The sequence below is a fragment of the Methylobacterium isbiliense genome (assembly GCF_022179325.1).
In the GTDB taxonomy this organism is placed as follows: domain Bacteria; phylum Pseudomonadota; class Alphaproteobacteria; order Rhizobiales; family Beijerinckiaceae; genus Methylobacterium; species Methylobacterium isbiliense.
This window is the reverse complement of the sequence record NZ_BPQQ01000058.1, coordinates 1-57,671: the sequence shown is the minus strand read 5'-3', so window position 1 is coordinate 57,671 and position 57,671 is coordinate 1. Positions and strand designations below refer to the sequence as shown.

42 protein-coding genes and 6 pseudogenes are annotated in these 57,671 nt (G+C 67.5%); 20 read left to right on the top strand and 28 right to left on the bottom strand.

The window, feature by feature from the left end; all coding sequences use genetic code 11:
• Positions 1-27: 27 nt before the first annotated feature.
• From MFF61_RS22710 to MFF61_RS22680, 7 genes are all read right to left on the bottom strand, one after another.
• The gene (locus tag MFF61_RS22710) at positions 28-2,523 is read right to left on the bottom strand and encodes a response regulator (protein ID WP_238239156.1); all 2,496 of its coding nucleotides are present in this window, start codon (positions 2,521-2,523) and stop codon (positions 28-30) included.
• A 145-nt stretch (positions 2,524-2,668) separates the two neighbouring features.
• A complete protein-coding gene (locus tag MFF61_RS22705; RefSeq protein ID WP_238239144.1) occupies positions 2,669-3,172 on the bottom strand; it encodes a YidB family protein in 504 nt (167 codons plus the stop codon).
• Positions 3,173-3,244: 72 nt separating this feature from the next.
• Positions 3,245-3,526, bottom strand: coding sequence for a hypothetical protein (locus MFF61_RS22700; RefSeq protein WP_238239142.1), 282 nt, complete (start codon positions 3,524-3,526; stop codon positions 3,245-3,247).
• An 82-nt stretch (positions 3,527-3,608) separates the two neighbouring features.
• Complete coding sequence (locus MFF61_RS22695) at positions 3,609-4,580, bottom strand: efflux RND transporter periplasmic adaptor subunit (protein ID WP_238239139.1); 972 nt, start codon at positions 4,578-4,580, stop codon at positions 3,609-3,611.
• Between the two features lies 1 nt (position 4,581).
• On the bottom strand, positions 4,582-4,791 hold the full coding sequence (locus MFF61_RS22690) for a DUF1656 domain-containing protein (RefSeq protein ID WP_238239136.1): 210 nt from the start codon (positions 4,789-4,791) through the stop codon (positions 4,582-4,584).
• Positions 4,788-5,843 (bottom strand): FUSC family protein, encoded by a 1,056-nt coding sequence (locus MFF61_RS22685; RefSeq protein ID WP_238239134.1) that lies wholly within the window; start codon positions 5,841-5,843, stop codon positions 4,788-4,790. The genes MFF61_RS22690 and MFF61_RS22685 overlap by 4 nt, the downstream gene beginning before the upstream one ends.
• Before the next feature lie 102 nt (positions 5,844-5,945).
• Positions 5,946-8,285, bottom strand: coding sequence for an NADP-dependent malic enzyme (locus tag MFF61_RS22680; RefSeq protein WP_283206028.1), 2,340 nt, complete (start codon positions 8,283-8,285; stop codon positions 5,946-5,948).
• Positions 8,286-8,369: 84 nt separating this feature from the next.
• Here MFF61_RS22680 and MFF61_RS22675 point away from each other — a divergent pair, with 84 nt between their 5' ends.
• Positions 8,370-9,083 carry a CatB-related O-acetyltransferase gene (locus MFF61_RS22675; RefSeq protein WP_238239665.1) on the top strand — a complete coding sequence of 238 codons (714 nt, stop codon included), beginning with the start codon at positions 8,370-8,372 and terminating at the stop codon, positions 9,081-9,083.
• A 103-nt stretch (positions 9,084-9,186) separates the two neighbouring features.
• Here the strand turns inward: MFF61_RS22675 and MFF61_RS22670 are convergent, their stop codons facing one another.
• From MFF61_RS22670 to aspS, 3 genes are read right to left on the bottom strand one after another with little or no spacing between them, the layout of a single operon-like run.
• Positions 9,187-10,275: an acyltransferase family protein gene (locus tag MFF61_RS22670; RefSeq protein ID WP_238239124.1), complete on the bottom strand. Its 1,089-nt coding sequence runs from the start codon at positions 10,273-10,275 to the stop codon at positions 9,187-9,189.
• On the bottom strand, positions 10,272-11,144 hold the full coding sequence (locus MFF61_RS22665) for a glycosyltransferase (protein ID WP_283206027.1): 873 nt from the start codon (positions 11,142-11,144) through the stop codon (positions 10,272-10,274). Before MFF61_RS22665 ends, MFF61_RS22670 begins: the two co-directional genes overlap by 4 nt.
• Before the next feature lie 6 nt (positions 11,145-11,150).
• Positions 11,151-12,968 carry an aspartate--tRNA ligase gene (gene aspS / locus MFF61_RS22660; RefSeq protein ID WP_238239122.1) on the bottom strand — a complete coding sequence of 606 codons (1,818 nt, stop codon included), beginning with the start codon at positions 12,966-12,968 and terminating at the stop codon, positions 11,151-11,153.
• Between the two features lie 150 nt (positions 12,969-13,118).
• Here aspS and MFF61_RS22655 point away from each other — a divergent pair, with 150 nt between their 5' ends.
• A complete protein-coding gene (locus MFF61_RS22655; RefSeq protein WP_238239119.1) occupies positions 13,119-13,805 on the top strand; it encodes a YoaK family protein in 687 nt (228 codons plus the stop codon).
• An 81-nt stretch (positions 13,806-13,886) separates the two neighbouring features.
• Positions 13,887-14,312: a hypothetical protein gene (locus tag MFF61_RS22650; RefSeq protein ID WP_238239117.1), complete on the top strand. Its 426-nt coding sequence runs from the start codon at positions 13,887-13,889 to the stop codon at positions 14,310-14,312.
• A 44-nt stretch (positions 14,313-14,356) separates the two neighbouring features.
• Here the strand turns inward: MFF61_RS22650 and MFF61_RS22645 are convergent, their stop codons facing one another.
• On the bottom strand, positions 14,357-15,769 hold the full coding sequence (locus tag MFF61_RS22645) for a phosphomannomutase (protein ID WP_238239107.1): 1,413 nt from the start codon (positions 15,767-15,769) through the stop codon (positions 14,357-14,359).
• A 673-nt stretch (positions 15,770-16,442) separates the two neighbouring features.
• Here MFF61_RS22645 and MFF61_RS22640 point away from each other — a divergent pair.
• Together MFF61_RS22640 and MFF61_RS22635 are read left to right on the top strand one after the other, a co-directional pair.
• A complete protein-coding gene (locus MFF61_RS22640) occupies positions 16,443-17,327 on the top strand; it encodes a DUF6492 family protein (RefSeq protein ID WP_238239105.1) in 885 nt (294 codons plus the stop codon).
• Positions 17,328-17,391: 64 nt separating this feature from the next.
• Positions 17,392-18,456: an IS3 family transposase gene (locus tag MFF61_RS22635; RefSeq protein ID WP_238239103.1), complete on the top strand. Its 1,065-nt coding sequence runs from the start codon at positions 17,392-17,394 to the stop codon at positions 18,454-18,456.
• 330 nt (positions 18,457-18,786) lie between these two features.
• On the opposite strand, the gene MFF61_RS22630 is transcribed toward MFF61_RS22635, so the two are convergent.
• The 3 genes from MFF61_RS22630 to MFF61_RS22620 all read right to left on the bottom strand — a co-directional run bounded on the left by MFF61_RS22630 (position 18,787) and on the right by MFF61_RS22620 (position 22,606).
• Positions 18,787-19,731, bottom strand: coding sequence for an IS5 family transposase (locus MFF61_RS22630; protein ID WP_238239101.1), 945 nt, complete (start codon positions 19,729-19,731; stop codon positions 18,787-18,789).
• 186 nt (positions 19,732-19,917) lie between these two features.
• Complete coding sequence (locus MFF61_RS22625; protein ID WP_238239098.1) at positions 19,918-20,778, bottom strand: WcbI family polysaccharide biosynthesis putative acetyltransferase; 861 nt, start codon at positions 20,776-20,778, stop codon at positions 19,918-19,920.
• A 130-nt stretch (positions 20,779-20,908) separates the two neighbouring features.
• On the bottom strand, positions 20,909-22,606 hold the full coding sequence (locus tag MFF61_RS22620; RefSeq protein ID WP_238239096.1) for a glycosyltransferase: 1,698 nt from the start codon (positions 22,604-22,606) through the stop codon (positions 20,909-20,911).
• A gap of 542 nt (positions 22,607-23,148) precedes the next feature.
• On the opposite strand from MFF61_RS22620, the gene MFF61_RS22615 reads away from it, so the two are divergent.
• Positions 23,149-24,600, top strand: a complete 1,452-nt coding sequence (locus MFF61_RS22615; protein WP_238239094.1) for a mannose-1-phosphate guanylyltransferase/mannose-6-phosphate isomerase — start codon at positions 23,149-23,151, stop codon at positions 24,598-24,600.
• A gap of 39 nt (positions 24,601-24,639) precedes the next feature.
• On the opposite strand, the gene MFF61_RS22610 is transcribed toward MFF61_RS22615, so the two are convergent.
• Positions 24,640-25,230, bottom strand: a complete 591-nt coding sequence (locus tag MFF61_RS22610) for a hypothetical protein (RefSeq protein ID WP_238239092.1) — start codon at positions 25,228-25,230, stop codon at positions 24,640-24,642.
• A 196-nt stretch (positions 25,231-25,426) separates the two neighbouring features.
• Here MFF61_RS22610 and MFF61_RS22605 point away from each other — a divergent pair, with 196 nt between their 5' ends.
• The 6 genes from MFF61_RS22605 (at position 25,427) to MFF61_RS22580 (ending at position 33,394) form a co-directional block, all read left to right on the top strand.
• Complete coding sequence (locus MFF61_RS22605; protein ID WP_238239090.1) at positions 25,427-26,989, top strand: hypothetical protein; 1,563 nt, start codon at positions 25,427-25,429, stop codon at positions 26,987-26,989.
• Between the two features lie 229 nt (positions 26,990-27,218).
• Entirely contained in the window at positions 27,219-28,823 is a 1,605-nt protein-coding gene (locus tag MFF61_RS22600) for a glycosyltransferase family 4 protein (protein WP_238239088.1), read from the top strand.
• A gap of 39 nt (positions 28,824-28,862) precedes the next feature.
• On the top strand, positions 28,863-30,422 hold the full coding sequence (locus MFF61_RS22595) for a hypothetical protein (protein ID WP_238239079.1): 1,560 nt from the start codon (positions 28,863-28,865) through the stop codon (positions 30,420-30,422).
• The gene (locus MFF61_RS22590; RefSeq protein ID WP_238239077.1) at positions 30,419-31,594 is read left to right on the top strand and encodes a glycosyltransferase; all 1,176 of its coding nucleotides are present in this window, start codon (positions 30,419-30,421) and stop codon (positions 31,592-31,594) included. The genes MFF61_RS22595 and MFF61_RS22590 overlap by 4 nt, the downstream gene beginning before the upstream one ends.
• Positions 31,557-32,963 (top strand): hypothetical protein, encoded by a 1,407-nt coding sequence (locus MFF61_RS22585; RefSeq protein ID WP_238239074.1) that lies wholly within the window; start codon positions 31,557-31,559, stop codon positions 32,961-32,963. The genes MFF61_RS22590 and MFF61_RS22585 overlap by 38 nt, the downstream gene beginning before the upstream one ends.
• A gap of 140 nt (positions 32,964-33,103) precedes the next feature.
• Positions 33,104-33,394 (top strand): hypothetical protein, encoded by a 291-nt coding sequence (locus tag MFF61_RS22580; protein ID WP_238239072.1) that lies wholly within the window; start codon positions 33,104-33,106, stop codon positions 33,392-33,394.
• Positions 33,395-33,611: 217 nt separating this feature from the next.
• Here MFF61_RS22580 and MFF61_RS22575 read toward each other — a convergent pair.
• Positions 33,612-34,005 (bottom strand): annotated as a pseudogene (locus MFF61_RS22575) (transposase); the annotation flags it as partial.
• Between the two features lie 195 nt (positions 34,006-34,200).
• Between MFF61_RS22575 and MFF61_RS22570 the strand changes: the two are divergent.
• From MFF61_RS22570 to MFF61_RS22560, 3 genes are all read left to right on the top strand, one after another.
• Positions 34,201-35,112: a hypothetical protein gene (locus tag MFF61_RS22570; protein WP_238239069.1), complete on the top strand. Its 912-nt coding sequence runs from the start codon at positions 34,201-34,203 to the stop codon at positions 35,110-35,112.
• Positions 35,113-35,266: 154 nt separating this feature from the next.
• The gene (locus MFF61_RS22565) at positions 35,267-35,668 is read left to right on the top strand and encodes a hypothetical protein (RefSeq protein ID WP_238239067.1); all 402 of its coding nucleotides are present in this window, start codon (positions 35,267-35,269) and stop codon (positions 35,666-35,668) included.
• A gap of 18 nt (positions 35,669-35,686) precedes the next feature.
• A complete protein-coding gene (locus MFF61_RS22560) occupies positions 35,687-36,010 on the top strand; it encodes a hypothetical protein (RefSeq protein WP_238239058.1) in 324 nt (107 codons plus the stop codon).
• A 166-nt stretch (positions 36,011-36,176) separates the two neighbouring features.
• Here MFF61_RS22560 and MFF61_RS22555 read toward each other — a convergent pair.
• The 10 genes and pseudogenes from MFF61_RS22555 to MFF61_RS22510 form a co-directional block, all read right to left on the bottom strand.
• Positions 36,177-36,776 (bottom strand): annotated as a pseudogene (locus tag MFF61_RS22555) (IS630 family transposase); the annotation flags it as partial.
• A gap of 14 nt (positions 36,777-36,790) precedes the next feature.
• Positions 36,791-38,308, bottom strand: a complete 1,518-nt coding sequence (tnpC, locus tag MFF61_RS22550) for an IS66 family transposase (protein ID WP_238239055.1) — start codon at positions 38,306-38,308, stop codon at positions 36,791-36,793.
• 67 nt (positions 38,309-38,375) lie between these two features.
• Positions 38,376-38,732, bottom strand: coding sequence for an IS66 family insertion sequence element accessory protein TnpB (gene tnpB / locus MFF61_RS22545; protein WP_238239052.1), 357 nt, complete (start codon positions 38,730-38,732; stop codon positions 38,376-38,378).
• On the bottom strand, positions 38,729-39,112 hold the full coding sequence (gene tnpA, locus MFF61_RS22540; protein ID WP_238239651.1) for an IS66-like element accessory protein TnpA: 384 nt from the start codon (positions 39,110-39,112) through the stop codon (positions 38,729-38,731). Before tnpA ends, tnpB begins: the two co-directional genes overlap by 4 nt.
• A gap of 114 nt (positions 39,113-39,226) precedes the next feature.
• Positions 39,227-39,687: pseudogene (locus tag MFF61_RS22535) on the bottom strand (helix-turn-helix domain-containing protein); the annotation flags it as partial.
• A 236-nt stretch (positions 39,688-39,923) separates the two neighbouring features.
• The gene (locus tag MFF61_RS22530) at positions 39,924-40,736 is read right to left on the bottom strand and encodes an IS5 family transposase (protein WP_238239050.1); all 813 of its coding nucleotides are present in this window, start codon (positions 40,734-40,736) and stop codon (positions 39,924-39,926) included.
• Between the two features lie 94 nt (positions 40,737-40,830).
• The gene (locus MFF61_RS22525) at positions 40,831-41,499 is read right to left on the bottom strand and encodes a class I SAM-dependent methyltransferase (protein WP_238239047.1); all 669 of its coding nucleotides are present in this window, start codon (positions 41,497-41,499) and stop codon (positions 40,831-40,833) included.
• Positions 41,500-41,763: 264 nt separating this feature from the next.
• Positions 41,764-42,879 carry an ISAs1 family transposase gene (locus MFF61_RS22520; protein WP_238239044.1) on the bottom strand — a complete coding sequence of 372 codons (1,116 nt, stop codon included), beginning with the start codon at positions 42,877-42,879 and terminating at the stop codon, positions 41,764-41,766.
• A gap of 106 nt (positions 42,880-42,985) precedes the next feature.
• Positions 42,986-44,214: pseudogene (locus tag MFF61_RS22515) on the bottom strand (ISAs1 family transposase).
• A 72-nt stretch (positions 44,215-44,286) separates the two neighbouring features.
• Positions 44,287-44,456, bottom strand: a pseudogene (locus MFF61_RS22510) (IS66 family transposase zinc-finger binding domain-containing protein); the annotation flags it as partial.
• A gap of 245 nt (positions 44,457-44,701) precedes the next feature.
• Between MFF61_RS22510 and MFF61_RS22505 the strand changes: the two are divergent.
• Entirely contained in the window at positions 44,702-45,385 is a 684-nt protein-coding gene (locus MFF61_RS22505; protein ID WP_238239041.1) for a class I SAM-dependent methyltransferase, read from the top strand.
• 59 nt (positions 45,386-45,444) lie between these two features.
• A complete protein-coding gene (locus tag MFF61_RS22500; RefSeq protein ID WP_238239039.1) occupies positions 45,445-46,647 on the top strand; it encodes a hypothetical protein in 1,203 nt (400 codons plus the stop codon).
• 24 nt (positions 46,648-46,671) lie between these two features.
• Here the strand turns inward: MFF61_RS22500 and MFF61_RS22495 are convergent, their stop codons facing one another.
• Positions 46,672-47,598: an FkbM family methyltransferase gene (locus tag MFF61_RS22495; RefSeq protein ID WP_238239036.1), complete on the bottom strand. Its 927-nt coding sequence runs from the start codon at positions 47,596-47,598 to the stop codon at positions 46,672-46,674.
• Between the two features lie 490 nt (positions 47,599-48,088).
• Between MFF61_RS22495 and MFF61_RS22490 the strand changes: the two genes are divergently transcribed.
• The 3 genes and pseudogenes from MFF61_RS22490 to MFF61_RS22480 all read left to right on the top strand — a co-directional run.
• Positions 48,089-53,629, top strand: a complete 5,541-nt coding sequence (locus MFF61_RS22490) for an HAD-IA family hydrolase (protein ID WP_238239034.1) — start codon at positions 48,089-48,091, stop codon at positions 53,627-53,629.
• Between the two features lie 147 nt (positions 53,630-53,776).
• On the top strand, positions 53,777-55,141 hold the full coding sequence (locus MFF61_RS22485; protein ID WP_238239032.1) for a GT-D fold domain-containing protein: 1,365 nt from the start codon (positions 53,777-53,779) through the stop codon (positions 55,139-55,141).
• 205 nt (positions 55,142-55,346) lie between these two features.
• A pseudogene (locus MFF61_RS22480) lies at positions 55,347-55,832 on the top strand (IS66 family transposase zinc-finger binding domain-containing protein); the annotation flags it as partial.
• A gap of 56 nt (positions 55,833-55,888) precedes the next feature.
• Here the strand turns inward: MFF61_RS22480 and MFF61_RS22475 are convergent.
• Positions 55,889-57,109 carry an IS256 family transposase gene (locus MFF61_RS22475; RefSeq protein ID WP_238239649.1) on the bottom strand — a complete coding sequence of 407 codons (1,221 nt, stop codon included), beginning with the start codon at positions 57,107-57,109 and terminating at the stop codon, positions 55,889-55,891.
• Positions 57,110-57,671 lie beyond the last annotated feature (562 nt).

Genomic DNA, 57,671 nt, shown 5'->3' with positions numbered 1-57,671 from the left:
CCATGCGGCCGTCAGGCCATGCGGCCGTCAGGCCGCCACGCGGGCATCGGCCTGGCCCAGGATGGCGGCGAGATCCTCCGGGCGAAACGGCTTCTCGAGGTGCAGGAAGGGGCGCGCCTGGGCGGGCCGCTGGCCGCGCGGGCTCGCCAGGACGATCCGGATCCGGGGGTGGCGCTGGACCACCGCGGCGGCGAGCTGCAGGCCGCCCATCACCGGCATCGCCTGGTCGACGATCATGGCGTCGTAATCCGCCCGCTCGTCGAGGAGCCGCAGGGCGTGCTCGGCGGAGGCCGCCTGGGCGACGTCGTGCCCGAGGGCGGCCAGGGCCGCCGCGACGCTTCCCCGCACGAGGCTGTCGGCCTCGACGAGCAGGACGCGCAGGCCCGCGCGCTCCAGGGCCGGCGCGGCGTCGGCGGTGCCCGCGAGGGCCGGCAGCCAGATCTCCGCCAGGAAGGCGCCCTCGCGGCTGCCGTCGTCGCGCAGGCGCCAGCCGCCGCGCAGGCGGGCCACGAGCGCGCCGGCCGTGGCCAGGGTGGTGGGCGCCCGCGCAGGGGGCACGGCGCCGGGCACCGGCCGGCCGCTGGCGATCAGCAGCCGCACGTAGAGCCCCGGCGCGAGGCCGAGCCCCTCCCCGCCCTCGGCCTGCTGCTCGGCCGCCGCGATCGCGAAGCCCTGGAGCCCGAGATCCCGGAAGTGCAGGGCGATGTTGAGCAGCACCATTTCGAGGATCCGCTCGCTGCAGGCGAGCCGCGGCAGCCGCGCGGGCACGCGGTCGATCACCGGCGTGCCGTGCAGCACGTTCGCCTGCAGGAACGGGACGAACGAGGCGACCACGGCCGGCAGCTCGCAATCCGGCGGTTCGTTGGAGGCATCACCCTCCTCCGGGGCGGCGGGCTCGTCCGGGTTGCGCACGAAGGCCAGCATGCTGCGGGTCAGGGCGCGGCCGCGCAGGGCGCCGGCGAGCGCCGTCTCGACGTAGCGCGCCTGCTCGCCGTCGAGCGGGTGGCGCCGCTTGAGCGTGCCGAGGCTGGCCAGGATCACCGTGAGGACGTCGTTGACGTCGTGGACGATGCCGTCCGTGACGCGGCGCAGGACGTGGTTGCGCCGCCGCTCGGCCGGCGGCCGGGCGGGCGCCTCCTCCGGCACCGGCAGCGCCCGGCTGAGGACGTGAAGGCGCCGTGCGCCCTCGCGGGGCGCGGGGCTGCCCAGCACGCGCACCAGGATGCGGTGCGCGGGCTCGGCGGGCGTGGCGCGGACGCGCAGGACGACGTCCTGCAGGCCGTCGGCCGGTGCCGCCGCGACGGCGCCATCGAGGAGCGCCCCGTCCTCCGGTTCGATCCTGGCCCGCAGCGCCGCGAGATCGGCCGTCAGATCGCCCCGGCCCGGCCCGGCCGGGGCGCGATCCGCCCACACCACCCGCTGCGCGGCCGGGTCGATCTCCCAGCAGGTCCAGCCCGACATCGCCGCGAAGGCGTGCAGGCGGTCCTGGACGCGGTCGAGCCCCGTCTCGGCGCCGGCGAGCCGGCAGGCCGTGCTGCGGGTCCGGTCGAGGACCGCGCGCACGAGGTCGTCGCATTCCCGGATGCGCGAGCCGGCCGCGCCGTCGGGCAGGCCCGCGGGCGCGGCGGCGAGCTGCGTCAGGCGCCGCGCGATCCGGTGGGCGAGCGCGTAGCCGAGGCCCGCCGCCGCGAGCACCAGGGCGAGGCCGAGCGCGGCCGCGGGCGGGCCGGGCCGGGGCGGCAGGGCGCCGGGGGCGAGCCGGTCGGCGGCGACGCGGGCCGTGACGGTCCAGCCCGGGCTCGCGAGAGGGCCGGCGGGGCGGACGAGGCTCGACGCCCCCTCCCCCTCGGGGATCGCCGCGCCCGCCAGCAGCCGGCCGTCGGCACCCCGGACCGAGAAGGCCGCGCCCTCGCCCGCGGCCTCGGAGGCGCGGCGCACGCGCTCCGCGATCTCGTCGAAGAAGGCCGGGCCGATGCCGAGCGCGAGGCCGTCCGACTGCCCCGGCGTCCCGAATGTGACGAGGAGGTCGAACGGCCGCTCCGCGAGGCCCGGGTCCTGACCCGCGTCCTGGCCCGACATGACCGCCACCTGCACGTTCCGCGCGCGCAGCAGCGCCGCCTGCGGGCGCAGGCTCGCCGGGCGGCGGCGCGGGTCGCTCGCCGCCGTGACGGCCCCGTCGGCCGAGAACAGCACCGCGTCCCGGTAGCCGGGCTTGAGGCGGATCCAGTCCCGCAGCAGGGCGGCGGCATCGATCTCGGCGCGGCCCGGCCGCGCCGGTCCCAGCAGCAGCGCCAGGGTGCGGGCATCGGCCTCGATGCGGTTCAGGTCCTGGTCGATCGCCGCCGCGTAGGCGCGCGCGAGCCCGTGCGCGGCGCGGCGGGCACCCGCCTCCGGGTCGGGACCGGCGGACACCGCGAGGCCGAACCACGCGAGCCCGAAGGCCGCAGCGGCGACGCCGCCCAGCTGCGCGGCGTTCGCGAGCCTCAGTGGGATCCGCCAGGAGTCCGGCCAGGAATCCAGCATGCGTCCGTTCCGCCGGAGGGACAGCCCCGGAATCGGCGGCCGGAATTGGCCGCGCTCCCGACGAACGAGCGCGGCAAGCCATTAAGGTCGGGTTAACGATCCCGCGGCGGTCCCCGCCTCCGGCGCCCGCCGCTCCCGGTCCGGCTCAGTAGGCCTGCACCCGGCCGTCCGGCGTGTAGCGGTCCACGGCCGTCGGCAGTTCGCGCGAGAGCCGGGCCAGCAGCTCCTGCCGCGACAGGCCGGTGCGCTGGGCCAGCGCGGCAAGCACGTCGGGGCCGATCGCCTGTTCGAGCTGCTGCGGGGCGATCTCCTGGTTGGGGCCCTGGCTCACCCAGGACTGCGCCACCGGGCCGTGCCCGCTCTGCTGGAAGCGCTCCAGCATCTCGCCGAGGCCGTCGTGCAGGAAGCGCCCTGCCCCGCCGCCGCCCACGGCGCCGCCGAGCTGGCTGAGGAAGCCGCCCAATCCCCCGGCCGGGCCGCTCGCGCCCCCCGGGCCGCCGAAGCCGCCCTGCGCGGCAGACCCCGCCGGCTGCGGCGGAGCGGCCTGCGGCCCGCCGCCGAGCAGCTCCGCGAGCTTGTCCCGGTTCTGATACCCCGCGAGCGCGAGGAGGCCCAGCAGGGCCGTCATCGACGGATAGCCGTCGCTCATCGCCACCTCCCTGTCGTCGCGGGCCGCGCCGCATGGGCGCGGCCCGTCCTCCTGCGATCGTCCTCTGGCGATCTAGTACGCGTAGTCGCGGCGGGAAGGAGCGCGGTCGGGGGCGTAGCGCCCGCCCGGCACCACCCGCGCCCCGTAATCGACGTCGCGCCGCTTGGCGTTGCGCGAGGCGATGTAGCGGCCGGTCAGGCAGCCCGCCACCGCCCCGACGATGCCGCGATCGGCGAGGTAGTGCCCCGCCACGCCGCCGATGATGGCGCCCTTGATGCAGCCCTTGGCCTCGGCCGCCCGGACCCCCATGAGGGTCATCACCACCAGCGCCGACGCCGTTCCCGCCACTCTCATGCCGCTCTCCTGCCGAGCCTCCGCCGGCTCCCGGGCCGGCGGCGGGGAGAACGACGGGGGAGCCCGGGCCGTTCCGCGCCGCTCAGCGGCCGGCCCCGCTCCGCTCCGCGAGGGCCGGCGCGGCCGGGCCGTCCGGCCGGACATGAACGGTCGCCGTCATGCCGGCGGCGAGGTGCACCTCGTCCGGCAGCTGCTCGATCCGGATCCTCACCGGGATGCGCTGGGCGAGGCGCACCCAGGTGAAGACCGGATTGACCGAGGGGAGCCCGGCCACGCCCGGCGAGGCATTGGGGTCCTGGATGCCGCGGGCGATGCTCTCCACGCGCCCGGCGAGCGGGCGGTCGGGATAGCCCATGAGCCGGATCTCGGCCGGATCGTTCAGGCGGATCCGGCGCAACTGCGTCTCCTCGAAGTAGCCGGCGACCCAGTAGCTGTCCGAATCCACCAGCGTCATGGCGGCTTGGCCCGCGGTGGCGTAGGTGCCGGCCTGGAGCAGCAGGTTCGTCACGTAGCCGTTCACCGGCGAGCGGATCTCGGTGCGCTCCAGGTTGAGCGTGGCGGCGGCGAGATCCGCCATCGCGCCCTCGTAGGCGGCCTGCGCGGCCTGCGCGTTGCTCTCGTAGGTCTGGCGCACCTCCGCGCTCACCGCGAGGTCGGAGAGCTTTTCGCGCCGGTCGGCCTCCGCCCGGGTGTTCGCCCGCTGGGCTTCCGCGCGGTCGCGCGCCGCCTGCGCCCGCTGCACCGCGATGCGGTAGTCCCGGTCGTCGATCCGGAACAGCAGGTCGCCCTTGCGCACCGCCTGGTTGTCGGCGACCGGGACCGCGGTCACGCGCCCGGACACTTCGGGCGCGACCTGCGCGGTGTACACGCGCACGCTGGCGTCCCGGGTCCAGGGCGTGTCGACGTAGTAGATCCAGGCGAGCCACGCGAGCAGCGCGGCCCCCGCCACCGCCATCGCGACCGCCGCGAGGTTGAAGGCGGAGGGCGCCACCGGGGCGGGGCCGGTCGCCGGGGGCGCGGTGCGGCCGGACGGATCGGGGTCGCGCGCCGCCATCTCACACCCGTCCGAGCGACAGAACGAGGGACGACAGGATCCCGACGAACAGCGCGAGTTCGAGGAGCGGCGAATGGCCCAGCCGGCCGGCGGCGGGCAGCCGGCGCAGGGCCGCGACCGCGCCCCAGGTGCCGGCGGCCGCCAGCGGGATGCACAGCGCGAAGGGCGACACGAGCACGCCCAGGAGGTCGATCTCGCGCAGCGGGATCATCGCCCGGCCCTCCAGAGCCGGTCCGGCAGCACCAGCCGGAAGGCCGCCGTCGCGAAGGCGATGCCGGCGAACACCGCGAGGCACTGGTTCAGCGAGGCGGCGAGATCGTACTGCATCGGGTTGGCGGGCGTCACGGCGATCAGGAAGGAGAGATTGTAGCCCAGCGCCGCGCTCGCGGTGCGCGGATCCGTCATGCCGACCGCGCCGATGAAGAGGAACGGGAACAGCGTGGCGGCGAGGAGCCCGAACGAGGTCGGCGCGACGAGGAGCCCGTACTTGACCACGAGCCCGGCGCCCAGCCCGAGGCCGGCGCCCCACAGATAGGCCCGGCTGCGCCGGTCCGCGTCCGGGATGGTCGCGAAGATCACCGCGACGACGCCGGAGAAGAGGACGAACACCCCGCCGGAGGGCCACGCGGTCGCGGTCCAGACCGCCCAGGCGGCGCCGGTCACGAGCAGGGTGCGCGCCGCGTTGGCGAGGGCCGCGGCCGCGTCCGGCATCCCGCTCGGCGGGGGCGCCGGGTGCTCCGGGGGGCCCTGCACCACCTCCGCGATGGCGCTCGCGACGTAGACGCAGGCCACCCCGAGCATGATCTCGGCGCCGCGGGCGAGCGCCGTGGCGAAGGCGGAGAGGGGGGCGGCCGCGCTCAGGATGGCGATGAGCCCGGCGGTGAGCCCGGACAGCGCCGCCCCGTGCGCCGGAAAGCCCGGCAGGCGGCTGCCCGCATAGGCGTTGAGCGCGAACCAGACGGACAGGAACGCCCCCATGGCGAGGCCGGCCTGGGCGAAGGCCGCGACCGCCGCGACGCCCGCCACCAGGCCGACGAGCGTGCCGGCCACGCGCCACAGGCCCTTGAGGCCCACCTGTCCGCGCGTCGGCAGGACGATGGCGAGGACCGTCCAGGCGGCCCAGTGCGGGGTGTCGAGTTCGAGCCGCATGGCAAGCCAGAGCGTCGCCAGGGCGCAGAGCGCCGAGCGCAGGCCGAACGGCACCCCCGTCTCGGCGAGCCAGCGGGCCGGGAGCGCGGGGCCGCGGAGGGCGCGCCGCGTCATCGCCTCACGCGGTCCCTTCGCGGGGCTGGGGCGCGCCGGGCCGACGACGCCGGCACCGGCCTGCGCCGCCCGTCCCGTCCGCCGCGCCGGCCGCCCGGCACCTCACCCCGAGGTCAGCGGAGTGCCCGCCTCCGCGCTCGTCTCCGGCCGCACCGCGACGCCCGCGCGCGCCTGCGCCTCCACCACGGCGGCGGCCGTGATGTTGACGATGCCGCGCGCCGTCACCGACGGGGTGAGGATGTGGGCGGGCTGGGCCGGGCCGATCAGCAGCGGGCCGACCGGCAGGGCGTTCGCCAGCATCTTCGAGACCTGGAAGGCGATGTTGGCCGCGTCGAGGTTCGGCATGATCAGCACGTTCGCCTCGCCCTTCAGGCGCGAGTTCGGCAGCACCCGGTCGCGGGCCATCTGCGAGAGCGCGGTGTCGGCGCCCATCTCGCCGTCGACCTCGAGGTCGGGCGCCCGCTCGCGGATGAGGGCGAGCGCGGTGCGCATCTTGCGCGCCGAGGGCGTGTCGAAGGAGCCGAAATCCGCGTGGCTCACCAGCGCGATCTTGGGGGTGAGGCCGAAGCGGCGCACCGTGTTGCCGCAGGCGATGGCGACGTCGGCGATCTCCTCCGCGCTCGGGTCCGGGCGCACGTGGGTGTCGGCCAGGAAGTAGGCCCCCTGGCCCGTCACGATCAGGCTCAGCGCCGCGAGGTCCTTGGCGCCGGGCGCGAGCCCGATGATGTCGCGGATCGTGCGCAGCTTGCTCTCGAAGCGGCCCTCCAGCCCGCAGATCAGCGCGTCGGCCTCGCCCCGGCGCACCATCAGCGCCCCGATCACCGTATTGTTGGTGCGCACCAGCGTGCGGGCGGCGTCAGGCGTGATGCCGCGCCGGCCGGCGAGGTCCATGTAGGTCTGCACGTAGGTGCGGTAGCGCGGATCGTCCTCCGGGTTGATGAGGTCGAAGTCGCGCTCGCGCCGGATCGAGAGGCCGAAGCGCTTGAGCCGCGTCTCCACCACGCTCGGGCGCCCGACCAGGATCGGCTTGGCGAGCCCCTCCTCCACGATGGCCTGCACGGCGCGCAGCACCCGCTCGTCCTCGCCCTCGGCGTAGACCACCCGGCGCGGGTCCTGCTTGGCCTGGGTGAAGACCGGCTTCATGATGAAGCCGGAGCGGTGGACGAAGCGGTCGAGGGATTCGGCGTAGGCCTGCACGTCCGGCAGCGGCCGCTTGGCGACGCCCGACGCCATCGCCGCCTCGGCGACGGCCGGCGCGATGCGCAGGATCAGGCGCGGGTCGAAGGGGCTCGGGATCAGCGAGTGCGGGCCGAAGGGCCGGGCCTCGCCGCCATAGGCGCGGGCCACCACGTCGGAGGGCGTCTCGCGGGCGAGCCCCGCGATCGCCTTCACGGCCGCCGCCTTCATCTCCTCGTTGATGGTGGTGGCGCCGACGTCCAGCGCGCCCCGGAAGATGTAGGGGAAGCACAGGACGTTGTTGACCTGGTTGGGGAAGTCCGAGCGCCCGGTGCAGATCATGGCGTCGGGCCGGCGCGCCTCGGCGAGATCCGGCATGATCTCCGGATAGGGGTTGGCGAGCGCCATGATCAGCGGCTTCTCGGCCATCTGGTCGAGGAGTTCGGGCTTGAGCACGCCGCCCGCCGAGAGGCCGAGGAAGACGTCGGCGCCCGGGATCACGTCCGCCAGCGTGCGCGCCGCGGTGGGCTGCGCGTAGACCGCCTTCCAGCGGTCCATCAGCGCCTCGCGGCCCTCGTAGACCACGCCCTCGATGTCGGTGACGAAGATGTTCTCGCGCCGGGCGCCGAGCGAGACCAGCAGGTTGAGGCAGGCGAGCGCCGCCGCCCCCGCCCCCGAGGTCACGACCTTGACCTGGCCGATCGCCTTGCCGGCGAGTTCGAGCCCGTTGAGGATCGCCGCCGCGACGATGATCGCGGTGCCGTGCTGGTCGTCGTGGAAGACCGGGATGTTCATCCTGGCCCGGCACTGCTCCTCGACCTCGAAGCATTCCGGCGCCTTGATGTCCTCCAGGTTGATGCCGCCGAAGGTCGGCTCCAGCGCCGCCACCACGTCGACGAGCTTGGCCACGTTCTTCTCGGCCACCTCGATGTCGAAGACGTCGATGCCGGCGAATTTCTTGAACAGGACCGCCTTGCCCTCCATCACGGGCTTGGAGGCGAGCGGGCCGATGTCGCCGAGGCCGAGCACCGCGGTGCCGTTCGAGACCACGGCGACGAGGTTCTGGCGCGTGGTCAGCGTCGCGGCCTCGTCCGGGTCGGCGGCGATGGCCTCGCAGGCGGCGGCGACGCCCGGCGAGTAGGCGAGCGCGAGGTCGCGCTGGTTGCCGAGCGGCTTGGTGGGCTGGATCTCCAGCTTCCCGGGCCGCGGATTGCGGTGATAGAACAGCGCGCCGTTCTTGAGATCGTCCGAAATGTTGCCGCTCACCGCGTTCTCTCCTCGGATCGCGCGCTCCGGCGCGTCGTTACCCGGACCTCGGCGCCGCGAGGCAACCCGGGCGTGATGGGTTTCCTGCACCGCCTGCGGGAGAGGCGCAACCCTCACAATGAGACCCGGCTGCATCTGGCGCGACTTGTGCGCCGCTATGGCTTCGAGATCGGTCCCTACTCCTACGGCAGGCCGAAGGTCCGCTTCCCGGAATCGGGCGCACGACTGACGATCGGACCGTATTGCTCCATCGCCGACAAGGTCGAGATCCTGCTCGGGGGCAATCACCGCACCGACTGGGTGACGACCTATCCGTTCGCGGCGATGCGCGGCCTGTGGCCCGGGATCGAGGCGCCGGAGGAATACCACGCCTCGCGCGGCGACGTGGTGATCGGGGCCGATGTTTGGCTCGGCTCGGGCTGCATGATCCTCTCGGGCGTCAGGATCGGCCCGGGCGCCGTGGTGGCGGCCCGCGCGGTGGTGACGAAGGACGTGCCCCCCTACGCCATCGTCGGCGGCAACCCGGCCCGGGTGATCCGCCACCGCTTTCCTCCCGAGATCGTGGCCGGGCTCATGGCCACCGCGTGGTGGGAGGCGCCGCCGGAGCGGGTGCGGGCGCTGGTGCCGCTCCTCCAGAGCGCGCGGGCGGAGGCGGTGATCGCGGCGCTGGGCGGGACGCTGCCGGCGGCCGCTGCGGCGGAGCCCCTCTCCCGGGCGGGAGAGGGGCAGGCGAGCGGAGATCCGCACGGGAGCGGAGATCCCGCAGAAGAGCGGAGCGCTGCCGCAGCGAAGCGGTGAGCGTGATGAGGGGAGCGGGACGGGGCAGGATCAACCACCAGCCTCACCGCCGGAAGCCGTCCCGTTCCGCCTTCTCCGGCTCCCTGCCTCCCCCCTGCCCTTCTCATACCCGGGAGAGCGGTTCCCCACGCTCGGCCTCAGGGGGCGGGCCGGAGGAGCGGCCGAGCAGGCGGCCCTTGAGGGCGAGCGCCGGCTTCTCGACGGCGTACCAGGAGAGGGCCGCGACGCCGAGCGTGAGCAGGAGCGCGGGGGGCAGGAGCTGCCACGCGCCCGCCGCCGGAACCAGCGCGCACAGGCTCTGCTGCACCGGCCAGCCGTACAGGTAGGTGCCGTAGGAGAGGTCCGCCCGCGGGTCGAGGCCGGGGCGGCCCAGGGCCGGCGCGAAGGCGAGCCGGATCGCCGCGTAGGTCTCGGCCGTAAACAGCAGCGGCGGCCCGAGCGCGGTGCCGCGCGAGATCAGCGCCGCCGCCAGCAGCCCGAACGCGACGGGCCAGGACAGCCGCACCCGGTCGCGCCAGAGATAGAGCGCCGCCCCGCCGGAAAAGATCAGCGGCAGGCGCAGGGCCGTCTCGACGCCCTTCGGCATCGGCGCCGGCTGCAGGCCGAGGACGACGAGCCCGAGGAAGAGCCCGGCCACGAGCGCCGGGGCGAGCCAGCGGCGGCGCAAGGCCCCGGCGAGGCCGGCCGCCAGCAGCCCGGCATAGCACAGGATCTCGTATTTCAGCGTCCAGACCGTGCCCATCGGGAAGCGGAAGGGGTTTTCTGAGAACACCCCCGGCAGGGCGCCGTTGCTGCGAAAGCGCGTCAGGGTCTCGACGACGAAGCGCCACAGGCCGGGCTCGCGCCAGTAGGCATCGAGGGGCAGCCGCGTCAGGGCCGCCCCGAGGAGGAGCGAGACGGCGAGCACCGCCGCCACAAGCCCCGGCAGGATGCGCAGGGCCCGGGCGAGCGCGTAGTCGCGCGCGCCCCGCCGGTCGAGGCTCATCGTGACGAGGAACCCCGAGATCGCGAAGAAGCCGTTCACCGCGTGCTCGCCGAGCGTGTAGCCGGTGAGCCCGGTCAGCGGCTCGTCGGCGACGCGCCCCGTGGTGACGCTGAAGCCGTGCGAAACCACCACCGCGAGCGCGAGCGTCAGGCGCAGGAGCCCGAAGCCGTTGTGGGGGCGCGCGAGCGCATCCGCGACCGTGCTCACGTCACGATCCCCTCGCGGGCGAGCGCGCGCCGCCCCCGCAGGGCCGCGAGCGCGCCGGCCGCCGAGCCGGCGTAGCGCTCGATGCGGGCGCGGCTGAGGGTGGCGAGCGCGCCGAGCGCCTTGGCGCCGTTCACCGCCAGCATGCCGGGCGCCGGGTTCGGCAGGCCGTACTTGCGCGACACGTAGGCGCGCGACCACGCCTGGTGCCAGCGCGCGCGGTGGATGCGGCCCGGCTCCGGCGCGCTCGATGCGCCCCGCCCGTGGCGGGCCACCGCCCCGTGCACGTGGACGAGGGCGCGCCCGGCATCGGCCACCCGGCGGCAGAGATCGTCGTCCTCGTAGAACAGAAAGATCTCCTCGTCGAAGCCGCCGAGCGAGAGGAAGAGGTCGCGCGGCGCCATCAGGCAGGCGCCGGACAGGAACGGCGCGCAGGCATCCCCCTCCGGCAGGACGAGGCGCCCGCGCGGGTTGGGCAGATAGGGCGAGAGCAGCGAGCGCGGCTGGAAGAAGACCCGCCCGTCCGGCTCGACGAGGCGCGGGGCGAGGAGCCCCGCCTCGGGGTAGCGGGCGGCGGCGGCGAGCAGCGCGTCGGCGGCGCCCGCCTCCAGGGTCACGTCGGGGTTGACGATCAGCACGAACGCGGCGCCGCGCGCCGCCCGCACCCCGGCGTTGTTCGCCCGCCCGTACCCCTCGTTGCGCGGCATCCGGATCACCCGGGCGCCGTGCGCCTCCGCGAGGTCCGCCGAGCCGTCGCGGCTCGCATTGTCGACCACGAGGGCCGGCACGTGCGCCTGCGCCAAGCTGGTGAGGCAGGCGGGCAGCACGCCCGCGCTGTCGTGCGCGACGACGATCGCGACGAGGCGCGGCACCCCCGGTCAGGCCGACTTCTCGGGCAGGTTCAGGCGGATGTGCAGCTCGCGCAGCTGCTTGGGCGTGACGGTCGAGGGCGCGCCCATCATCAGGTCCTCGGCCCGCTGGTTCATCGGGAAGAGCACGACCTCGCGGATGTTCGGCTCGTGGCAGAGCAGCATCACGATGCGGTCGACGCCCGGCGCGATGCCGCCGTGGGGCGGCGCGCCCATGCGCAGCGCGTTCAGCATGCCGCCGAACTTCGCCTCCAGCACGTCCCGGTCGTAGCCCGCGATGGCGAAGGCCTTCTCCATCACGTCGGGGCGGTGGTTGCGGATCGCGCCCGAGGACAATTCGATGCCGTTGCAGACGATGTCGTACTGGAACGCCTTGATCCCGAGAATCGTCGCCGCGTCCGCCGGGTCGAGGCTCAGAAACGCGTCGTGCTCGAAGTTCGGCATCGAGAACGGGTTGTGCGAGAAGTCGATGCGCTTCTCGTCCTCGTTCCACTCGTACATCGGGAAGTCGGTGATCCAGCAGAAGGCGAACTGGTCCTTGTCGGACAGGCCGAGGTCGTCGCCGATGCGGATGCGGGCCTTGCCGGCGAGCCCCGCCGCCTTCGCTTCGGTGCCGGCCGAGAAGAACACCGCGTCGCCCGCCTTGAGGCCGGCCTTGGCGGCGATGGCCGCCTGGACGGCGGCGGGCACGAACTTGGCGATGGGGCCGCGGCCGGAGAGCCGGCCGCCCTCCTCCTCCTCGAACACGATGTAGCCGAGGCCCGGCGCGCCCTCGCCCCGCGCCCAGTCGTTGAGCCTGTCGAAGAACGAGCGCGGCTGCGAGCCCGCGCCTGGAGCCGGGATCGCCCGCACCACGCCGCCCGCCTTGATGACGTTCTTGAAGGCGTTGAAGGTGACGCTCTCGTCGGAGAATTCGTCCGTCACGTCGACGATGATGAGCGGGTTGCGCAGGTCCGGCTTGTCGACGCCGTATTTCAGCATCGCCTCGGCGTAGGGGATGCGCGGGAATTCCTTCGTGACCCGCCAGCCGTCGGCGAACTCCTCGAACACGCCGCGCAGCACCGGCTCGACGGCCTGGAACACGTCCTCCTGCGTGACGAAGCTCATCTCGATGTCGAGCTGGTAGAACTCGCCGGGCGAGCGGTCGGCGCGGGCGTCCTCGTCGCGGAAGCAGGGCGCGATCTGGAAGTAGCGGTCGAAGCCCGCGATCATCGTGAGCTGCTTGAACTGCTGGGGCGCCTGCGGCAGGGCGTAGAACTTGCCCGGGTGCAGGCGCGAGGGCACCAGGAAGTCGCGCGCGCCCTCCGGCGAGGAGGCGGTCAGGATCGGGGTCTGGAACTCGAAGAACCCGCCCTCGCGCATGCGCCGGCGCAGGGAATCGATGATCGCCCCGCGCTTCATGATGTTGGCGTGCAGCTTCTCCCGGCGCAGGTCGAGGAAGCGGTAGCGCAGCCGCGTCTCCTCCGGGTAGTCGAGATCGCCGAAGACCGGCATCGGCAATTCGGCGCTGGCGCCCAGCACCTCGAGGTCGTCGATGTAGACCTCCACCGCGCCGGTGGGCAGGTCCGCGTTCTCGGTGCCGGCGGGGCGCTGGCGCACCCGCCCGTCGATGCGGATCACCCATTCCGAGCGCACCGCCTCGGCCGCCCGGAAGGCCGGCGAATCCGCATCCACCACGCACTGCGTCAGCCCGTAATGATCGCGCAGGTCGATGAACAGCACCCCCCCGTGGTCGCGGATGCGGTGGCACCAGCCGGAGAGCCGGACCGACGCGCCGATGTCGGACGGGCGCAGCGCGCCGCAGGTATGGGTACGATAGCGATGCATGACGGTTTCTTCTGATGTGCTGGCGGAGGCGGCCGGGCCGACCCCCGGAAGGCCGGCGCACCCATTCACGCACGCGTGTCCAAGTCAAGCACGCCCAGGTCAAGCGCGCGCCCGACTCGAGGCGCCCCCCGGCCAGCGAGGGATCCCGCCGTGGCAGAGACACCCCCTTCCCCGTCCCGGTCCGGGCTCCCGCTGCGCGAGGCCGCGCTCGGCCTCGCGCTCACCGCGACGGCGGGCTGGATCGACGCGATCGGCTTCCTGCGGCTCGGCGGGCTCTACACCTCGTTCATGAGCGGCAACACCACGCAGTTTGCCGTCGCGCTCGGGCAGGGAGAGGTGGCCGGGGCTCTGCCCGTCGGCGGGCTGCTGGCCGCCTTCGCGGGGGGCAGCGTGCTCGGCGGCCTCGTGAAGGGCGCCGTTCCGGCGCACTGGGTCGCCGCGCTCGTGCTGGCCCTCGAAGCACTGCTCCTCGGCACCGGGGCCGCGCTGGCGCTCGCGAGCCCCGATGCGCTCCCCGCGACGCTGCTCCTCGCCTTCGCGATGGGAGCCCAGAACGCCGCCCTGCTCCAGGCCGCCGGCTTCCGGGCCGGCGCCACCTTCGTCACCGGCGCCCTCTCGGGCTTCGGCCAGAAGCTTGGTCTCGCCCTCGCCGGCCGCGGGCCGCGCTGGGATTGGTCCGGCGACGGGCTGGTCTGGGCCGCCCTGCTGCTCGGCGGGGCCGGCGGGGCGGCGGCCTACGGCCAGCTGGCGCTCGCGGCCCTGCTGCCGCCGGCCGTGCTGACCGCCGCGATGGCGATCGGCCTGCTGACGGCGGCGCTGCGGCGGCCGGCCCGGTGACCGCGGAACGCCCTCCGGAAGGGAGCCGGACACACGCCCCCTCCCCTTTCAGAACGAAGCGCGAACACCTATATCAATCCCATGTTCGACAACAGCTTTTTCGGGCCGATTGAGCCCCCCGCGAGCGGGCCGCCGGAGGGCGCGCCCGCCCCTGTCCCGGCCGGGGATCTCCTCGTCGAGCGCCAGGACGGCGCGTGGCGGGTGCTGCCGATCGAGGGCCGGTTCGAACTGGTCTACGAGGATGGCAGCGGCGCCTGGAGCGTCCGGCGCCTGGCCGCGCACGAGCTGAAGATCGGCCCCGGCAGGGTGCTGGTCGGGGGCACCGACCGCGACCGCGACGGCTATCGTGGCTTCCGGGCCGACCGCATCCACCGCCTCACCGACCGCGACACGGGCGAGCGGGTGGAGCGCAACATCCTGGACTGGCTGACGCGCCGGGCCGAGGCGACGCGCCGCGCCCGGGCGGCCGCCCTGCGCAAGGCCGCGCGCGGGCGAAAGCCCGCCTGAGGGCCCGCCCGGCGATGCTGGTCACGCGGGATCGGCCGTCCGGCTCACGCCTGCATGGCCGCCGCCGCGGCCGCCAAGCCCCATCGGACGAGGTCCTGCGCCTCGGCCGCCGACCCGGCCTCCGCGTAGCAGCGCAGTTCGGGCGCGTTCCCGGAGGCGCGGAAGTGGATGGTCCGCCCGCCGTCGAGCTCGATCCTGACCCCGTCCTGCGCGTCGACGGCGAGCGGCGTGCCGATCGGGCGCAGGAACTCCCGGCGGAAGGCCTCCTGGCCGAGCCGCCCCAGCAGCGCGCCGCTGTGCTCGGCGGGCGTGTTGGGCAGGCGGTCGCTCGCGGTCTCGCCCGCGTTGAGGGAGGCGACGAGATCGGCGAGCGGCAGGCCGGCCGCCCGCGTCGCCGCCAGCGTCGCCAGGATCGGCAGCACCGCGTCGCGGGTCGGCAGGGCGGCCAGCGTCCTGCCGCCGATGGCCACGTCCGATCCGAGCAGGAACCCGCCATTCGCCTCGAAGCCGACGACGGAGCGCGCGCCCTCCCGCTGCGCCTGCGCCATGCCGGCGATGACGAAGGGCGAGCCGACCCGGGTGCGCAGCACGCGCCGGAAGCCGGCCTGCGCAAGCGCCGAGCCGGCCGTGACCGGCACCACGACCGTGTCGATGCCGAGGTACCGGGCGGTGATCAGGCCGAGGATGTCGCCGCGCACGATCCGGCCGGTGCCGTCCGCGACGAGCGGGCGGTCGGCGTCGCCGTCGGTGGTCACGAGCGCGTCGAAGCCGCCCGAGGTCACGGCCCCGCGGATGGTGGCGACGTCCTCGGGGCGATGGGCTTCGGTGTCGATCGGCACGAAGACGTCGGATCGCCCGATCGGCACGACCTGCGCGCCGAAGCCCGCGAGCAGATCGACGAGCAGGTCGCGGGCGACGGAACTCTGCTGATAGACCGCCACCTTCAGGCCGGACAGCATCGCCGGCGGGAAGACGTCGCTGTAGCGTCGGCGGTAGCGGTCGAGCGCGCCCGTATCCGGGGCCGCGGCGTCGGTCGCCGATGCGTCATCCACTTGGTCGCTGCCGCCGAGAGCCGCCAGGATGGCGGTCTCGTCGTCCTTGGTGATCTCGCCGTCGGGCCGGTAGAACTTCAGGCCGTTGCGGTCCTCCGGGATGTGGCTGCCCGTGACCATCACCGCGCAGGCGCCGCGCCGCATCCCTTCGAGCGCGAGGGCCGGCGTCGGCAGGGCGCCGCAATCGATCGGATCGAAGCCGGCCGCCGCGGCCGCACGTGCGACCGACCGGGCGATCCGCGGGCTGCTGTCGCGCAGATCCCGTCCGATCACGACGGTGCGGCCGGTGCCGCTCGTCGCCGCGACGGAGCGGAGGAAGGCGCTCGCATAGGCGTAGCTCGGCCCTCCTTCGAGGTCCGTCACGAGGCCGCGCAGGCCGCTCGTCCCGAATTTCAGACTGCTCATGATGTCTCCATCGGCCCGGGAGCGGCTTCTGACATCGACCACATGTAAGGCGCTGTTCGAGCCCGCCCAGCTTCCAGCGTCCGCAAAGGTTGGCGGGCCGCGCTCGTCCGTGCGTCCGTCGTGGCTCCGTCAGCGGGATAGTATGGCGGCCGTTGCAGATCACGAGCGGAATTTCATGCACGAGCCGATCACGCCGGCATCCGACGGAACTTGGGCGGAACGGGCTGCGTCCCGACGAGTGCTCCGGCCGTTGGCCCGCAGAGCGGCGCATTCGGCAGCCGGACTGTGCTGGAGCCGAAAGCCGAAGAGTGTTAAGGCGCTGCCGTCGTACCGGGGCGAGGCCAGCACGCTCGCGAAGGAGTCGCTTTGCCGGCTCGATCCAGCCTTTGGGTCAGCAAAGGCATGTCGTCGAGAGAGGAGGCTTGATTTCGCGCCGCCCGGCCCCGACGCCGCTCCAAGGCGCTCGCCTGAAACTGTCCAGTGGCGTCGCATCCGCACCGTCGAGCAGGTCTCCAGACCTCAAAGAATCGCGGCGCCGTATCGCGCGTCGTTGGTCGACAGACGCGATCTTGCTGACATGCCTGGTTGCAAAAATCAATTTTCGGCGTGGAGGAGTATCGCCAAGGCATAACGGTGCTGTTGATCGAGTTGTAAAGGCTTTGTATTCCACTTGATGATCGATTCTGATCAGACGGGAGAACAATGGCTCATGAGATGCGACTTAGTTGTTGTGATTTACGAAGAAGAGCTCGAATTGGCGGAGCTGCAAGCCAAAACTATTGCGCGGTTTATTGACGCACAGTCGGTCAACAGGTTGATTTATTGTATAAATGATGAAGATCCGAGCACTTCCAGTCGCTTCATGCGCGATAGCATATTTCCAGTGCTGGCAAGGGCCGGAATCTCGACATTGGAATGTCGAAGAGATCATTTCACGCTGAAGACCGGTCGAGGATATTGTTTGCAGCAGGTTCAGAAGCTCGAAGTCTCGTTTCGCGTGCAAACTGATTTTTATGTTGTGCTCGATACAAAGAATTTTCTCGTAAAACACTTTGATTTGAATGAGTTATTTAGCGGTCCGTACCCTGCTGTTTTCCTTGAGACGTATGAGGAGACCGATTTTAGGAGGTATATGAAGAATATGTATTTGTCGTACTGGGGCACTGAGGAGCCCTACGACAATGTAGCTTTGCCTGCGATGGCGACTCCATTCGTTTTTAATACAGCATTTGTGCGCAGTATGATTGATGCGGTCGAAAAGAAAGAAGGTATGCCGTTCGGAATTTTTTTCGAAGAGCGGTTTGGAGCTGGCGGCGGCTATTCGGAATTCCTTTTGTATTCTTCATATCTTTATAATTTTCAGCAGCGTGCCAATCTCACTGAAAAGCTTTCGCATACCAGCTGGGGTGAAAGCGTGATTAGCCCTGATGAAATTCATCTCCTTGTCGAAGGTGCAAGAAACAATCCGAGCTGGAAAATGTGCGGTATCCATAAGGGCCGCTTCGATCCTGTTGCACAGCGTACTCTGGAGGAGATTCGCAAGGCGATCGGTCTCTAAGTGGGGTTGGGATTGCCCTGGATTGGTGGACACCGAGAGCGCTTTCGCGTGAGGTGTTTTAGCCATGCCGAGAACCCGTCCCCCGTCCCCGGCGGAGTTCCGCCGCCAGATGGTCGAGCTGGTCTGCGCCGGGCGCGATCCGACCGACCTCGCCCGCGAGTTCGAGCCGTCGGCCCAAGCCATCCGCAATTGGGTGGCCGAGGCCGATCGCCAGGAAGGCCGCCGCGAGGCCAAGCCCTCTGGCGCTGAGGCTGCTCTCTCCGCGACGGGGCGCGAGGAGCGGCTTCGGCTACGGCGCGAGAACCGTCAGTTGAAGCTGGAGCGCGACATCCTCTCTCGCACGACATCCTCTCTCGCGCGACAGCCTGGTTTGCGCGCGAGACCGGAGTTCTGCCGTCGGGATCTTCCGGTTCATGAGCGAGAACCAGGCTCACTTCCGGAGTTACGCGACGAGGGCCAGGCCCACAGCCGCAAGCGCATCGCCCGGCTGATGCGAAAGGCGGGTCTTGTTGGGGCCTGCCACCGCCGCGGCGGGCCGGTGACAACGCGGCGTGATCAGGAGGCCCGGCCGGCCCCGGACCTGGTCGACCGCAGCTTCGCGGCCGATGAACCCAACCGCCTCTGGGTCGCGGACATCACCTACATCCCGACGCGTGCAGGGTTCCTCTACCTGGCGATCGTGCTCGACGCGTTCAGCCGCCGGATCGTCGGCTGGTCAATGACCGACCATCTGAGGACCGAACTGGTCTTGGACGCGCTCGAAATGGCCGTCGGACGGAGAAAGCCGCGAGACGTGATCCATCACTCGTATCAGGGCTTGCAGTATACGTCGCTGGCCTTCGGCAGCCGCTGCCGCGAGGCGGGTGTGCGGCCCTCAATGGGCTCAGTCGGTGACGCCTACGACAACGCCATGGCCGAGAGCTTCTTCTCGACCCTGGAATGCGAGCTGCTCGCCCGCCGGCGCTTCCACTCCCGGCCCGAGGCCCGCGTGGCCCTCTTCAGCTACCTCGAAGGCTTCTACAACCCAGTGCGGCGACACTCCGCCCTGGGCTACCGCTCACCCGTCGTCTACGAACAGGAGCACCAGCCAAAACCCGCAACCGAGACCCTGGTCACCCAAGCCCCGTAACCGTCCACAGAAACCGGGCAATCCCAGGCCTGCTTTTCCGGCCCGACTGCCTGTTTTTTCCGGCAGAACAGGGAAGCGGCGCGGTGACGGATTGGCGGGGACCTGCGTGCACCACCACCCACTTCCTACACAGTCGCAAGTTTCCGACTGGCGCAGAGACCTGCGCTAGATCAGAGGCTTGGCCGATCTCATGAGACCTGTGCGCGGCGCAGTTTTTTCTGTCGCGAATGCCGGATTTCGCGCCTTCCAGGTGTTTCTCGATGCGCCATTGAGACGGTTCGAGGACGTTTTTCGCCCGGACTGTCTGATCCGGGCAGACTCCTCCCCTGGTTAGGCCGGCTGACCCCGCAGCAGCGTCATGGCGCGACGCAGAGTGTAAGCCGTTGCGGTCAGCCGCACCTGCAGGCCCGCCTTGGCCAGACCCCACCAGCGCATCCGCCGCAGGCCGTCGCTCCGTTTCCACGTGCCGAAGATCTTCTCGATGCGACGCCGGACATGGCCAACCCGCCAGTTCCAGGCCTCCAGACAAGCCAACGCCGTCGTGTCATCCGCCGCGGCCCAGATCCCCCGAGCCGGCAGGCGGGAGTGACCGCCAGCCGCATGGATTGCGCGCTCGTTGGCCACACTCGCGTAGGCCAGATCGGCGTAGACCTCGCCAGGGCTGGCCGGGAGAACCGCCCCGAGCATCCGGCCATCGTTGACGTTGGCAGGCGTGATCGCGACCGTGCGCACGATCCCGCCGTCATGGTCGCAGGCCACGTGCGCCTTGTCGCCATGCACCGCCGCACGGTGCCGGTGGCCCACCCAGCGGGCCTGCGCGTCGCTGGAGGTGGCCGACGCGATCACGGTGGCATCGACCAGTGTGCCGGTCTTGATCACCATGCCGCGCGCGTCGAGCTGGCGGGTCACCGTCTCGAACAGCACCCCATCGAGGCCGCGGGCCACCAATTCGCGGCGGAAGCGGACGAAGGCGGTGCGCTCGGGCGTGGGCTCGTGGGCGGCAAAGCCGCAGAACCGGCGGAAGCTCGTGCGGTCATCCAGAGCCTCCGCGAGCTTGACATCCGACAGGTCGTACCAGACGGCCAGCAGCAAGCCCTTGAACAGCGCCAGGGGCGGCCAGGCCTGCTCGCCCGTGGGGGCGGCGTAGATCGGAGCCAGAACCCGGTCGATCTCGGACCAGTCGATCAGGGCGGCGATCTCGTCGAGCGATCCGGATCGGCGCTCCACCTCTGCTCCCAGCGCCAGCTGCTCCTGCCCGATCTGACGACGCGCCATGATCCGACCTCCAGGGGAGGCCAGGCCATCGAATCACGGCAAAGCCAGGCGTTCAACACCTGCCGCGCACAGGTCTCATCACAGCCCGAGAACTTGCAGAAGCCTCAGACCACAAACCGGGGCAGCTCCAGTCCGGCAGATCCACGCAATCAATCCGGGCCAGCCGGTCGGGGCATCGTCGTCCAACTACGCAAGTTTTGCATACGCGTCGTACACGCGAAAGTAGCTGTCCACAACTCCTGGCCAGTCATAAAGGCGAGGTGTCCCCGTCTCGCCGATGCTGTCGGGAGAGAGCGAGATTTCGCGGCCGCGCAACGTGCCATCCCTCGCGATCTCACCGCCATAACGCTCGAAGAATGCGGGCATGACCGGAATCTGGATGCTGTTCAATGTGTAGGGAAAGGTGACGAGGCGACTGGCGCTCGGGGTGCGCAACCCGGCAGCGCGTGTAAGTCGAGTCAAGAGTTCAAAGAGTACGACATCACAAGGATGGTTGGGCGTGAAAAATGTCTTGTAGGATTTATAGTTCTCCTCGATGAAGTCGCTCATGCAAATATCGAGACCTGATTCCCGACTTCTTAATTCGCTCAGAGAGTTCGAAACCGGATCGTCCGCGAACAATGGACTGTTCGGGCTGGTGATGGCAGCGGCAACCTCCTCCACCGCCCGCCCGCGCTCCCATCCTTCGCGAATGATCGGCAGATGATAATCGGAGAGAGGACCTGTGATCTTTCCGCGATTTGTATAAATATATCCAAAAGTAGGAAAATATCCGTCAAAATATGCGTTAGGCCATGATAGGCATTTATCTTTTAGTAAGAGCTTCATGCTGCTTGTGCGCAGAAAATGTACGCCGTAATCCTCCGCGATGCGCTGATGGAACAGGATGTCGCAACTCAGCGCACGAGAGAGTACGCGATCCTCGTCGTCGGACGTATATAGCCATACGGGTCCAAAGCTTACGATTTCGTAGTCCGCGCCGAGGTGTAGCGCGAGCGCTTCCAGCGTTTGGGCCTGACAGTTTCCCAGGAACCCGACCTTTGTCATGGTGGCTTGCCCCCTTGGTTCTTGATCGTTTCATTCGGCATAGCGAATGTGGAGATTGACTTCCAGCCTCGGATGGTTGCCGCCGCAATCAGGCTCCGGTCACGGGGAATGACCGTGCTGAGGCCTACAGCTAACGGTGTTCAGGCAGCGATGCCAGAGCGGCATTGCGCGCACGCGATCCGCGCGCACTCGGCGGCTCGCGGCACGGCCAGCCGCCTCCTGAGCCTGACTTCGCATCCCGGCTGAGACCGATGCTCTCAAGCAGGCTTTGCATCAGGTCATAGCCGCGGTTGATGTCGTGCAGCCGCGAGGCGTGCGCGTAGCCCGACCGCGACACGCGCTCCCACAAGGCCTGGTCGTTGTGCAGCCGGCAGATCAGCTCGGCGAAGGCGGCCGGATCATCGGCGACCAGCACATCCTGCCCGGGCACCAGGTCCAAGCCTTCGGCCGCGACCGGCGTTGCCACACAGGGGACGCCGTGCAGGAGGCTGGACACCAGCTTGCCCTTTGCGCCAGCCCCGTAGCGCAGCGGAGCCGTGGTCACCCGCAGCGTCCCCAGCGCCTCCGCCATATCGTCGACGTACCCGGCATACACGACGTTGCGGTCGGCCCGCTCCTTGAAGGATTCCGGAAGGTCGGCGCCCATGACGTACAGCGTGAGGCGGTCGTTGATTGCGGTGACCAGCGGCCAGATCTCCGTGAGCAGGTACAAGAGTGCGTCGACGTTCGGCGAGTGCCGGTAGCCGCCGATGAAGCCGACGCCGTCCCGCTCCGCGAAAGGCCTCCCGCGCCCCGTCAGGTCGCGTAATAGCGGGATCATCCGCACGTTCGCGCCCTTAACGTTGTCCCCGATGATCTTGGACTCGGCCGACGACACAACGATTGTCGCGTCGCACATTCGGCTCAGGTAGTATTCCCGTTCGCGGGTCCAGTAACTGCGGTTAAGAGCCAAGCGATCCTTCGTGAGTCGAGCCTCCCGCTCCTCCCTCAAGTGATGGAGGTCGACTGTGTTGAAGATGATCTTTGCTTCAGGTGCTGCCTTCCTGGCGTGCTTGTAATAGTTACCGCCACAATGGACTCTGGATAGAAAAAAAATATCAAACAAAGTTCCGTTCTTCTCGATGTAATCTTCAACGGAAATGAACTTATAATAATCGATGCAATCGACGCCCATGTTTTCAATGTGTTCTCGATGCGGATTTTGTTCGAAGAATTCGGCGGCTGCGATGAAGGTGATCTTGAATCCCAGATTGATGAAGATCCTGAGAAAATTGAGGGCGTCCAGGGATCCTGAATCGGCTTTGAAGCGGGGATGGTAGCTGTCGATGTAGAGGATTTCTCTCCCGCTCGTGCCTGGCCGGCCGGCCCGTGCTGTCTCGGCCTTGGCGCAGAAATTCATGTCCGTGGCGGCGTAATGTGCCAGCGGATTGACCCTGGTCTGACCGAGGTCCGGATGACGCGTCAGGTAGGCGCCGGTTCCGAACACCGGGTTCGGGTCGACGCTGCCATCGACGGCGTAGCGCAGGAAGTGCGCCAATGGGTGCAGGCCGCCGCGTGCTGCCTCCGAGTACCGGCGTGCATACCAAGCCGTGTCGAAGAGCGGGTGGGGTTGCAAGCCCTGGTCAACGCCGTGCCGGATGTAGTGGGCCAATGGGTTCTCGCCCAACGATCGCACTTCCGGATAGCGGTCGAGGTACCAGTGTGTCTGGAACAGCGGGTTCGGCAGGCGCCCTTCTTTGGATCCATGTTCAATGTAATGAATGATTGGGTCGGTGCCTGAAATCTTGACATCTTGATATTTTGAAAGATACCACTCAATGTCAAACATCCCGATACAGTTTTTTATGGTGGAATATTCTTCTGGTAATTTTTGATTTATCCTTAAGCGACGACCGTTCCTGTATGTCTTTAGTAAGTGCCCGGCTCGAATGGCGTGCTCAACAATGATGCCGCTTCTTTTTCTCATTGATGGACCTTGCATGACATGCTGTCGAAGATCCCACGGACGAGTCGCGGATCGGGCTAAGGGCGTCACGTGAGCGCTTACTTGTGGATGTCCGTTCTGCCGGATCAGCGAAACGTGCGGTCGTGCCGGGGGCGGCAGCCCGGGTAGTGATGGCGGTACATATATCTACACGCGCTGAATCCTGGCTCAAGCCCGCCGTCACCCTTCTCATCGTGGCGACCGGGCTTGGCCCATGCGCCGCAGGTCGGGTCCAAGATGAGCAGCCGGACGACGCTCGCCTTTGAGGTGACGGCTGGTCCTGAGACGCCGTCGCGGACTGCGCAGCGCCAAGGAGTAGACGTCCAGTCCCTACTCCTGCCCAAATCAATCTGATAAGCGCGATGCCAGACGAGTCGGAGCAAGAGATGACGGTCTCAGAGGGTAGTCTGATCCACCCGGTGATCCTCTGCGGCGGGTCGGGCACGCGGCTGTGGCCCGCCTCACGCGAGAGTTTCCCGAAGCAGTTCATCCCCCTCGCGGAGGCGGATCGGTCGTCGTTCCAGGCCACGGCGCTTCGCCTGACGGACGCTACCGTGTTTGCCAGGCCCGCCATCATCACCGCGCAGGAGGCCCGGTTCACCGTCGGCGAGCAGCTCGCCCAGGTGGGCGTGGCGGCCGACATCCTGCTGGAGCCGCAGCGCCGCGATTCCGCCGCGGCCGTCGCGGTGGCGGCCCTCAACGCCGCCCGCCGCGATCCCGAGGCCCTGGTGCTGATCCTGGCGGCCGATCACGTGGTGGGCGACACGCCGGCCTTCGTCGCCGCGGCCAGGGCCGCCGCGGTCGCGGCGCGCGACGGCTGCATCATGACGCTCGGCATCACGCCCACCGCCCCCGCCACCGCCTACGGCTACATCCAGATGGGCGATCCGCTGCCCGGAGCGGCCGGCGCGAGCGGGGCTCACGCCATCGCGCGCTTCCTCGAGAAGCCCGACGCGCCGCGCGCCGAAGGCCTGATCGCCGAGGGAGCGCTGTGGAACAGCGGCTACTTCCTGTTCCGTGCCGACGTGATGCTCGACGAGCTGCGCGCGCATGCGCCAGCCGTGCTCGACGCCGCCGAGCAGGCCCTGGCGCAGGCCAGCCGCGACCTCGACTTCGTGCGGCTCGATCCGGCCGCCTTCGCGCAGGCGCCCAAGATCTCCATCGACTACGCGGTGATGGAGCGCACCCGGCGCTCGGGCGTGCTGCCGGTGCGCTTTCCCTGGTCGGATATCGGCACCTGGGGCGCGCTGTGGGAGGTCTCGGATCGGGACGGAGCCGGCAACGCCCTGCGGGGCCGGGCGGCGGTGCGGGACACCCGCAACAGCCTCGTGCACAGCTCCGGCGACATCCTGACGACGGTCGTGGGGCTCGACGACGTGGTGGTGGTCACCACCCCGGACGCCGTGCTGGTGACGAGCCGCGAGGCCGGCAGCGAGGTCAAGGCTCTGGTGGAGGACCTGCGCGCCCGTGGTGAGCCCGAGGCGGATGCGCATCGCCTGATGTACCGGCCCTGGGGCTCCTACCAGCGGATCGACATCGGCGCGCGCTTCCAGGTGAAGCGGATCACCGTGAAGCCGGACGGGCGCCTGTCGCTCCAGAAGCACTACCATCGCGCCGAGCACTGGGTGGTGGTGCGCGGCACCGCCGAGGTGACGGTGGACGGGGCGGTGACGCTGGTGCACGAGAACGAGGCGATCTACCTGCCGATCGGCTGCGTGCACCGGCTGGCGAACCCGGGCAAGATCCCGCTGGAGCTGATCGAGGTGCAGGTGGGCAGCTACACGGGCGAGGACGACATCGTCCGCATCGAGGACGTGTACGGCCGCGACAACGCCTGACGGTCCGGACGCCGCGCCGGCGCGGTCGCCTCGGTCCGATCAGCCGGAGTCCGCCCCGGGCTGCCGGATGCCGCGCCGCATCAGCGTCGAGAGACGCCGCGCGAGCCGGCGGCCGAGCGCTCTGCCGCATCGGGGCGGCGGGCGGGCCGGTGACGGGTCGAGGCGGTCCGTCGGCGCCCCGGCAAGCCCGTGCGCGATCATCAGGTCGGCAACGCGTGCGGCGGCCTCCTGCGGATCGCGGAAGCGATGGCCGGCCGATGTCTCGCCTGCATCTGGGTCGACGACGCAGAGGTCGGCCCGCAGGACGGTGAAGGCTCGGTCGCCCTCGACGAGCCCATCGAACCAGTCGACCTCGCGCGGCGTGAGGCGATCCGGCGGACCGTGGACGAATACCAACGGTCGTTGACGACGACCGTTGGTTCCGTTCTCGAAGTGTCGCCAAGCCTCTGGCTTGGCATCGAAAATGTGAGATGGGTCATCGGCCCCGTCGATCCCGGGCTTGCCCGGGATCGAGATCGATGCGTCAGCATCCTGGGACGATGGAAGAAGCCATAGGCGTCCGAGAACCAGCCGGCTTTGCGACCGCAGCGATATCGCGGCCGGCTTGATGGGGCCGAGCCGGGCTGTCATGAAGCGCCGGGCGGCAAGTCCGGCTGGGTCGGGTGAGTGCAGGACCGGATGGCCCTGAGGAAGCCGGCGTCAGTCGATAGCGGGCCGGGCTGCGGGGGCTTGCGGGCTAGGTACCCGGGCCATCTCCCGGCCCAGGATGGCCTTTGCGCCACCGTCGGGACGACGGCCGGCAGTGTGGACGCGTCGGGATCATCGAATGATAGTCTTCACGATTTGCTCTGCCAATTTCATGAGCTACGCCCTGACGCTGTATGAAACCATCTCGGCGCATGAGGCGGACCTCACGTTCTATCTTCTTCTCTGCGACCACAAAGATTCGATCGATCCGAGCGCGTTCGACTTTGAGATCATCTATATTGAAGATCTCGGAGTGCCGAATTTCGATATGATGCGGGAAAACTACAGCATCACCGAGCTGAACACGTCGCTCAAGCCGTTCATGTTCCTGTATCTCTTCGATCGCCATCCTGGGGAGCATGTCGCCTATTTCGATCCGGACATCATGGTCTGCTCTCCTCTGATCGAGCTCAAGGAATTGATGCACGAGGGAGCACCCTGCATCCTGACGCCCCACATCACGGAGCCGGCCGAGTTCGCCGACATGAATGACGGCATGTTCCTGATCTACGGCATCTACAATCTCGGCTTCTGCTGCCTCGCCGACACGCCGGAGGTGCGCCGGGTCGTGGCGTGGTGGTCGCGGCGGCTGGAGACCGAGTGCATCATCGATCTGCCGCGCGGGCGGTTCGTCGATCAGAAATGGGCCGACCTCCTGCCCGCGATGATCGGAGGCACCGCCATCCTGCGGCATCCCGGCTACAACGCCGCGTACTGGAACCTGAGCCAGAGACGTTTGGCCAAGTGCGGGACGCAGTGGCGGGTCAACCAGGAGCCCTTGAGGTTCTTTCACTTCAGCGGCAACCTGATCGAGGACGTCAATGTGTTCTCAAGGCATAGTCACGAATTCAATGTGCATTCGTTCGGCTCTGTCGGTAATTTGCTGGCAGAATACAGGAGTTTGATCTATAAGAACGGCCATGATTTTTATTCAGGTCTTGATTATGGATTCAATTGGTCGGGCTCCTCGGGGAGGAACGAGCACACGCTGCTGGAGATTTTCGCGAGCCGCCCGAAGGCCAAGGCTCCCCCTCACCTGCCGCTGCGCCGCCTCGACGCCGGCCGGGAACTGCCCCCGCGCGTGAGGGCCGTCCGGGAGGAGGCGGAAGGCAGGGTGAGACAGGCGCTGCTGGGTGACGAGCCTCCGACCGGCTACTGCATCGTCTGCGACGGCAGAACGCGGTTCCGCGCGAGCGGCGAAGCCCACTGCGAGCCGTCGGGAGGCCGGCAGGGGCTCGTTTGCAGCGCATGCGGGTTCGACGTCCCGGTGCGGCTCGGCCTGCACGCGTGCAGGCAGTTGCTGTCGCGGGACGACACCGCCGTGGCCGTCGTGGCGGAGCGCGGGCGACGCATCGAGGATGCGTTGCGGGCGCGACTGGACGGCGGCGGCAACGCGGCGGCGCGGTCGATCTGCCTCGTGGACCTGTCGTCCGCCGAGGCCACGGCGTCGGACCTGCTCGGCCTGTCGCGCGCGCATTCCGTCCTGATCGTCGTCGATCCCACCGACGAGACGGAGGCGCTGTTCGCGCGTGCGGGTCTTCCGGTCGCCCTGTACGAGGGCTGGTCGGAAGCGTGCCTGTACATGCTCCGGCCGACGAGACTCGCGATCGTGGGCGAACCGTCCCGGCGAAGCACTGGATGAGCGCCCGCGGCCCGCGGATGCGGTTCGGCGAAGGGCGGCGGCCGAGCCGTCCCGGGCGGCCGGCCCCCAGCACCGCTCCCTGTGGCCGACTTGTTCAGGCCGATGGTCCGAAGATTGCTGGACGTTCAAGTGCGGCTCGGCGGGCAGTCGAGAAATTTAGCGTGGACGCCTTGCATCCCAGCTGTCGGAGTTATACACGCTGGCCCGGCCGACTGCAGGATCGATGCTGATGGATGCCCAGCAAATCAAGCTGCAGCGCCGCGAGCAGGAGGAGCTGTTTTTCTTCAGCCCTCTGCCTCCGTCCCGCAACGGCATCGCAGATTACGCGGCCAGGGTCCTGGCGGGATTGTCCTCGCGGTACCGGGTGAGTGCGTGCGCGGATTCCTTGTTCGCCGAGGTGCCGGACGGGATCTCGCTCGTCGACGAGGCTCTCGCATTCCAGCATCTGTCGCCGGGCGCCAAGATCGTGTACCAGCTCGGCAACAATCCCGGGCACGTCTTCGTGCTGCGTGCGGCTCTGCGCTATCCCGGCTTGGTTGTACTGCACGATCCGCGCATCCTGTACCTGTATCAGGTCGCCGGCACCGGGACCCAGGATCTCTACGACCTGATGATCGCCTCGAACCCCCGCGCGGCCGAGTTCGCCCGTGCGGTGCGGGCGGAGAGCCGCGGGCCGACGCGGGTCGACCACGTGCTGTTCGACGCGCTGGCGGAGGTTCTGAGGGTCTCCCGCGCCATCGTGGTGCATTCCGAGTACGCCCGCCAGCTCATCCGGCGCCACCACGGCGAGGCGGCGGCCGCGAAGGTGTCGGTCATTCCGCATTTCGCCTACACCCCGACGAACCTGTCGCGCGAGGCCGCGCGGGCCGCCTTGAACCTCGACCGGAATGCCTTCGTGGTGGTCACGGCGGGCTTCGTCCACCGCCGCAAGCGCTACGAGTGGCTGATCGAGGCCCTCGACCACGTGGTCCAGACGAGCGCCCGTCCGGTGATCTGGATCCAGGCGGGCGAGTTGCGGGAGGCGGAGGTGTCTCTGTCCGCTCTCCTCGATCGGTTCCCGGCCGTGAAGGCGGTGTCGCGCGTCACGGGCTACCTGTCGGAGAGCGACCTCGACACCACTATCGCGGCAGCCGACGTCCTGGTGAACCTGCGCTTCCCCTCGGAGGGCGAGAGTTCGGGCTCGCTGGCGCGGGCGTTCGGGAACGGGACCTGCTGCCTCGTCTCCGATACGGCCGCCTTCAAGGAGATTCCGGCCGACGTGGCGGTCAAGATCCCGACGATCGGCGCCCCCCGGGTGATCGCCGCGGCCCTGAACGCGCTGTCGGCCGATCCCGCCCTGCGCGACGCCTTCGGGCGGCGCGCCGCGCAGTATGCGGCGACGGACCTGTCGATGGACCGCTACGTCGCGCGCTTCTGCGAGGTCCTCGACGGTCTCGACGCGCCCGCGCCCGCCCTGCCGGCCCCGCCGGCCCGTCCCACGCTGCGCCTCGCCCCCGATCCGCTCACGGCGCGCCAGCGCCTCGCCGAGGCGCTGGCGGCGCATCCGGCCGGCATCGAGGTCGTGATCGGCCCGGTTCCCGCCGCGACCGAGGCGCATTCCCTCCTTCCCGCCCTGCTGGCCGAGGGCGCGGATGCCCGGCACCTGCGCGCCGCACCCGTCTCGCCCGAGAGCCCCACCGGGGGGGCGGCCTACGAGATCCGGCTGCATCTCTGCCGCAAGGCCGAACTGCGGCATGCGCCGGCGGCTCCGGCCCAAGCGCCCGCGGCCCTGCCCCAAGCGCCCGCGGCCCTGCCCCAAGCGCCGGCGGCCCTGCCCCAAGCGCCGGCGGCCTGACGGACGTGCCGCGCTCCCCTTCGCATCGAGGCTGATGTGGTGTCCCTGCGCAACATCCTGTCGATCAAGCGGGCGTTCCGGTCCGAGGAGGCCCGCAGCCTGGTGGAATCCGGCCTGTTCGACGCCGCCTGGTACCAGAAGCGCTACCCCGACGTCCGGGCCGCCCGCCGCGGGCCGATCTCCCACTACCTCGCCTCAGGCGCCGCGGAGGGCCGTTGGCCCAACCCGCTGTTCGATCCCGTCTGGTACGCGGCCACCTACCCGGAGGCCGTGCAGGACGGCACGCTGGCGATCCTGTCCTACCTGCGCGACGGGCTCGCCGCCGGCCGGCGGGCGAACCCAGTCTTCGACACCCGCTGGTACACCGAGCGCTACCCGGACGTGCTGCAGTTCGGTCAGCACCCGCTGATCCACTATCTCCGGCACGGGGTGCAGGACGGCCGGGACCCGAGCCCCGACTTCAGCACCCTCTGGTACCTGGAGCAGAATCCGGACGTCCGGGCGGCCGGCGAGCATCCCCTCGTCCACTACCTGCATTTCGGGATGCGGGAGGGGCGCCTCGCGGCGCCGCTCCATGCAGGCGACCGGGCGGCCGTCCACCTGATCGAGCCGATCATCCGCCTGGAGATGATGCAGCCGCGGGAGCGGGAGGCCGCCCCCTGTCCGGTCGACCCGGCCCTGGACGCCCTCGCCGGCGCGGTCGCGGCGGTGCGGCGCCTCGATCCGCAGGCCCGCTTCATCGACGCCACCTATCCGGACCACATCCTCCCGAGCCTCGTGCCCCAGGCCGCGGTCGCCGCGCCCGCCGCGCTGCTCGCCCGGGAGGACCGGGCGCGGTTCTACGCCGGCTTCCACCAGCAGGGCGGGCACCAGCCGATCTTCGTCGGCGGCCTGCCGCACAGCCCCGCGGCGCATGAATGGGCCTATGTCGGCACCTGCGAGGGACTGCCCCGCCGCCTCGGGCCGGCCCTGGCGCTGCGCTCCTTCCTGGTGCGGGACGAGCCCGGCCGCATCGCCGACGCGCTTGCGGGCGCGGGGCCGGCCGGGGTCGAGCGGATCGATCTTGGCCCGGTCGGCGCGGACGGGCTGCAGGTCGCGGCCCTGGTCGGTCCGGGACGGCGGACGGTTCCCCTCGACCCCGCGGACGCGCCGCCCGCCCCCGACCGCATCCTGCTCCTGCCCCGGCATCTCGTCTGCGCCTCCGGCACCGCCGAGACGTCGGGAGATTATTCCTGGATCTGGTGCGGCCCGGACCGGATCCTGCGCCTCGCGCTCGGGCGCCGGCCCTTCGCTCGGACGACGCTCGGGCTCGCCTTCCAGGCCATCGATGCCGGCATCGCCTCCCGCTGCCGCGATCTGCTGCGCTTCCAGATCAACGGCCGGGCCGTCGAGGCGGCCATCGCCGTCGCGGGCCAGGACGGGGCGGTGCTCCTCAGGCTCCCGCCGGGCGACGCGGACGAGCCGCTGGTCCTGTCGATCGGCTGCCGCGAGGGCGTCCGGCCGCCGGGCGACGGACGCCTGCTCACGATGCACGTCACGGCCGTGACCTTGACGCCCGCCGGGCCGCGCCCGTCGTCCCAGGAGACCGCAGCCCGATGAGCCGCACCGCGACCCTCGGGGCAGGACCCCGGATCCTGGTCGTCTCGCCCATGGCCTCCCACCCGCCCAACCAGGGCAACTCGCTGCGCCTCCTGGCGTTCAACCGCGAATTGATGGCGCGCGGGGCACGCATCGACCTCGTGTATTACGGGATGGAGGGGCTGACCCCGGACGCCGAGGCGGCGATGCGGGCGGCCTGGAACGACTTCATCTTCGTGCCGAGCCGGCCGCTCGGCCGGCCATCCTACGCGACCTCCTGGGGCATCGACGACTGGTGTTCCGATGCGCTCTGCGAGGCCGTCGACCGGCTCGCCGCCGAGCGGCGCTACGACGCGATCATCGTGAACTACACCTGGATGTCGCGGGTGCTGGAGGTCTGCGACGTCCCGGTCAAGGTCATCGACACCCACGACATGTTCGCCGACCGGCGCGACAAGATGGCGGAGGCCGGGCTCGACCCGCGCTGGTTCTTCACCTCGGTGGCCGAGGAGCGCAAGGCCTTCGCCCGCGCCGACGTCGTGATCGGCATCCAGGATGCGGAGAGCGCCCTGATCGCCGAGCGGTTCGAGGGCCGGGTCATGACCGTCGGACACCCCCTCGACCTCGGCTTCCTGCTCGCGCCATCCGATCCGGACCGGCCGCTGCCGTTCGGCTACTTCGCGAGCGGCAATCCCTGGAACAAGCGCTCGGCCCTGGCGCTCGACGCGGCGCTCGCCGCCCGCCCCTACCGGAACTGGGCCATCGCCGGGACGATCTGCGAGAGCGGGCTGCGCCTGCGGACCGCCCCGCTCGAACTCGGCCGCCTCGATCACCCGCGCGACTTCTACGACCACGTCGCCTGCGTGGTGAACCCGATGATCGGCGGCACGGGGCTCAAGATCAAGACGATCGAGGCGCTCTCCTATGGCCGGCCGGTCATCGGCACCACGGCGGCCTTCGAGGGCCTGCGGCCCGCCCACCCGTTCCACACCTTCGCGACTGCCGAGGCGCTGGCCGACGGCATGCAGGACTACGCGGCGAGCCCGTCGCTGGCGGCAGAGGTGGCCGGAGCGAGCCGCACGCTCGCCATCGCCTACGCGGACGAGGTCGCCCGACAATTCGACACGTTGATCGGTTCCATCAAGGATGTCTGCCATGATCGCCGAAGCCAGGGCCGCCAAGAGCCCGTCTGAGAACAGCCCGTCTGAGAAGAGCCCGTCCGAGCCCCTGGCGGGCGCCTCGCCCGCCGACCGGTTCCCGTTCGACCGCGGGCGCATCGTGCCCGGCCGGATCCTCCTGACCGCCCGGGAGGAGATCCGCGTCTCCGAGCCCCTGCTCGCGCTCGTCGAGGGCATCGAGATCGGCCGCAGCGCTCTGCCGGGTGCCTGCGCGGCAGGCGAGGAGGTGGCGATCCCGATCCGGCGCTTCCCGTTCGTCGCGCTGCCGTGCGAGATCCGCTTCTCCGGCGAGGACGGCCTCGACGTGGCGCCCGCCCTCCCGGTCGCCTCGGCGGCCGAGGCGGTGCGGCTCGCCGGCCCCGGGGAAGTAACGTGCGACGGGCTGCGGATCGAGAACGGGATCGTGACCGGCACGGCCACCAACGCGATCAACGGACTCGCGATGCCGGTGCTGCTCGCCAAGATCAACGAGGTCGTGCGGCAGGTCCAAGTCGGGCCCCTGCGCCTGCGCGACGAGGGCGGCAGCACCTGCCGGATCTCGCTCAGCCTCGACGCCGGCGACCTGACCGAGACGGGCGCGAGCCTCAGCATTCACACGCTGCCGAGCTTCGAACCGATCGCCCATCTCCAGTTCGCCCGCACCGAACGGGATGCTTTGGCAGAGGCCGTGACGCGGCTGGAGGCGAAGGTGGCGCAGCTCGCTGCCCGGGCGCGGATCGATGCGGCCGGCCACCGCCGCTTCCTGGAGGAGGCGGTCGCGCGCCAGCAGACGCGCCTCGACGACGTCATCGAATACTTCGCGGCGCTCGTCTACGACCGCGGCGCGCAGGCGCCGGGCGACCCGCTCGCCGCGGCCGAGATCGATCAGACGATCCGGACCTTCTACGAGACCATCCGGCAGCCGCGCAGCGGGCGGACTGCTCCGCAGGCCCGGGATATCGTGCCGCTCGCGCCGGCGCACGCGGCCTACGGCGACGACTGGTACAGGCTTGAGGCCTACGGCGACACGCCGCCTTTCCGCTGGATGCCGCAGGCCGCCACGCTGTTCAACCCGGCCGCGGACCGGCGCGTGACCGGCCTGCTGGTGAGCGTGTTCTCGTATGTCGGCGACACGCGGCCCGACCTCTTCCTGGCGCTTGATGATGGGGAAGCGCTGCTTGGCGAGCCGCTCGGCCTGATCAACGGGCGCAGCTACACTCTCCGGTTCGCCCTCCCGGCTCCGCGCCATTTCGGCGTGGCGAGGTTGACCGCCAGCTGTGCCCTGCGCCCAAGCGACATCGACAAGGCGTCGTCCGACACCCGGCTGCTGTCGTTCGGCATCACGGGAGTCAGGCTGCTGTTGGAGGCAGAGGATGCGGACGGGTCCGAAAATCCTTCTGGCTGAGCGCGACTCGGCTCACGGTCTTGCCCACTGGGTGGGGTTGGGATTGCCCTGGATTGGTGGACACCGAGAGCGCTTTCGCGTGAGGTGTTTTAGCCATGCCGAGAACCCGTCCCCCGTCCCCGGCGGAGTTCCGCCGCCAGATGGTCGAGCTGGTCTGCGCCGGGCGCGATCCGACCGACCTCGCCCGTGAGTTCGAGCCGTCGGCCCAAGCCATCCGCAATTGGGTGGCCGAGGCCGATCGCCAGGAAGGCCGCCGCGAGGCCAAGCCCTCTGGCGCTGAGGCTGCTCTCTCCGCGACGGAGCGCGAGGAGTTGCTTCGGTTGCGGCGCGAGAACCGTCAGTTGAAGCTGGAGCGCGACATCCTCTCTCGCGCGACAGCCTGGTTTGCGCGCGAGACCGGAGTTCTGCCGTCGGGATCTTCCGGTTCATGAGCGAGAACCAAGCGCACTCACTCCCGGCCCGAGGCCCGCATGGCCCTCTTCAGCTACCTCGAAGGCTTCTACAACCCAGTGCGGCGACACTCCGCCCTGGGCTACCGCTCACCCGTCGTCTACGAACAGGAGCATCGCCCAAAACCCGCAACCGAGACCCTGGTCACCCAAGCCCCGTAACCGTCCACAGAAACCGGGCAACCCCAATCCCAATCCCAAGGTGGCGCTTGCTGCCCGGCTTGCCCCGGTCGGTTGGGTTCGGGCCCGTCGCTGCGCCCCCTTTTGGCGGGCAGGCTGGCGCTGTCGAGGGCGGCGCGCGACCAGTCGAGTGCATCAGCATCCTGAAGCCGCTCCAGCAACGCACGATGCAGGGCGGCCCAGACGCCGGCTGCCTGCCACGCCCCCAAACGCCGCCAACTCGCCTTGCCGCTGCAGCCCACCTCGGACCGCGGCAGGTGTTGCCACTGCATGCCGGTGCGCAGAACCAAGATGATGCCCGCCATCGCGGCACGATCCGAAGCGCGCGGCCGCCCACCCTTCGGCTTCTCAGGTTCGGGTGGCAGAAGCGGCGCGATCACCGCCCAGAGGTCGTCGGGTACGAGAGCGTCCATGCCCTCCCAACCCGCTCACCCAGGTTTTGTCCAACGCTCTTAGCCATTTCTGTACGAAGCCTCACTGTTGCGCCACGGCTACTGACAATGGTTTCGTCATGGCCTAGTTGTTGCCGATGAACATCGGAAAGGCCGCAGTATCGAGTCTTGTTGATGGTGGAACTGGTATTGCGTCTTATATAGAGAGTCAAAAATATGACTGAAGAAATCACAAGTACCCCACCAAATATTCCAATTATCATACTACATAAGGGGGATCATGAATATCTCTCCGCCTGTTTAGAGGCGTTATCTCGCTGCGAGCGTCGTGTTATAATTCTTGGCGATGCCTCAAACGCGGCATCTGCGCTAAGATTTGGTGCTGAACATTTCGACATTGCAGATTATACGCCTCTAGACTGGGGTGATGAGTTCGTTTATAAGCACAATAGTAGGTACGATGCCAATTTCGAGCGATTTTGCTTCGAACGTTTTTTGGTGATCCGCAACTTCGTATGCAGCCACGATATTAACAAATTTATTTATATCGACAGCGATATTGTAATAATGAACAAGAAAATCCTTGAGAATTTCGATTCTTACATGTTGAGCTATGACCTTGCTTGCTTGAGCAAGGTCTCGACTTTCTTCGCAGGATGGTCGAAAAATCTATTTAACGCATTTGTTGAAAGTTTTCGCTACTACTTTCCTAGCGAGCCGTGGGGAGATCGGCATTGTGACATGAACGCTTTACGGAAGTTTATCGACTTGCACTGGTCGCACAATATGAAATACGATATAGCAGAAGAATTGAGAGCTTACTGCGAGAGCTGCTATTCCTTTGATCCAAATTACGGATTTGCTCCTTTTATGATGAAGCATTTACAAACATGGGATTATGAGAAAGTATCGACCGCTGAGATCGATTTGAATGAGATGATTTACAGTGATGGGAAGACGCATTATATCTCTGTTGATTGTTATCTTGTAGAGCTGGACTTCGTGCATCTCAATGGTTTCAGCAAGAAATTCGCGTCGTATTTTCGCGATGTAGTCACTGGCAGACACCACAATCCCAAAGTGGAAAAACTGGCTCGATTGCCATCTGCGGCGTCAGTGGAAAAGTGAAACGGCCTGCTTGGGATACAGTTAGCTCCTCTGCTCTGCTCCGGCAGTGCTCCGCTTCAAAACAGGCTAAACGTATGATATCCGTCGTAGATGCCCTCCGCCAGTACGTCGGCCTGACGTCTGGACGGACCGTGCACCAAACCGAGGGCGCTCCGTGACGATTACCCCACCGACGATGACTACTCAGTTCGACCGGATGATCAGCCTTGGTGTTGACTGCCGCGTTCGATACCAGATCTCCCGAAGACTATACGAGAGTTCGCGCAGCAATCCTAATGATTTCGCTTTTCACACCGATTTATTCAGCCAACAGGCTGTCACACAACCTCACGGTGCCTTTTTTTTCGACTGGTTAGTGACGCCTATGACTGCTGTTCTTGAAACAGGTCGGACACGCTTTGCTGATTGTTTTGATTATGAATCCTTAAAGGTTGCGACACCGTCAATTGTTGAACACAAGAGACTCGGTATAAAATACGTACATAATTTTCACGATCTGATTATCGACCAACCGCTTGACATTGAAGAATATAAGATGCAATCGTCTAAGATTTAATATCTCGCCAATAAGCAGATGACTGCCTATGCAGATCGGAATCTAAGTACTTTGTACGTTCGTTGCGGAGCAACTTATGATGAATGTGTTGTTTTTTGTGACATATTGCGCGATGTGTACGATGCAAAAAATTTCGCAATATTGAACGTTTTAATGGATGAGAAGCCACGTGGGTTTATCGACGAGACAAACTCTATCTGTGCTTACGAGATAAGCAATGTGGTGAATAAGCCTCATGATGATTATTGGATGGGAGATGATGTGGCATGGCAGGGAATGCTGCGCCGATTTCATGTAAAAACGCTTTCTGAATCAGCAATTCCGTCGGAGGGGGCGGCGTAAGTCTCACAAAACTATGGAATAAATTTGCGAAAAATTCGAGTTCAGCTTGGCGCTACGCGGGCATTTTGACGTCAGATGACGGTTCGAAGCACCTGTGGTGGTGCGAGCACCGGACGAGTGGGACAACGTGGACGAACAACTGCCCGCTGCTCTCTAGTGCACTGACTCATTCTGATGGTGCAGCTTGGCTGTTGTGGATGGCGGCTGCGGACTTGGTCCGGACGAAGGGCCTGGGCCGCTGGTTGTGCTCGGCGATGGTGCGCTTGATCGCGGCCTGCAGGTCGACGACCCCCGTGAAGGTGCCGCGCCGCAGCCGCCGACGTGATAGCGCCGAGAAGAAGCCCTCGACCGCGTTGAGCCAGGAAGCGGAGGTTGGGGTGAAGTGGAACACCCAGCGCGGGTGACGCGACAGCCAGGTCCGCACCTTCGCGTGGGTGTGCGTGCGATAGTTGTCGAGCACCACGTGGATGACCTTACCGGCCGGCACCGCCGCCTCGACGGCGTTGAGGAAACGCAGGAACTCCTCGTGGCGATGGCGCTGCATGCAGCGGCCGATCACCGTGCCCTCCAGCACGTTGAGTGCCGCAAACAGTGTCGTGGTGCCGTGGCGGACATAGTCGTGGGTGCGCGTGGCTGGGCGTCCTGGTGCGAGCAGGCGATCGGGCCGGGTGCGTTCGAGGGCCTGAATTTGGCTCTTCTCGTCCACGGACAGCACCACCGCATGGCGCGGCGGATCCAGGTAGAGGCCCACGATGTCCTCCACCTTCGTATGCGGTGTTCTCAGGCCACGGCCTTGGCCGTGGGCGTGGCGGGGAAGGTCCAGGGCAGCAGCTCGTCGAGGCGGCTGTTAGGGTGGCCCTCGACGATGCGGGTGATCACGTCAGCGAGGTAGGCGCGCGGCTCGACGCTGACGAGTTTGCACGTCTCCACCAGCGAGGCGATCACCGCCCAGTGCTCCGCCCCGCCATCCGAACCGGCGAAGAGAGCGTTCTTTCTCGTCAGGGCCAGGGGCCGGATGGCGCGCTCCACCACGTTCGAGTCGATCTCGACCCGCCCGTCAGTGAGGAACAGGCTCAGCCCCGCCCAGCGGCTCAGGGCATAGCGGATCGCCTCGGCCAGCTTGCTCTTCTGGCTGATCAGCCCGAGCTTTTCGCGCAGCCACGGCTCCAGAGCCTTGAGGATCGGGCGGCTGCGCGCCTGCCGTGCGGCGCGGCGCTCCTCGGCCGGGCGGCCGCGGATCTCGGCCTCGATCCGGTAGAGCCGCGCGATGCGCGCCAACGCCTCGACCGCGATCGGCCCGTCCAGATCGTAGAAGGCCCGACGCACATGGCTCCAGCAGAAGGCCAAGTGCACCTCGCCCCGCTTCGCAAGCGCCTTGTAGCCCTCGTAGCCATCCACCTGCAGCACGCCCCGGAAGCCGGAGAGGTGCGTGATCGGCCGCTCGGCCGTGCGATCGGGCGCGTAGACGTAGGCGACGCCGGGTGGGCCGGCTCCGCCCCAGGGCCGATCGTCCCTCGCGTAGGCCCAGAGCTGCCCCGTCTTCGTGCGACCTCGACCCGGGTCGAGCACCGGTGCCGTGGTCTCGTCGGCGAACAGCTTCTCCGACCGCTTCAGCGTCTCGAGCAGCCGCTCGTGGACGGGGCGGAGCAGGAAGGCTGCACGCCCGACCCAGTCGGCGAGCGTCGAGCGGTCGAGGTGAACGCCTTGGCGGGCGAGGATCTGCGCCTGCCGGTAGAGCGGCAGGTGATCGGCGTACTTGGAGACGAGGACCTGCGCGACGAGGTCGTCGGTGGGCAAGCCGCCCTCGATCAGCCGGGCGGGCGCGGGGGCCTGCACGACGACGTCCTCGCAGGCGCGGCAAGCGTAGCGCGGGCGCCGGATCACGATCACTCGCACCTGGGCCGGCACCACGTCGAGGCGCTCGGACACGTCCTCGCCGATCCAATGTAGGCTGCCCGAGCAACAGGGACAGACGGTGCTCTCGACGTCGACCACGCGCTCGACGCGCGGCAGGTGGGCGGGCAAGGCGCCCCGGTTCGCGCGTCGCCGCGTCGTGCGCTCGGCCTTCACCGCCGGTGCGCTCTCCTCGGTGGCGTGGCCAGCGGCTTCGACCTGCTCGGCCTCTTCCAGACCGAGCAGGAGCTGGTCCTCGGGCAGGCTCTCGGCGCGGCGCCCGAAACGGTGACGCTGCATGGCCTTGATGATCTGGCGCAGCCGCTCGTTCTCGGCCCGCTCCTCGGCGAGCAGCACCTTGAGCGACTCGGGATCGTCGGGCGAGGGTGAAGCAGAGGCAGCCACGAAGCCGATTAGAGCAGATCCATCAGCCGCTTACCAGCGTACGAACGTCGGCTCGCTTCCTTTTTGTTCAACCTGCCACCGTCGGCGCGGTCACCTCATGGGCCTCGTGCACGCGCTTCCAGTTCAGCCCCTCGAGCAGGGCCGAGAGCTGGGCCGCCGTGAGCCGCACGACGCCGTCCTCGATCCTCGGCCAGCAGAACTGGCCGGCCTCCAGACGCTTGGCCACCAGAACCACGCCGCTGCCGTCCCAGAACAGAAGCTTGATTCTGTCCGCCCGCTTCGAGCGGAACACATAAACGGTGCCGGAGAACGGATCAGTGCCCAGGGCATCGCGCACCAGCACGGCCAGTCCATCAGCGCCCTTGCGGAAATCCACCGGCCGCGTCGCCAGCATCACGCGGACTATGCCGGAGGGCCCGATCATGCCGGGGCCTTCAGCGCCCGGATCACCGCCGCGATCTGCGCCTCGCTCGCCTCCGGCCCGACCCGCACCGTGGCGCCCGCCACCGCGATCTCGATCCCGGCGAAGGCGGCAGATCGAGGTGAAGGGACGCTCAGATCGACCTGCGCCGGCTGCGGCAGGTCCGGCGCCAGCACGGCTGGCACGAACCGCAACTCGGCCGTCACCGCCTGACGCGCCAAGCGCCGCCAGGTGAACAGCTGCGAGGCGCTCAATCCATGCCGGCGTGCCACCGCGCTGATCGAGGTGTGGGGCGCCTCGCTCTCGGCGACGATCGCCGCCTTCTCCGCTTCAGACCACGTCCGCCGCCGGCCAGTCCCGGTGAACAGCTCCAAGCGCCGCACCGGCTCCGACATAGCCATACGCCCTGACATCGACATAGAACGGAGCTCCCCACCCGCTCCGTATCCCACGCTCAGCCGAGCCGCCGAAAGGTGCCCCCCAAGACGACGGTTACCCACCTTCTCGGCGAAGGCGGGGTCTGTTGAGGGCTTGAAGCTGCGCACCCGGTGCGGCTGCAGGCGATGCTCCTGCCAGATGCGCTGGACCGAGCGCAGCGAGATGCCGGTCGCCGCTGCGACGGCGCGGCCAGTCCAGTGGGTGACCTCACCGGGCGGCTCGGAGCAGGTGAGGGCCAGCACCTCGGCGACGGTGCTGGTGGAGTGGGGCGGCTTGCCGGGCGGGTCTTGTCGCGCAGCAGGCCCTCGACACCCTCCTCGGCGTGCTGCTGCCAGCGCCAGACGGCAGTTCGGCTGACACCGGCTTGGTGAGCGACTTCCAAGACGGGCAGGCGTTCGGCCGAGAGCAGGACGATGTGGGCACGCTGGATGTGCTTGAGGGGGCGAGCACGATCCTGGCTGATCGCGCGCAGCCGTGCCTTCTCGGCCTCGGTGGGGATCACGCAGACAGTCTGAGCCATGCCTCAGACTCGCATGGCTCATGCCCAATAGGAACCTTCCGTATGCGTCAGTGCACTAGGTCAGAACATATAATACAAGAGAAGGTTCGTCGTTGCAAAAAAGATCCCGAGTCAACGGTTGAGATCAGATTTTTAAGACATAAAGCAAATTTGTGCTCCTCTGCTGAAAATGCAAGGAAGAAATTTGCGCTAGATCCTTGCATTTTTGGTAGCTTTCTAAGAGTCCGTCCGATAACTCAGGCTGAGCGGGCAAGACGTCGGACGAGGATCATGACAGCTGTCGCGTAGAGGAAGACATTGGCTGAGGCGAGGGTCGCCTCCGGATCCTTCCAGAGGCAGCGGTTGCGACTGATCCAGGCGAAGAAGCGTTCAACGACCCACCTGCGGGGCTGCACGGCGAAGCCGACCTGTCCGGGCGGCTTGCGCACGATCTCGACCTCGATGATGGTCGCCGCTGCGAGTGCGTCTCCGGCGTAGCCTGCATCCGCGAACGCCTTGGCGATGAACGGAAACAGGCGCCGCGACAGGCGGAGCGCCGGCCCTGCGCCATCGCGATCCTGAACGCCCGCGGGCTGCGGCTCCAGCACGAGGGCGCGGCCGTCCGTGTCCACCAGAGCCTGACGTTTGCGGCCCTTCACCTTCTTGCCCGCGTCGTAGCCGCGTGGGCCGCCGCTTTCGGTGGTCTTGATGCTCTGGCTGTCGAGCACGGCGGCTGTCGGGGAGGCCTCCCGCCCGGTGCGCTCCCGGTCAGCCATCACGAGATGATGGATGATCCGCGCGAACACTCCCTGATCGCGCCAGCGGCTGAAGTAGCCGTAGGTGGTCGAGCGCGGCGGCAGGTCCTTGGGGATCAGCCGCCAAGCGATACCGCCACGCAGGACAGAGAAGATCGCGTTCAGGATCTCGCGCATCGACCAGATCGGCGGGCGACCACAAGGGGCCGGGGCAGGCAGGAGCGGACGGATCACCGCCCACTCCGCGTCGGTGAGGTCGGTTTCGTAGCGCAGCCCCGTGCGGCTATGCCGCCGCCGGGTGGTCGGGGTCCACATGGCAGGTCCGGTTCAGGCTTCAGCACCCTCCCGGAATCACCGCCATCCCGGCTACCCAACCCACCCAAGCACCTTATCGGACGGGCTCTAAGAGTCAGTACGTCAGCTCAGAACGGAACCAATCCGAGATCACGGGGCCTGGCGTGGCAGGGATGCTTGGGTCGCGGAAGACCATAATTGAGCCCCATGGAGGAACTTGATTCGTTCCACCCATGTGACGCGGTCGCGCAAAATCAAGCACCCATGGAGACATAAAGCGCTCGTACTCCGAGATGGCACGTCCCTTTGTGAACAGACCGCCGCGGACCTCTTCTCCTAAGAGGAAGTTCTCCTCGGTGCTCTCAATCAGCATGACAAAGCCGCCCTTAGCGACCCGCTTCATCTCGCCGACAGTCTCAATTACTTCAGGGTCGGTCATGTGATGAAGAACAGTGCAGATGAAGGCGAAAGCTGCCTCCCCATCACTTAGTGGTACAGAACTAAGCGTATCAATCTTCGTTATTTCATGAGTCTTTGCAAGTTCGTCGCCAAAACGAATGAACTGCTCCTCGCGCTCGAAACCTACGGCTTTGTCAAAAAATTCCTCAAGCATCGGTGTTAGGCGACCGTAACCTGCTCCAAAATCTGCGCCGATGCACCGATTAGGTAGGCGAGACAGTATTTTACGCATGGATGCACGAAAATATCTATTCTCATAAGTCGTTTGGATGGCGAGAGAGGGCCCTTCGAAGCTATTTACGTGCTTAAGCTCCCATCCGGTCATCTGTTTATTCCTCATAATTTACTGTGCGCCTGGTTGATTTGCCAATTAGATAGTAAATCAACCGACGCCTTCTATCACGCCTGCCGGCAGTTGCAAGCTTGGCAAGCGCTTGCATTGCCTTGGCACTGTGTCGGCGGTGATGCGTTTGTGCTCCGTAGCGACTGCCACGGGATGCGCCGATGGCGCAGGCTTGGTCCGATACGGATCTCGATGCGTAGCTGGCGCCGGTCCTGGCAGCAATGGGACGCAAGGTGAGCCCCAGGGCTATCGCATTTGTCCGATGACGGATCGTGCGAAGGCGTCGGACCATCCGGCCCGCTTTCGCTTGCGTCGGATGGAGATGTCGGGCCTTGCAGCCCTGAGGACGTTGAGTGCGAGCTTTCGGATGATGGCGAGGTTTTCCGGCGCGTGGTTCTTTCGGGCTCGGGCGTCGTCCTCGCGGAAGGCAGTGTCGAGGACCCAATGGAGGCCGTTCTCGATGGCCCAGTGACCGCGCACGGCCTTGGCGAACGCCGCCGCGGAGAGGCGGGCCGAGGAGAGATAGTAGCGGGTCGAGGTGGTGGTCTTGCCGTCGCGTTCGACGGTCGCGCCGATCCGGCCGAGGGTGGCCAGAGCCGGCATGGTCGGCCGATTGGGATCCTTGTCGTCGGGCAACAGCCAGCCGACGTCGTGGACCACGTCGTGCCGGCGGATCTCCAGACGGACGTGGTCGGCATCGGTGGTTTCCAACGTCTCGGCCGGCTCGCTCGCCGGGTCGGCAAAGAAGGTCTCGACGTCGGCGTGGGTCGCGGGCCGGTTCTTCTTGAGCGCGAAGAGATAGTCGCCGCCGCGTTCCAGCACGAGGCGCGCCGTCTCGCTCTGGCAGTGGATGGCGTCGGCGGTGACGAGCATGCCCCGGATGTCGACGATGGCGAGCAGGGCGTGGGCGGCGGTGATCTCGTTGCCGCCCTCCGGCACCGCCTTCTGGCCGAGCACCAGCCCGGCCTCGCCGGCGAAGGCCGTGACCACATGCAGTGCGCTCTTGCCCGCGGCGCGGTCGAAGGAGCGCCGGAGTGTCTTGCCGTCGATGGCGATCATCCCCGCACCCTCCGACCCGAGATCGTCCAGAAACCGGGCGAAGCAGTCCGACAGGGCAGCGGGATCGATCAGGCGGAACAGCCGCGAGAACGTGTCGTGGCTGGGCAAGCCGTTCGGAAGGCTCAGGACCTCCCGGAACAACGCCTCCCGATCCTCGGCAAAATCGGCAATGTCGACGCAGCTCTCGCAGCCGCAGAGCGACGCCGTCAGCGCGATCACAAGCAGATCGAGCAGGTCATGGCGCGTGGCATTGCCCGTCCGAGGGTCCGGCACAGCGCTCAGGATCGTGATCAGTGACAGCATCGGCTCATCCAATCGAACCGAAGACAGAACCCATCTCGACCCAGCCCGCTACCCCGCTGCCTCAAATGCGATTCCCCTGAGGTGCGCCCAGGGCTGCGAATCGAGGTTAAGGGGGTTTGTGATCGAGGGCAGCGTTGAGGTAGTCGGGGTTCCATCCGGCGATCTTGCGGCGCAGCTTGAGGCTGGTGGGCTTCGGGGTGCTGCCGGGTTTGGGGCGCCGCTTGAGCGGTGAGCGCTCGCCCGCTGGCGGCTCAGGCGCGCCGCGCACCAGGTTGATCGCGAAGTGGCGCACCACCGCCATGTTGTGCGCCCCGTGCCCCTTGCGCAGGCGGGACTGATCCTCGGCAAACACCACGTCGAGCACCCAGTGCAGGCTGTTCTCGATCGCCCAGTGCCCGCGCACCGCTTCGGCCGCGCGCCGCGGTGAGCGGGGCGGAGGAGACGTAGTAGCGCGTCTCGCCCCGGCAGCGCTCTTTCGTCTCGACGCGGGAGACCACGCGCACCAGGCAGGCCACGTCCGGCAGGCGGGCCTCGCCGGGAAAGCGGCGCGGTCCTTCGAGCCAGTCGACCTCGCGCGCCACGCTGACGCTGCGCTGCTCAAGGCGGCCATGGCCCTTGTCGTGCTCCGTCACGGTCTCGAAGCCGTCGGGAGCCGCCTCGGCAAACAGGCTCTCGACCTCGGCCCGCAGGGTCGGCTGGTTGGCCTTGAGCGCCAGCAGGTAGTCGGCCCCCGCCGCCCGGATCGTTGCGGCGATGGCCGGGTGGGTGGCCACCGCATCGATGGTCACGAGGGCGCCCTTCGGCCCGTCCTTCTCGGCCAGCCGCTCGACCAAAGCCGGGATGGCGGTGGTCTCGGAAGCCTTGTCGGGCACCGCCTCCTGGCCGAGCACGAGGCGGCCCGTGGTGGCAAACGCCGAGACCAGATGCAGCGGCGCACGACCCGCTGCCCGGTCATGGCTACGCCGCGAGGTCTTGCCGTCGATGGCGATCAGTTCGGGCCGCTCCGGCCAGGTCTCGCGCACCCAGTCGGTGAAGGCGGCCGAGAACAGGGCTAGATTGATCCGGTTCATCAGGATCGTCAGCCAGCGCCCGCCGGGGACGCCGTTGTGGTATGGCAGGAAGCGGCGCAGAAAGGGGGAGGTGGATCTGTCCCCACGCGGCGATCAGGTCGTAGTCGTCGCAGTCGCAGATCATGCCGCACACGACCAGCAGCAGCACTTCGGGCAGCGGGTGGGCCACCCGCCAGGGCTCGCGCGGATCCTCGATCTCGCCCAGGTGCCGCAGCAGGGCGGCCACGCGCGACTTCGGCAGGCTCTCCAGGATCGTCGGTCTCATCAGCGGGGCTCCTTGTCCCCGCGGACTGAGTCAGCCTTCCAGCAAAACGTAAACCGCCGTTAACCCGAGTTCGCAGCCCTGGCAGCGCACCGCGAGCCGTTGATGCTGGATGACGAGCAGTGCTACCTCCGGCAGCTCGATCTGCTCGGACAGGCTGACGATCTCGGCGGGCAGATTTGCCGGCAGGGCGCCGCAGCAGCAGGGCAGTGACCCGAGCGGTGAGCGACAACCTCGGCGGGATCGGGGCTGAACCTACGCTCTTCCACCGCAGGTCGCCGGACCGGCGGCCGCTCCAACTCCACTCCGAAAGTCCACCCCATTGACGGGCACGACCCCTGCCCGTGGTGTGGTTCACATCGGCATCAAATCGGCATCTCACCAAGCTCGGGACGTTACAACGCAGCCCGGAGCAGGTTGCCTATCGCTTCAAGGGTCCGCTAGTTGATATACCTACGATGACGGTAGTAAGTTGAGAGGGGTCTGGCATATGTCGGTGCGTCAATGGGTGCTCGATAAGCTTTGGCACGGTAACGATCCCGTCGCGGCTTTTCCTCGGCACATCTACGGTGTCGATCACCAGGGCTGGAACAGCGATCATGGCTATCTTGCGGAAGCCATTGATGTGGTGCGGCCTCGCATCGTTGTCGAAGTCGGCGTATGGAAGGGTGGGTCGGTCGCCACGATGGCCGCTCGGTTGAAGGCGCTTGCGCTCGATGGCGTTGTCATCGCCATCGACACTTGGCTGGGCGCTTCAGACCACTGGCTCAATCCGGGCTTCCACGCGGAGCTGCGCTTCCGCGACGGGTATCCGAGCCTGTACCACTGTTTCATGGCGAACATGATCGACAAAGGTCTTGAGGATTATATCGTCCCGCTGCCGCTGGACAGCGTCAATGCCCTCGTCGTTCTGAAGGAGCGCGGCATCGAGGTCGACGTCCTGCACATCGACGCTGGGCACGATTATCAATCCGTGAAGAATGACCTCAAGGCGTGGTGGCCGCTGCTGCGTCCCGGCGGCGTGCTAATCGGGGACGATTATCACCGGGACCGGCTGCACTGGCCGGAGGTGGCGGCGGCCATCGACGATTTCTTCGCCGAAACGCCCCATGAGAGCTTCCGGGCGGATTGGGGCAAGTGCTACGTGCGCAAGCTTGCCGGCACCCTGTCGTGAGCAGGCCGGCGGCCCATCGTGCCCTCGGTGCGCTCCTCGCCGGCTCGATCGTCTGGCCAATGCCGTGGGCCGCGCACGCGCAACAGCCCTCTGGGCTTCGGCTGAACCAGCTCAGCGTCTCGGGCGGCCGCATCCCGGATGCGGCTGGCGACAAGGTCGATCTCACCGCGGTTCAGCCGCCGGGCACTTTCTCGGCTCCCTTCGCCCTCTACTCGTTCTGCTCGGACGTCGGCTGCCTGCCGGGCGACCGCCATCGCGCCCAATTCCTGAACCGCTGGGTCTCGCGCTACGGCGCCGACCGGCTCGAATACGGCGCCGTGTTCGATGGCCGCATCGACACCGGCCGTGCCGATCCCTGGGCGCCGAACACGACCTACCACGCCGGCCAGCAGATCGACACCAATGGGCAGGGCGACGCCTCGGTCTTCGAGGCCGTGACGGCGGGCACCTCCGGGCCGACGATGGCCTCCCTGCCGCGCGGCACCGGCGGGAGCATTCCCGACGGCAGCGTGCGATGGCGGTACCTCGGCTACGCCGGCACCGACGCCAAGGCGGTGCTCGGCGTGTCCGGCACGGTCGGTCCGAAGGGCGGCAGGAGCTGGGGCATCGTCAACGACCTCATCTTGAAGCCCGGCGCCCAGCGCGGCTTCGCCGCCGCGATCGAGAGCGATTTCGGCAATGAGAGCGGCCCCTGCGACCTCGGACGCCATTCCTGTTATAACATTTTCCTTTACGGCCTCTCTTCGTTCACTTCGACTGCATTGATTGCGGCCGGGACACCAAATAGGGGACCCGGCAAGGACTACCATTTCGGGCTCTGGCTCAAGGGTGCCAACCTCATCCAGGACGTGTCGATCCTGGATGAAACCGACTCGGCGATCGGCCTGCGGTTCGCCAACGGGTCGCACGCGGTCGGCACGATCGTCGACGAGACCGTCAGTCCGGCCTCGGTCCACGTGCAGGGTAGCCACTCCACCGCGGCCTTCGTCGACACCTCGCGCAGCACGAATGCGCTCCTGGCGAAAGGGCAGTACGGCTACGCCATCCTCAACACCCAGGGCGCCGCCGGCCCCGGGGGCCGCTATGCCCTGACCGTGGAGGCGGGGCAGCTCGTCTGCTTCTCCGGGCAGGACGCTTGCCTCGGGTTCGACCCGCGTAGTGGAACGCTCGCCTACCGGGTCGGCGGGCAGACGGTGTTCAGCGTCGACAAAGCCGGGAACCTGCGGGTCAGGGGCAGGATCATTCAGGGCGAGGCACCCTGAAGCGTGCGGGCCGTCCGGCTCGCGTCACAGGAGGGCGTGGACCCGATCGATCCCGCGCCGAGCGAGGGCGAGGTGGTCCTCGCGGGCACAGCAGAGATAGTTCAGGGCGGCCCGGTTCGCGCCATGCTCCGCGAACCACGCGGTGACGTCGTTGGCCTCCACGGGCGGCGTCATCGTCAAGCTCTCATCGTCGATGCCCCACATCCGATAGCCGTGCGGCGCCAGGAGAGCGTGGCAGCGCTGCAGCAGCTCTCCCGTGGCGACCTCCAGGAACAGGGTCGGCCGCTCATGCAGGCAGCGCGGCATGCCGCGCAGGGCCGCCTCTTCCAGGCCTTCGACGTCGATCTTCATCAGGTTCGGCTCCGTGACATCGAACTGCGCCATGATCGCGTCGACCGGCGCGCAAGCGACGATCTCGGTGCGGCTCACCAGGGAGCCGCGATTCAGCGAGGCTCCCGTGTCGAGCAGGTCCGCCCCCATCGGCACGAAGAGCGGCAGCGTGCCGATCTCGGCAGCGACCGCATAGGGCGCCACGCGACTGCGGTCACAGCCGTTCCACACGGCGTTGGTATGGAGGCGGGCTCGGCTGGCCGAGTTCGGCTCGACCGTAACCACTTTCGCCTCGGGTGAGGCCTTCTGAGCGAGGAGTGTGTACAGGCCGGTGAACGCGCCGATGTCGGCGATCTGCCGGCATTCGCGGGCGACCGCAACCCAGGCTGCGACGCTGGCCGCCTCGTAGCTGTCGGGACCGAACGCGTTGTAGATCAAGGCGACGCCGTCATCGTTCGCCATGAGCATCGCGACCACGATATCGTCGACCTGAACGTGCACCCATCCGGCATAGGGGTACTGTCCCCAGAACGCGGCGCAGGCCGGGTCGTGGATGGAAACCGGGCGATAGCGGTACCCGGGCTTCCGCCAAGGCCGAGCCTCCAGCGCGCGCTCGTTCATGGCGACGAGTTCGCCCGCTCGCGTTCCGACAAGATCACTCATGCGCTGACCCTTTCCCATCCGGCTGGAAGTCAACCGATCTCGTCGTGTCCACGCAACTGGGGCGAGCGATCGGAGCCGGATCCGTCCGATTCGCGCCGATCCTGCGCCGAGACGCTCCGCGCTTGAGACCTCATGTCAACCGATCTCGGCGTGCTGGCTCCGCCTGCCAAGCGGAATCTTGTCCTCGCCTGCAATCCTTGGTATCTGCCTCGCTCACATCGCCCAACAATATTTTGCCTTGAATTCCGTGTTGACATCAATTCATCAGATTTGGCCCGGGCAGGTCGGAGAATTAACCAATGTTAAATTTCAGACTAGCGTGAACGACGTTATGAATGCTTCTGAAGATCGATCTTTGGACTGATTGGCCATGTGCGCCATGCATTCAAGAGTAGCAGAGGTCCGTATGGCTGTTAAATCTGGCAGTCACTTTAGCTCATTATTTGCTTTGAGTTCAGAGGATGTCAACGCTAAGATTGTTTCTTTCGATCTATTCGATACTTTGATCAAGCGAAAATATCTTGCCGTCAACGAGGTGCACGATACCGTCAGCGCCTATGTCTTGGCACGATTAGGCCGCTGCGGCTCACTCACGCCGGGACAGCTCACACTGACGCGCTACAACATCGGCAACTTCCTGAAGATGTCGCCGCATGCGGCCATGGAAGAGCCGAGCCTCGATGTCATCTGGTCTCATGCTCTGGCGTCGCTGCGGGGTCGTTCATCCGACGATGCTGCGATCATCGACGATGTCGTGTCGTTCGAATTTGATCTTGAGTCGCAGAATTTTGCCCTGGTTGCGGGAGCACACGACCTGCTCAAGCGGCTTCAAGCCGCCGGCAAGCGGTTGGTTGCCGTCTCCGACATGTATTTCGGCCGGGCACAGATCGAGGCAATCCTCGATCGGCTCGGGATCTTATCCTTCTTCGAAAAGGTCTACGTTTCCGTCGATGTCGGCCTCACCAAGCAGACGGGCCGGCTGTTCACCCATGTGTTGTCCGACCTCGGTGTCGCTCCCGGCGATGTACACCATCTCGGCGATAACCCGCACTCCGATGTCGCGATGGGACGCATGGTTGGCCTGCAGGTCACCCATATCGAGCAGCACGAGCATCTTCACATCGAACGGCCAGCCTACGGCCGCCGGCCTAACATTCATACGGAAATGTCGGATCTGATAAGGCTTTTCCTGTTTCAGGTGCTATTCAAGGCCCTGAATAACAAGACCGACCATATCTATTTCATGAGCCGGGACGGCATTCTCGTCCGAGAGTTTCTCGAGCGATGGGATTGTTCTCTGGTCCGCCGGTACTTCGACCGCTTCGCCAAGTCAGATCTGTTCTTGAGCCGGTCGATATCGTGCTGGCTCGCCCTGAACTTCCAAGGTGAGTGGCTGACGCAGGCGATAGGCTTCGCGTTCTGGCTCTGCCACGGCACAGCGACCCCGCCGCAGATCTCCGCGCTGCTCGGTATCGATGCCGTTCCGCCGGGACTCGACGACAAGGCCTACGAATCGTCGCGTGACACCGCCGTCGTGGTCGATGCCTACCGGGCGGCCGGCTTGGCCGAGCCGATTCGCGATGCGATTCTGACCAAACGTAGACTGGCGCAGGAGTATCTTGAGAGCGTCGGCCTCTTCGCAAGCCGTCACATCACCCTGTGTGACATCGGCTATTCGGGCACGGTCGCGCGCGATCTCAACAGCTTTTTTCTCCAAGAAAGTTTACGCCCGGAAGCGCTGACGCCACCGAAGGTCGAGCTCGATCTGATTTCGACCAACGGGAACTATGCCCGGAACGCCCCGTTGGCACAGCCCTACGTCCGATTCGGCGGCAAGGTCATTCTTCCGGTCGAGCGGCTGCCGGACGCTCTGACCGACAGCTTCGCGTGGCTCGAAATGTTCTTCAAACATCCGAGCTATGGTCCCCTGCGCGGCTATGTCAGGACCGACGGCAAGGTCGAGCCCGACTACGACGTCGGACCGCCCGAGCCTCGCCCTTATCCGGGCACGACGATTCTCGGCGTGTGCGCGTCCCGGCCGGAGGACATCGTCCTGCTCTGGATGGCGAGCCAGGAGTTCTGGGGCCAGTTCGTCGACCCGCTGATCGCGCGTTTCGCCGCGCCGGACCTGGATACGGTCAGGCAGATGCAGGCGGAGATCTACGAGGAGGACGCGGTCAGTGGCCGGAAGCGATCGGTGATCTTGGTCAGGCCGGATCTTTCGGCAACGGAGATCTACCAGCTTGCGAAGCGCAAGGATTACTGGATTCCGGGCTCCCTCGTCGCAAGCGCGAGTCAGCCGTCCCCGCACGAGGCCGCCGCCATACCGGCGAGGCCGTCTTCTCCGCTCCGGCGCAGGGCGACCCTGCGCTCGCTTGAGCGCCTGTTCAGGGTCAGGACGATCAGGAGCGCCATCCGCAACCGGATTCGGATCGGCCGTCGCGCCGTCGATCGGGAGGGATTGGATCCCGTCTTCTACCGGGCACATTACCCGGATCTCGCCGCGCTGGATGATGAAGCCCTGCGGCGGCACTACGCCGAGTTCGGGCGCAGCGAGGGCCGGTTCACGCGGCCGGAGGCGCTCATCGACGATCTCGAACGGGAGCACGGCCCGCTCCCAGCCGATTTCGACCCGCACACGTACCGGACGAACCACGTGGACCTGCCCTTCGCGCATGAGTGGCAGCTCAAGGCACATTATCTCGCCTTCGGTCGCCACGAGGGTCGGAGCTACCATCCGGGCTTCGGACTGATCGACGCCGAGTTCGAGGAACTGGTCCGCTCCGGCGAGGTCCGGCTGACAGCGCCGGAGAACGCAGCCTGGGAGCGCGGGGCATCCGCCCGGCAGCTGATCTTCCGCCGCTCGGGCCTCGATCCAGGCGCATGGCTCGGTCTCCTGCATGTCGGCGAGTTCCAGGCGCTCAATCATGCCTGGGCGGGCCGCCTGCGTTCGCGCGCGCACGCGATCGCGGCCTTCCTCGACCGTGGGGTGGCGCGACTCGCGCCGCTGTCGCTCGGCGCCCGGTTCGATCCTGCCTACTACCTGCGGCGCCATCCGGAACTGGCCGGGGCCGCGCCGGAGGAGGCTTTCCGGCACTGGCTGTGGCATGGGGCGGGGCACGGCGAGGCTGCGTGCGAGGACGATCGGCTGTTCCAGCTCGTGGGCGAGCGGGTCTACCCGACGGCCTTCCGGTGCGACCTTTTCGCTGAGCGCCAGCTTCCTTACGGTGAGGCAGGTGGGGAGACCGACCGCATCGATCTTCTCGCCCGCTTCTTCGCCAGCAGCTACACGGCATACGCCGATCTCGCCGAGGGACCTGGCGCACCGCGCCTGTGGGAGATTGTCGGCTGCCGGGCCCGCGACCAGGGGCGGCTCGACGAGGCGCGCCAAGCTTTCGAGAACGCCCTCGAGAGCGGCGGCGCGCCCGGCCGAATCTGGCATCAGCTCGGGGATATCGCGGCACGCCAGCACCGTCTCCACGACGCCCTCGCCTGCTACGAGCGCGGCGTGGCGGCACCCACTCCCGACCGCTGGTCCTTCATCAACGGAGCCCGCATCGCGGCTGATCTCGGCTACGTCCCGAAAGCACTCGACTTCGTCCGGGCGGGCTCGACGATCTGGGCCGGCAAGGAGCCATGGCGGCGCGTGCGCGACCACGTGTACGACAGCTGGTTCAGCCATGCCGTCCGGGCGGAACAGGCCGGCGAGGACACCCACGCGGCGCTCAAGGTGGCGGCTGAACTGATCCGCCTGATCGACGAGGAGATCCCCGCGAGGCTGCGGCTTGCCAAGCCGGACGGCCGCGTCGTGGTCCTCGGCGGCCGCGGGACGGAGGATGCCTCGGCCGAGACCTTGGCGCGCCTCGCGGCAGCGGTCGGAGCGGAACTCGGCCGAGACGCCGAGGTCTTCCCGGACAGCCGGATCGATGCCTTCATCGCGGCCCTGCCGGGCGCTTCGCTGGCGGTCTTCCATGAGACGTCGTCGCGTCCGCCGACGCTTCGTGCGGTGCGGACGGCGCGTGCGCTGTCCATCCCGACCGCCTACTGGGCAGGCGCTCTCGACCCCACCGAGCAGCCCGCGTTTCGGGACACGAGCGCTTCCCCCCAGCTTGCGAAGCTGCTGACGAGCCGCCTCTCCTGCCATTTCATGTCCCTGTGCGATCGGGGAGTGGCGACCCTGCCGGCAGCGGCCGCGCGCCTCGAGCGGGAGACGGTAGAGGGGAAGGCGGCGCTGGTCGGCCGGCTCGCCCAGGCGGTCCGGCGGACGCGGTCGAACCCCGACCTCCTGGCGCTGGTCGTGCGGATCCCGTCGCCGGGCGCGTCCGGCGAGGAGATGACGCGCACCTGGGTGGCGATCGAGGGCCTCCTGTCGAAACGTGAGACGGTGTCCGTCCTGATCGATCAGGCGGCCGTGCCGCCGCGAGACCTCGCGCGCTTCGGAGCCCGGCTCAGAACTGCCCACCTGCGGGCCACCGACGCGACGGCCGTCTGGTTGTTGCAGGAGATGAACGGCTACGTCGCGTTCGGTTCTGAGGCATCGCCGGAAGGAGATGAGCCGCTCCTCGGGCGCCTTGAGGCGGCGGCCTGGGGATTGCCCGTGCTGACCATCGGCGCGGACGCAACGAGCGATGGAGGGGCGAGTGCCGCGTGGCAGGAGGCCCTGCCCGCCTTGTTGCGCTTCGTTGACGAGCCGTCCCTGCGCGAGGACGTCGGGCAGGCGGTGCGGGCCCGGTTCGAGGCCCGCCTCCTCATGGCGCCTCGGGTGCCCGACATCCGCTTGCCCGAGCCCGACCGACGGCGCCCGCGCATCCTCTTCGCCAACGTGTTCTTCCCACCCCAGACGGTCGGCGGCGCGACGCGGGTGCTCAAGGACAACGTCGACTTCCTCCTCGACCATCACCCTGAGGCATTCGACCTCGCTGTCCTGACCTCCGACGACGAGAACGACAGGACCGGTGCGTCGCGGGTCGACGCCTATCGGGGCATCCCGGTAATGCGCATCGCGACGCCGCAAGAGATCGACATGGACTGGCGTCCGTACAATGCTGCCGTGTTCCGCCACACCCTGACCGTGCTGAAGACCTTCAAGCCCGACCTCGTGCACATCCACTGCTTGCAGAGGCTCTCGGTCGCCGTGGCCGAGGCGTGCCGAGCGACGGGCGTGCCATACATCGTGACGCTACACGACGCGTGGTGGCTGTCCGACTTCAGCTTCCTCATCGACGACGACGGCCGGCTCGCGATGCCTTCGCGCGACCTCCTCGCGCAGCCGCACTCGGCTCGCATCGCACTGACAGAAAGCCTGTCGCGTGGAGCGCAGCTTCGTCACGCACTCTCCGCGGCGTCAGCGCGGCTCTCGGTCTCCGCTCCCTTCGCCGCGCTCTACCGGGACTGCGGCTTCGACGTCGAGGTCGTGCCCAACGGCGTCTCACGCCTCAAGACCGCGGCGCGTGCCCCGGCCGGCCCGCGCGTCCGCTTGGCGCATCTCGGCGGCACGCAACACCACAAGGGCGCCTATCTGATCGAGGCCGCCCTGCGGCAGAACGAGTTCCGCAACCTGAGCTTCACGCTCGTCGACCTGTTCCGCGACGACGGCGACGTCTCGCACACGGTCTGGGGGACGACACCCGTCACCATCGTCGGCAAAATCCCCTCCGGACGGATCGAGGAGATGTACGCGCAGAGCGACGTGGTCCTCGCCCCTTCGATCTGGCCCGAAAGCTTCGGGCTTGTCTCGCGGGAGGCGTTGAGCGCCGGCTGCTGGGTGGTCGCGAGCAGCCTCGGTGCCATGGGCGAAGAGGTGGTCGAGGGCGAGAACGGCTTCGTCATCGATGTCACACGACCGGACGACCTCGTGCGCGTGCTCCGCCTGATCGACGCAGACCCGGAAACCTATCAGCGCAGCCCCCGGCGCCGGCCCGACCTGCGGACGGTGGACGACCAGTCGCGGGATCTCATCGCGCTCTATGGCAGGATGCTGGCGGGATGATCGGATGCGCGCGGCGTGCGAGAGGACCCTGCCTGCATCGGCGAGCGAGCGCGTGTTCGTTCCCGTGAGAGCGGAGGTGGATGTAGGCTGGTGCCGAGATCGGGCAATCGAGCTGGGCGTCACCGGTTGAGCGTACAGGAGAGTTGCATGTCCCAATCGGCCCTCGAGGAAATCGTCTCCCTGGTGAAGTCGCGCAGCGGCAACCCGGTCGCCTACGCGGGCACGATCGATTACAGCGCCTACGACGATTTCAGCATCCTGATCGCGGCCATCGAGTGCAAAGAATTCGGCTGGGAGACGGGAGGTCTAGAGGTCGCGGAGCAGATGTTCAAGCATCTCCTGTCCAAGAACCCCGACTACGCGGCTGCCTTTTACGAGTTGGCCGTGGTCCACCGCTATCAGCGGCGCTTGAGAGAGGCCCTGACCTGCGCCGTTCAGGCCTCATGCAAAGCGCCGGACAACGTTAGCTACGCTGTCTTCCTGGCCCACATGTTCTATGCGAACGGCTGTTGGGACGAAGGCAATGCGGCGCTCGACCGCATCGCGCCCACGAACCCCCACGACCGCGCCCAGATCGCGGCCATGCGGGGGTTCGGCGACTACCTGAAGGAGTTCCCGCGCGAGAGGGCGCGCTACATCACCGACGCGATCCGTCAGCGGCACTACTGGATGAGTGTCGAGGAGGTTGCGCAGGCCATCAAATCGGCCATCCGGAGCCAGCAAGGCTTCGCACTTGTTCGCCTCGGCGACGGCGAAGGCACCTTCGCGCGCGTCAACCCAGAGGACGAGCGGCGGTTCGCAGATCTCTACGGCTATTGCCGAAGATTCTGGGTGAAATTTCTTCTCGGAGAGAGTTTCGATCCGACTTGGACCGGGTACGAGGCCCTGACCGCTCATCTCATGCCCTTCGTCGAGCAGGCTGACATTCTGGGTGTCGCTTACTGGGATTGGCTCGATTACGAATATTCCATCGCGGCCGAACGCACCATTCCCTGCCTATTGAACATCAACCGGTACGTTCTAGAGAATATCAATTGCATCACGCTCTGCAATCAGGATGTGCATCTGCAGCTGCATAGAACCGGCATGCTAGCGGAGATCATGCGGGAGCTGCAGAGCGTCAGTGTTATATCCTGCCTCGAAGGGCTCGACGCAAGAGTAAAGGAGATGTTTGGAGTCAAAAATGTTGACATAATCCGAATTCCTAGTGAAAATCATGCGCCTCATCTTGCAAATATCGTCAACAGGAGTAGTGTTTCGCATTTTCCAAAGGTATTTTGGGAGGTAATGCATTCACTTGCGCGGCCTCACGATGGTAAAGTTTTCCTAATTGCGGCCGGCACCTTCGGAAAATACTATGCCTGTGTAATCAAAAAACATGGAGGTATTGCTCTTGATATGGGTTCTATCGTAGATGGGTGGATGAAATTGGCGAGTCGCCCATTCTATGCATCAGCCTTCGGTATCGAAGATACAAATAAATCTGGTGAAATGTCCGACAGCGATAAATGAAAGCCTGTCGCTGGAGCGGATGTGGCTCTGAATGCATTTTGGAGGATGGTTGTAACTCTGGCGCGGGCTCTGTTGTTCAGAGCTAAACTCGGATCGTAATTGCCCGCCGGGTGCGCACGAGCGCGGCGTGACCCACAACCGCGGCAGCGAGAGGGCGTTCGCCCCGCCTCTTGCCGGGAGGCGATTGGGCTGATTTCCTCGTGAGATGGGCCGCAGCGAGCTGGAACGCCTGAGCCGGGAGGAGCTGATCGAGCTGGTGCTGCGGCTGCAGCGCCCGGAGAAGACTTCGCGCACCTCTTCCAAGCCGCCTTACACCGACCGCAAGGAGCGGCGCGAGCAGGCCAAGCCCAGCGGCGCCAAGCCGGGTCACGATGGGCATAGCCGGACGCACAGCCCCGCCCCTGACGAAGTCGTCGCGCATCGCCCGGGTCAGTGCCCCTGCTGCGGCGGCGCCCTGGCGGCGGACCTGCCGGCCGAGATCGTCAGCGTGTGCGAGCGGATCGAGCTGCTCGCGGTGACGCCCGTCGTCACCCAGCATCCGCAGCTCGCGGTGCGTTGTTCGTCGCGTGGCAGCTGCGTCGGTGCCCTGGTGCCGGGGGAGGCGTGCGGCGCACCGGTCGGTCTGCGGCTGCACGCGGTGGCGACCTACCTGAAGACCTTCCTGGCTCTGTCCTACGCGCGGCTGCGGTCAGGGCGTCAGCATCGCGGGACTGTCAGGAATTCCGTGTAGGGGCGGCGGGTTGAACATCAGGCCGCCATGGCCCGGGTGAAGCGCTCGCCGAAGATCACGGCGAACTGTGCTTTGGACATGACCCACTCGCGCGGGCCCATCTTCCACGCCTTCTCGGAGCGGCTCAAGACCAGGTAGAGTAGCTTCAGCGCGGCCTCGTCGGTCGGGACGTGACCGCGGGCGCGCACGGCCCGGCGCAGCGTGGCGTTCAGAGCCTCGATGGCGTTCGTGGTGTAGAGGATCCGGCGCACCTGGCCGGGGAACGCGTAGAACGGGACGGCCTCGCTCAAGGCTCGTCGCCAGCTCTGGGCGATGGCCGGGTAGCGCCGGCCCCACTCGCCCATTTCGAAGGCGGACAGCGCCGCCTCGCCGGCGGCGGCATCGAGAGCTCGACAGATGTCCTTCAGCGCGGCCGCCACGAGCTTGCGGTCCTTGTAGAGGACGAAATCGAGGCTGTGGCGCAGCAGGTGGACGATGCAGGTTTGAACCAGTGCCTCGGGGAACACCGCCCGGATCGCGTCGGGGAAGCCCTTCCGGCCATCGACCACGGACAGCAGCACATCCTCGACGCCGCGGTTCCTCAGCGCGTTCATCACCCGCAACCAGAATTTGGCGCCCTCGTTCTGCTCCAGCCACAGGCCGAGGATCTCCTTGGATCCGTCGGCGCGCACGCCGAGCGCAATGTGGACGGCCTTTTTGCGGACCACGCCCTCGTCGCGCACCTTGATCCGCAGGGCGTCGAAGAACACGATCGGGTAGACCGGTTCCAGCGGCCGGGCCTGCCAGGCGGCGACCTCGTCGAGTACCGCGTTGGTCACCGCGCTGATCAGGTCGGGTGAGACGTCGATGCCGTACAGCTCGCGCAGGTGGGAGACGATCTCCCGGGTGCTCATGCCGCGGGCGTCCATCAACACGATCTTGTCGTCGAAGCCCGGAAAGCGGCGCTGATAGCGGGCGATCAGCTGCGGGTCGAAGGTCGCCTGCCGGTCGCGGGGGATCGCCAGCTCGATCCAGCCCGTCTCGGTCGTGACGGTCTTGCGACCGTAGCCATTGCGCGTGTTGCCGGTCTCCTCGCCCGCCAGATGATGGTCCATCTCGGCGTTGAGCACCCGCTCGGCCAGGGCCTTCTTCAGCTCGTGCAGAAGGCCATCGGCTTCAAAGGCCCTCTTCGGATCGGCGCCGGCCAGGAGTTGATCCAGGATTGCGTCAGGGATGCGGGGCGCTTTGCGTCGTGCCATCGGGAGCCTCCTTCGGGTCCACCATGGCCGCACCACACGAAATTCCTGACAGTCCCTGAGCCCATTGCCGCGATGTGGGCAATTGCGACCGAGGAACGCTTTGCGGGTATAGGGCAGCGGCGACACAGTCGACAGGCGGATTGTGATGCCCATTCGCTCAGCGGCTGGATAAACGCCCTGCTTCCACGCCGCGGGTAGATACCGATGATCAGTATCCCTCCGCTGAGAGCCGCCTTGCGAGGTGGATGATCAGCCGTCGAGAACAGAGCGTATGGACAGTCATCCGCACGGTGCGCGCCTCCGGCGTGCCACGCGGAGATCCTCCGGGTCGTGTCCCTGGAGGTGGTGTAGCTCGACGGGAGCGAGAGAGCCCGCCTGCGCGCCCATACCAGCGCTGAAGCAGGCGGGCTCTCTCGCGGGGTGGTCATCGGCGGTTGCCGGGTAGGGTCGGGTTGCGAGCACCAACCTCGAACCCGAGAGACCTCCGATGACCGACGAGATGATGAGCCTGCGCGGCCTGCTGGAGAAGAGCGCCGACGCGGACCTGCTGCGCGAGATGATC

Bases quoted from the DNA above. Each gene is read 5' to 3' on its own strand.
- MFF61_RS22710 (WP_238239156.1), bottom strand. From the start codon at position 2,523: ATGCTGGATTCCTGGCCGGACTCCTGGCGGATCCCACTGAGGCTCGCG.
- MFF61_RS22705 (WP_238239144.1), bottom strand. From the start codon at position 3,172: ATGAGCGACGGCTATCCGTCGATGACGGCCCTGCTGGGCCTCCTCGCG.
- MFF61_RS22700 (WP_238239142.1), bottom strand. From the start codon at position 3,526: ATGAGAGTGGCGGGAACGGCGTCGGCGCTGGTGGTGATGACCCTCATG.
- MFF61_RS22695 (WP_238239139.1), bottom strand. From the start codon at position 4,580: ATGGCGGCGCGCGACCCCGATCCGTCCGGCCGCACCGCGCCCCCGGCG.
- MFF61_RS22690 (WP_238239136.1), bottom strand. From the start codon at position 4,791: ATGATCCCGCTGCGCGAGATCGACCTCCTGGGCGTGCTCGTGTCGCCC.
- MFF61_RS22685 (WP_238239134.1), bottom strand. From the start codon at position 5,843: ATGACGCGGCGCGCCCTCCGCGGCCCCGCGCTCCCGGCCCGCTGGCTC.
- aspS (WP_238239122.1), bottom strand. From the start codon at position 12,968: ATGCATCGCTATCGTACCCATACCTGCGGCGCGCTGCGCCCGTCCGAC.
- MFF61_RS22650 (WP_238239117.1), top strand. From the start codon at position 13,887: ATGTTCGACAACAGCTTTTTCGGGCCGATTGAGCCCCCCGCGAGCGGG.
- MFF61_RS22645 (WP_238239107.1), bottom strand. From the start codon at position 15,769: ATGAGCAGTCTGAAATTCGGGACGAGCGGCCTGCGCGGCCTCGTGACG.
- MFF61_RS22640 (WP_238239105.1), top strand. From the start codon at position 16,443: ATGATCGATTCTGATCAGACGGGAGAACAATGGCTCATGAGATGCGAC.
- MFF61_RS22635 (WP_238239103.1), top strand. From the start codon at position 17,392: ATGCCGAGAACCCGTCCCCCGTCCCCGGCGGAGTTCCGCCGCCAGATG.
- MFF61_RS22630 (WP_238239101.1), bottom strand. From the start codon at position 19,731: ATGGCGCGTCGTCAGATCGGGCAGGAGCAGCTGGCGCTGGGAGCAGAG.
- MFF61_RS22625 (WP_238239098.1), bottom strand. From the start codon at position 20,778: ATGACAAAGGTCGGGTTCCTGGGAAACTGTCAGGCCCAAACGCTGGAA.
- MFF61_RS22620 (WP_238239096.1), bottom strand. From the start codon at position 22,606: ATGTTTGACATTGAGTGGTATCTTTCAAAATATCAAGATGTCAAGATT.
- MFF61_RS22615 (WP_238239094.1), top strand. From the start codon at position 23,149: ATGACGGTCTCAGAGGGTAGTCTGATCCACCCGGTGATCCTCTGCGGC.
- MFF61_RS22610 (WP_238239092.1), bottom strand. From the start codon at position 25,230: ATGACAGCCCGGCTCGGCCCCATCAAGCCGGCCGCGATATCGCTGCGG.
- MFF61_RS22605 (WP_238239090.1), top strand. From the start codon at position 25,427: ATGATAGTCTTCACGATTTGCTCTGCCAATTTCATGAGCTACGCCCTG.
- MFF61_RS22600 (WP_238239088.1), top strand. From the start codon at position 27,219: ATGGATGCCCAGCAAATCAAGCTGCAGCGCCGCGAGCAGGAGGAGCTG.
- MFF61_RS22590 (WP_238239077.1), top strand. From the start codon at position 30,419: ATGAGCCGCACCGCGACCCTCGGGGCAGGACCCCGGATCCTGGTCGTC.
- MFF61_RS22585 (WP_238239074.1), top strand. From the start codon at position 31,557: ATGATCGCCGAAGCCAGGGCCGCCAAGAGCCCGTCTGAGAACAGCCCG.
- MFF61_RS22580 (WP_238239072.1), top strand. From the start codon at position 33,104: ATGGTCGAGCTGGTCTGCGCCGGGCGCGATCCGACCGACCTCGCCCGT.
- MFF61_RS22570 (WP_238239069.1), top strand. From the start codon at position 34,201: ATGACTGAAGAAATCACAAGTACCCCACCAAATATTCCAATTATCATA.
- MFF61_RS22560 (WP_238239058.1), top strand. From the start codon at position 35,687: ATGACTGCCTATGCAGATCGGAATCTAAGTACTTTGTACGTTCGTTGC.
- tnpB (WP_238239052.1), bottom strand. From the start codon at position 38,732: ATGATCGGGCCCTCCGGCATAGTCCGCGTGATGCTGGCGACGCGGCCG.
- MFF61_RS22530 (WP_238239050.1), bottom strand. From the start codon at position 40,736: ATGTGGACCCCGACCACCCGGCGGCGGCATAGCCGCACGGGGCTGCGC.
- MFF61_RS22525 (WP_238239047.1), bottom strand. From the start codon at position 41,499: ATGACCGGATGGGAGCTTAAGCACGTAAATAGCTTCGAAGGGCCCTCT.
- MFF61_RS22520 (WP_238239044.1), bottom strand. From the start codon at position 42,879: ATGCTGTCACTGATCACGATCCTGAGCGCTGTGCCGGACCCTCGGACG.
- MFF61_RS22505 (WP_238239041.1), top strand. From the start codon at position 44,702: ATGTCGGTGCGTCAATGGGTGCTCGATAAGCTTTGGCACGGTAACGAT.
- MFF61_RS22500 (WP_238239039.1), top strand. From the start codon at position 45,445: ATGCCGTGGGCCGCGCACGCGCAACAGCCCTCTGGGCTTCGGCTGAAC.
- MFF61_RS22495 (WP_238239036.1), bottom strand. From the start codon at position 47,598: ATGAACGAGCGCGCGCTGGAGGCTCGGCCTTGGCGGAAGCCCGGGTAC.
- MFF61_RS22485 (WP_238239032.1), top strand. From the start codon at position 53,777: ATGTCCCAATCGGCCCTCGAGGAAATCGTCTCCCTGGTGAAGTCGCGC.
- MFF61_RS22475 (WP_238239649.1), bottom strand. From the start codon at position 57,109: ATGGCACGACGCAAAGCGCCCCGCATCCCTGACGCAATCCTGGATCAA.